Origin of the sequence: Actinomadura sp. GC306, assembly GCF_004348665.1 — a bacterium.
In the GTDB taxonomy this organism is placed as follows: domain Bacteria; phylum Actinomycetota; class Actinomycetes; order Streptosporangiales; family Streptosporangiaceae; genus Spirillospora.
This window is the reverse complement of the sequence record NZ_SMKM01000016.1, coordinates 1-48,536: the sequence shown is the minus strand read 5'-3', so window position 1 is coordinate 48,536 and position 48,536 is coordinate 1. Positions and strand designations below refer to the sequence as shown.

The following is a 48,536-nucleotide window of genomic DNA, read 5'->3' as shown; positions in this document are numbered from 1 at the left end:
GCGGCTGACGGCCGGCCAGCGCGCGGAGTTCGCCAAGGTGGCGTCGCTGTTCCTGCTCAACGCCGCGAACGCCGGAGGTGGCCGCTGATGGCCGACCGGACCTACCGCGGGTACCGCCCCCACCGCGTCGCCCTCATCGGGGTGACGGGCGTCGTCGTCGCGGTCCTGCTCACCTACGCCTACGGCGCGCTCGGGCTCGGCGAGCGCGGCTACACCATGACCGGGGTGTTCACCGGCGCGGGCGGGCTCAAGGCCGGCGACGAGGTGCAGCTCGCCGGGGTCCGCGTCGGACGGGTCGAGAGCGTGCGCCCCGACTACGCCCGCGGGCACGTGATCATCAAGTGGAAGGTGCGGGGCGGGGTCGACCTGGGGCCGCGGACCCGCGCCGACGTGCGCGCCGCGAACCTCCTCGGCGGCCAGTACCTCAAGCTGTCCGGCCCGGTCGTCCGGCCCTACGTGGCGAGCCTGCCGGAGTCGCGGCGCCGCGTCCCGCCGGAGCGGACGAGCATCCCCTACACCCTCGACGAGGCGATCAACTCCTCGACCGGCCTGGTGACCCGGCTCGACACCCGGTCGATCGACAAGATCCTCAAGGAGGCCGCGGGAATCGAGCTGCCCGGCCGGAAGGAACTGGCCGAGATGCTGGCCGACCTGGACACCCTCACCACCACGCTGAACGAGCGCGCACCCGAGGTGCAGGCGGTCATCGCGGGCAGCGAGCGGCTCACGTCCATGCTGGCGAGCAAGGACCGGCAGCTCGGCGCGCTGCTGGAGCAGGCCGAGGAGCTCCTCGACGTGCTGGCGCGCCGCCGCGCCGAGCTGGCCGGCGCGCTCGGCAAGGGCTCCCGGGCCGTCGGCACCCTCGACGAGGTGATCTCCAAGCACCGGGCCGACCTGCGGCGGATGCTCGACGACATGGACCACGTCCTGCGGAACCTCGGTGACGGGAGGACCCTCAAGAACCTGAACATCGCGCTGGCCTGGATCGGCCCGGCGGCCATGCAGCTCAGCCAGACCACCAACTCCAGCGGCCGCTGGCTGGAGGGCTCGATCGCCGGCGTCGGCCCGCTCCAGCCGAGCCTGCTGGGGCCGCAGCCCAGCTACCTGCCGCCGAACTACCCGCACCCGGACGTCTCCCCGCGCCCGCCCGACGTGCCCGGAGGTGGCGACTGATGGGCCGCGTCCTGACGGGCCTTCTCACGGGCCGCCGGCCGCTCGCCGCCGCCCTGGCCGCCTGCACGCTCGCCGCCGGGTGCGCGGCCCTGCCCATCGGCGGGGACGCGGGCACCTACCGGGTGACGGCGTACTTCACCAAGGCCGTGGCGTTCTACCCGGAGTCGAAGGTCCGGGTGATGGGCATGCGGGTCGGCACGGTCGAGTCGGTCACCCCGCAGCAGGACGGCCGGGTCAAGGTGGTCGCGTCCGTCGACGCGGACGTCCCGCTGCCCGCCGACGTCCGCGCCGGCATCGTCCCGCTCAGCCTGATCGGGGAGCGCACCCTCACGTTCGCGCCCGCGTGGCGGCCCGGGAAGCCGAAGCTGGCGGACGGCGCCGTCATCCCCGTCGAGCGCACCGAGGTCCCGGTCGAGGTCGACCAGGCGCTCAAGTCCTTCACGACGCTGCTGAAGTCGTTCAACCTCGCCGACGCCAACGAGCTCCTGCACGACGGGGCGCAGTCGCTGTCCGGCAACGGCACCGCGTTCAACCGGGCCCTCCAGCAGACCGCCGACCTGACCGGCACCATGGCGGGCCAGGACCGGCAGCTCATGAAGGTCGCCGAGAACCTCAGCCGGCTGGCGAAGCAGGTCAACGGGCGGCGCCGCACCGTCACCAGGCTGATCGACGACTTCGCGGCCGTCAGCGGCGCGCTCGTCGCGGAGCGGCGGCAGATCGCCGCGTTCATCGAGTCGCTCGCCGACCTCGTGCGCAACGGCAAGGTGCTCATCACCGGCTACCAGGAGGAACTGGTCGCCGGCCTCGGCACGATCGCGGAGATCTCGCTGGTGGTGAAGGGCAACTCGGCGCAGGCCGCGCAGTTCGTCCGGTCGATCGGCCCGCTGGTCTACGGCACGCAGAACATGACCAACTACGAGAACCGCGCGTTCACCAGCCGGGTCGCCCTCAACAACGTGCTCCGCGGCTACCTGGCCGCCGCGCTGCGCAAGCCGTCGGTCGACGAGAGCGTCCCGTGCCTGCCGCCCCCGTGGTCGAACTGCGAGTGAGGAACCCGCCGTGAAGCGAATGGTCCTGGTCGTCGCCGCCGCGGTGGCCGTGCTCGCCGTCCCGGGCTGCTCCTACCAGACCGCGGGCTCCCCGCAGGGCGGGCTGCGGCTGGCGGCCGACTTCACCGACGTGCAGAACCTCGCGGTCGGGCACAGCGTCCAGATCAACGGCGTGCGGATCGGCACCGTGACCGGCATCGAGCTCATCGGGACCGGGGCCGCTTCCCGGGTCCGGGTGGACATGTCGCTGAAGGAGGGGCTCCGGCTGCCGCGCGGCACCGCGGCGGAGCTGTCGATCACCTCCCTGCTGGGGGAGAACTTCGTCGGCCTCCTCCCGCCCGCGGGCGGCCTGGACGAGGGCCCCTACCTGGCCGACGGCGCGGTGCTGGGGTCCACCCGCGTGGTCCCGGCGTTCGAGCAGGTCGTGGGCAAGGCGGCGCCGCTGCTGGAGGCCGTCGCCGCCGGCGACGTCGCGACGATCGTCGACGCGGGCGCCACCGCGTTCGGCGGCAAGGGCGAGCAGCTCGGGGAGATGACCGGCCAGGTCGACCGGCTGCTCGCCCTGTTCGCCGCCCAGCGCGCCCGGCTGGACTCGGCCGTGACGCACTTCGCGGGCCTCGGGCGGACGCTCGCGGCGAACGAGGGGCGGCTCCGCGAGCTCCCCGGCGGCCTCGCCGAGGCGACCCGCGTGCTGGACGAGAACAAGGACGAGATGATCGACACGCTCGACAAGATCAGCGAGCTCGTCGCCGCGGTGGACGACACCGTCCTGCTCGGGCGGCTCACCGAGATCAGGCAGCTGGTCCGCCAGCTCGGCCCGCTGCTGGAGACCGTGACCGCCGCCGACTCCAACCTCGGCGCCCTGATCACGAAGATGGAGAACTTCGTCGTCAAGCTCCCCAAGGGCGTTTTCAACGGGCAGCTGCTCACCTACCCCGTCCTGAAGCCGGTCCGGACGAGGCGGCCGGGCCGGGCGGCCGGACCCCCGGAGGCGGCCGAGCTGTTCACCGCGATGAACAGGCTGCTGGAGAGGGGCGCCGGATGAGCCGGCGGATCGTCGCCAACCTCGTCGTGTTCGGGCTGGTGGGCCTGCTGCTGACGGGCTGGGCCCTGCGCAACGTGATCGTCCTGAACGTGCCGGAGCGCTACTACGGCCTCCGCGTCGAGTTCGAGTCGTCGCCCGGCCTGCAGCCCGGCTTCGACGTCGCCTACCTCGGCGTGGCCGTCGGCAAGATCCGCTCGGTGCGGCTGGCGGGCCGCAAGGTCGTCGCGGAGCTGGACATCGACCGCGGCCAGCCGATCCCCGGCAACGCCGTCGCGGTCGCGGGCCGCAAGTCCGCGATCGGGGAGCCCTACGTCAGCCTCGAACTGCCCCCCGGCGCGACCGGCGCCGCGCCGCTGCCCCGGGACGCGGTGATCCCGCTGTCGCGCACCAGCGTCGCGGCGTCCTACGACGAGCTGTTCACCGCCGCGAACGAGGCGGTCACCGGCCTGAACGCCGACGACCTGCGGACGTTCAGCCGCGAGCTGGCGGCCGGCTGGGACGGGCGGTCGGACTCGCTGCAGAAGATGCTGGACGGCGCCGGCCAGCTCACCGGCACGTTCGCCGAGAACACCGCGCTGATCGACGGGCTGATCGGCGAGATGACCGCCACCACGGGCCTGCTCACCGCCAAGCGCGGCGAGCTGGCCGGCGGCCTGCACGACTTCTCCCTCGTCATGGCGGCCCTCGCGCGCAACGAGAAGGACCTCAAGCGGCTGACCGAGGAGGCCCCGGGTCTCCTCGACCGGTTCAACGCGATCCTCTCCCAGACCCGGAGGCAGAACGACTGCACGCTGAAGAACCTCGGCACCGTGCTGCCCGTCGTCCTCGACGACCGCTCGATCAGGTCGCTCGAATACGCCGAGGCCCACGCCCCGGAGCTGGTCAAGGTGCTCCGGATGGTCGCCCCGCCGGACGAGGAGCCGGCGAGCCTGCACATCGACTTCGTCATCACCGACGACAAGACCCCGCCCGCGCCCGAGTACAAGAACCTGAAGCCGCTGCCGGACGTCGGCGAGATCCCCGGGTGCGCGGGCGTCCGGGTGCCCGTACCGGGCAGGGCGAAGGCGTCCGGGGACGATAAGGCCCCGGCGGAGAAGCCCGCCGCCGGGGCGGGCGCCGGCGAGGGGGACACCGCCGTGCGCAACACCTCCGACGTCCAGGACCGGCCGGGGCCCAGCCCGTGGCTGGTCTACCTTCCGCCGCTGATCGCGCTGGCGATCCTGATCCTCACCACCCGCCGGGCGCTCGTCGTCGCCTGGCAGAACCTCCGCCGCCGCACCCCCTGGAGCTGACATGACGTCCGAACCGGCGAAGAAGCCCGGAACGCGGGTCGAGCCCAAGTACGAGGAGGACCTGCGGGAGCTGTTCGAACGGCTGCTGCAGGGGGCCCAGGTCGCCGCGAAGCCCGCGGACGCGCCCGCCGAGGCCGAGACGACCGAGGAGGAGGCGGCCGAGGAGAAGGCGAGCGACGAGAAGGCGGCCGACGAGAAGGCGAGCGAGGAGAAGGCGGGCGACGAGAAGGCCACCGACGATGGGTCCGGTGAGCGCGCCGGGAAGAAGACCCGGGTCCTCCGCGCCGGGAGGGTGCGGCCGCGCCGCTGGGCGGTGCCCGCGCTGGCGGTGCTGGCCGCCGCGGCCGTCGGGGCGTCGGCGTTCTTCGCGGGACGCGCGACGAGCGAGGACGAGGACGCGCCGCGGCGGCAGGTGGCCGTCCGCGCCGGCGAGATCGCCAACGCCCTCTACAACTACGACTACCGCCAGGTCGACCGGTACCTGGACCTGCAGGCGTCGGTGATGACGGCGAAGATGACCGAGGAGGTCCGGCAGAGCCGCGACACGATCTCGGCGATCATCACCGGCGGGAAGCTGGTCTGGACGTCGCGGGTCGCCCGCGTCTACGTGGCCGACGTGACCGCCTCGTCCGCGTCGGTGATCGTCGAGCTGAACGGCAAGGTCGTCAACAGCAAGGGGATCTCGAACCTGACCGGCACGGTGATCCGCTTCGAGCTCGCCCGCGAGAGCGGCCGGTGGCTCGTCGCCAAGGCGCCGGCGACCCTGTCGGTGGGCACCGAGACCGCGACCGACCTGGACGGCAAGCCGCTGCCGCCCGCGTCGCCGTCCGCCGCGCCCGAGAAGGAGTGAGCGAAGGTCAGGAGGCCCGCTGCGGCGGGTCCAGGTGGTAGAGCCGGGTCGCGGTGTGCTGGAGGACCTTGCCGGCGATCTCGTCGGGCAGGCCGGCCAGCGACTCCTCGATGACGTCGCGCGGGCTCGGCGACTCCGAGGCCGGGCCGGGGGACAGGCTCGTCGCGTGCGGGAAGTCGGTCTCGAACATGAGGTTGTCGGCGAGCTCGTCGATCACCGCCCGCACCGATCTGCGCTCGAACCAGTACATCCCGAAGATCTGCCGGCGCAGGTACTCGCTGGGGAGCATCCGCTCGGGGTAGTCCTTGTGCGCGCCGACGTTCAGCCATTGCCAGTCCATCGTCTCGCCGAGGAACGGCAGCCACCCCGCGCCGTTCTCCACCGACACGAACTTCAGGTCCGGGTAGCGGTGGCAGACGCCGCTCAGGATGACCTCGGCGATGTTCTGCGCGTTGCCCAGCAGGACCAGCGAGCTCTCGCGGGTGAAGTCGAGCTTCTTGGACTGGTCGACGGCGCCCTTGAGGTGCTCGGGGGCCGCCAGGAAGCCGACGTGGAAGTTCATGGTGAGGCCCATCTCCTGGGCCTGGCCGAGGAGGGGCTCCCAGTGGTCGTCGACCAGCCGGGGGAGGCCCACCTTGTCGTAGCGCGCGGCGAACAGGACGCCCTTGTGGCCCATCTCGCGGGCGCGCTTCATCTCGGCGACGGACGCGGCGACGTCCCAGAACGGGAGCATCATCATCGGGACGAGCCGCCGCGGGTCCGCCGAGCAGAACTCCGCGAGCCAGTCGTTGTAGGCGCGGACGCACTCGGTCGCCAGCTCGTGCGGCATCTGGTTGAGGAACACGTGGCTGTGGAACCCGAGGATGTTCGGATACAGGAGCTGGTAGTAGACGCCCACCTCGTCCAGGTAGGCGAGGCGCTCCTTCGGGTCGAGCGCCGCCGGCAGCGCCTCCGAGAGCCGCTTCGGGTGCGAGGGCGGGAACTCCGGCCAGCCCGCCTGGGCGAAGGCGCCGACGCCGTACAGCTTCCGGTCGCCGATGTACCAGTAGTCCTCCTGGCGGCGCTCGTGGAAGCGGACGTGGGGGACGAGGTCGCCCCACTTGGCCGAGACGCGCGAGGTCCACAGGTCGGCCGGCTCGATGATGTGGGAGTCGGCGTCGGCGACCGCGTACCGCTCGCAGAGGGCGGCTCCCGCCGCGTCCCGATCGGCCATGGCGTGGCTCCTTCCGCCCTGCTGTTAAGGGAGCGTTCACTCACTTACTCTAGGTCGGCGGCCCCCGCGGCGCAACGGCCGGGGCGCGGCGGTCAGGTGCCGGGTTCGGGGACGGCGCGCAGGTGCCCGGCCATCATCAGCGGGGTCACGCTCAGCACGCCGGAGTCCACGGGCAGGACTGCGCCGGTGATCCACCGGGCCTCGTCGCCGGCGAGGAACACCGCCGCCCAGGCGACGTCCCAGCCGTCGCCCGGCGTCCCGAGCAGGCCCGCCTCCGCGCGCATGGCGTTCATGAACTCCGCCCGCGGCCCCGGCGCCGACACCGACAGCACCATCGGCGTGGTGATGTGGCCGGGCGCGATCGCGTTGACCCGGACGCCCTGCCGCCCGTGCGCGTAGGCCATGTCCACCGTCATGGCGATCAGGCCGCCCTTGGCCGCCGAGTACGCGACGGTCCCGTCCCCGCGCAGCGCGGAGATCGAGGCGATGTTGACGACCGACCCCGAGCCCTGCGCCGCCATCACGGGCACCGCGTACTTGGACGCGAGGAAGGCCGAGCGCAGGTTGACGTCGAGCGCCAGGTCCCAGTCCTCCTCGCTGGTGTCGACGACCGTCCCGAGCGCCGCGCGGCCGACGTTGTTGACCAGGACGTCGACCGTGCCGAAGGCGTCGACGGCCGCGCGGACCATCGCCTCGCAGTCCGCCGCCCGGGTCACGTCGGCGGCGAACACCTCGGCCTTGCCGCCCTCCTCCTCGATCAGCCGCCGGGTCTCCTCGGCGCGCTCGGGATGCAGGTCGACGAGCAGGACGCTCGCTCCCTCCCGGGCGAGCGCCACCGCGGTCGCCCGTCCCGTGCCGATCCCCGGGCCGGGCGTCGACCCGGCCCCCGTCACGATCGCCGCCTTGCCCTCGACCCTGCCGGCCCGTTCGGCCATTCCGTGCTCCCTCTCGGTCTCGCCCGCACCTACGCCGCTACCAGGAGGTCAGCAGCGCCGCGCCCGCCTCGATGCCGCCGACGTTCGTCACGGCCGCGACCCGCGCTCCGGCGACCTGCCGCTCGCCGGCCTCGCCGCGCACCTGGCGGACGGCCTCGGCGGTGTGCCCGAACGCCGCGTGCAGCCGCCCGCCCGACAACTGGCCGCCCCACGTGTTGAGGGGCAGCTCGCCGTCGAGGGCGATGCGCTTGCCGCCCTCCACGAACGCGCCCGCCTCGCCCGTGCCGCAGAAGCCCATGGCCTCCAGCCACCACACGGCCTCGATGGTGAAGCCGTCGTAGAGCTGCGCGACGTCCACGTCGCCGGGGCGCAGGTCCGTCCGCGCCCACATGGCGCGGGCGGCGCCGTGCCCGACGCGGCCCATGTCCTCCCACTGGTCCCACGCCGGCCGTCCCTCGACGGCCCCGGCCATCGCCTCGATCCGGACCGGCGCCCGCAGGTCCGGCGCCGTCTCCGCGGCCGAGACGACGACGGCGGTCGCGCCGTCGACCGGGACGTCGCAGTCGTAGAGGCACATCGGCGTCGAGATCATCCGGGCGCCGAGGTAGTCGTCGAGGGTGAGGGGCGTCCGGTACACGGCGTCCGGGTTGAGCGCGGCGTGCGCGCGCTGGGTCAGCGGGATCCAGGCCAGCTGCTCGCGGGTCGCGCCGAACTCGTGCATGTAGCGGGCGGCGAACGGGGCGACCTGGCAGACCGGCGACAGCATCCCGACGGGCAGCAGCCAGGCCAGCGGCCCCTCGGCGGCCGCCTTGGTCGAGCCGTAGGCGGGGCGTCCTCCGGCGTCGCGGGCCGCGCTGCCCTCCTTCACGGTGCGCCAGATGACGGCGTGCCGGGCCTGGCCGGTCGCGACGGCCATGGCCGGGCCGTAGAACGGCAGCGCCATCCCCTCGACCAGGCCCTGCCGCCAGGTCGTCGCGATCCGCAGGGCGTCCTGGACCTCGTAGAGGTTGCCGCCCGCGTAGCCGGGCACGTTCGCCGCGCCGCCGCCGGGGAACATGGCCAGCCCGTCGATGTCGTCCACGGTCAGGCCCGCGTCCTCCACGGCGGCGAGGACGGCGTCGAGAGTGAGCTGGAGTCCCGAGCGGTCGAGCCGGCGGCCGATCGCGGACTGGCCGACCCCCGAGATCACGACTCGCCGCTCGAACACCTCGGTGCCCCTCACGAGCCGTCGCCCTCGGGGACGGCCACGAAGCTGGGGATGGCGAAGCCGCCGGGGCCCGGCTCGAACCCGATGCCGACCGCCATGCCGATCGCCGCCTCCTCCGGTGCGCACCCCCGGAGCCGCCCCGGCACCCGCACGCCGGGATGCCCGGGGAACTCCACCAGGACGACCGCGTACGGCACCTCCAGGTCCGGCAGCCAGCGCTGGTGGTTCACGGTGAGGCTGTAGACGCGGCCTCGGCCGGTGATCTCGGCGGGTTCCGTCGTCCGGGCCCGGCAGGAGCGGCAGATCCCGCGCGGCGGGAACGACTCGGCGCCGCAGGAGGTGCAGTGCTCCACGAGCAGGCGCCCCTCCCCGGCCGCGGTCCAGAAGGGCTCGGTCTCCTCGGTGACGGCGGGCGGGATTCCCGTCGTTGCGTCCATGGCGCCCCTCCGGCGGGCTCCTCGGGCCGGCAAAGGAAGTGTGCGCTCACTATACGTTGCTTCCGTAAGAAAGTGAGCCTTTGCTATCTTCGGGCCGTCGGCGCCGTCCGGCGCCGGCCCGGCCACCGACCGGAGGAGCCCGGGTTGTCGGACGATCCCCTCACCTTCGGACCCCTCACTCCCGGACCCCTCACCCTCGGGGCGGCGGCGATCCCCGAGCCGGACCGGCGCTGGCTGGCCGCGGCCGAGCGCCTCCCCATCTCCTCGGTCTGGCAGGGCGGCCATGTCCTGCCGCCGGGCCCGACCGGCGAGGCGATCACCCGCCTCGCGCTGCTGACCGCGTGGACCGAGCGGGTGCGCGTCGGCGCCGCCGTCCTGGTCCTGCCGCTCTACCACCCGGTGGTCGCGGCCAAGCAGCTCGCCGACCTCGACTCCCGTTCGGGCGGCCGGCTCGCGGTCGGCGTGGGCGTCGGCGGCGAGTTCCGCGCCGAGTTCGAGGCAGCCGGGGTCCCGGTCGCCGAGCGCGGCGCCCGCACCGACGAGTCCATGGAAATCCTGCGGGCGCTGTGGCGGGGCGGACCGGTCACCCACCACGGGAAGTTCTTCGGCTTCGACGACGCGGAGCTGTACCCCGTCCGCCCGCCGGGGGCCGATGCCCCCGCGATGCAGGAGGGCGGGCCGCCGCTGCTGGTGTCCGGGCGGGGGGAGCCCGCGATGCGCCGCGCCGCCCGGTCGGGCGACGGCTGGATGCCCTACCTGGTGTCGCCGGGCGCCTACGGCCGCTCGGTGCGCGCGATCCGGGACGAGGCGCGGGCCATCGGCCGCGACCTGGCCGGCTTCGAATGGGCCGCCTACGTGTACTGCTCCGTCCGCCGCGACGGCGACCGCGCACGCGACGAGGTGGCGGCCTTCCTCGGCGGGGCGTACGGGGACAAGCCGGCCGCCATGCTCGACCGCATCGCCCCCGCCGGAACCCCGGAGCAGGTCGCCGCCCGGCTCCAGGAGTACGTGGACGCCGGGGCCCGGCACATCGTCATCTCCCCGGCCGCGCACGAGGACACCCTCGGCATCGTGGAACTCGCCGCGAACGAAGTGCTGCCGCGGCTCGTCGTCCCGGGCGGGGCCGCGCCGTGAGCGCCCAGTCGGAGAAGCCGTGCGCCGGGCTCGCGGTCGTCGAGCTCGCCGCCGGTGCCGGCGACCTCGGCCTCGGACCGGCGGGCGGCGTCCCGGGCATGCTGCTCGCCGACCTCGGCGCCGCCGTCGTCCGGGTGGTGGGCGCGGAGCCGGTGCCCATCGACCGCGGCCTGACCTGGAGCCGGGCGTGGCACCGCGACAAGAAGACCGTCGCGACCGGCGACCGGGACGAGGTGTTCGCGCTGCTCCGCGACGCGGACGTCGTCCTCGCCTACGGGCCCGAGGCGCTCGTGGAGGGCCGCGGGCTCGGCTACCGCGACCTGCTGCCGGTGAACCCGTCCCTCGTCCACGCCCGGTGCAGGCCGAGCCGCACCGCCAAGGGATCCGTCGCGGACTACGGCCTGCTGGTGGAGGCGAGCGCCGGGTTCTGCACCCAGCTCGCCGGCCACCGGCCCGGACCGATCTTCGTGGACGTCCAGGCGTCCGGCATGGGGACGGCGTCGCTGCTCACCGCCTCGGTGCTCGCCCTGCTGCGGCACCGCGCGCGGACGGGCACCGGCGGCTGGGCCGAGACCTCCCTCTACGACGGGATGCTCGCCACCCTCGGCTGCATGGTCGGCCGGTCGGAGCGCGCCGCCCCCGAGGTCGAGGGCTACTGGGAGAAGGGCTCGACCTACCCGAACTTCCTCTACCGCTGCGCCGACGGCGAGCTGGTCCAGGTGTGGTTCGGCGGCAAGGGCATGTACGCCAGGCTGATCGAGGTCCTCGGCGACGAGCCCTCCGCCGAGGGCTACTACACCGACCAGGTGAACGGGCGGCTCGGCGAGCGGGCCAGGCGCTGGGTGTCGTTCTTCGCCACCCGGCCGCGGGACGAGTGGATCGGGCTCCTGCGCGCGGCCGGAATCGCGTGCGAGCCGGTGCTCGGCCCCGGCGAGGCCCTGTCCGACCCCCATCTCGCGGAGACCGGGCTGGCCGTGCGGCGGCGGGACGGCGCGCACCGGGACGTCCTCGTCGGCTCGCCCATCTCCGTGCGCCCGCTCGGCACCGCTCGCCACGGCACCCCGGCCCCGCCCGAGCCGTCCGGGAGTGCGGCGGCGGACCTGCTCGCCGGCCTGCGGGTCGTGGACTTCTCGGCCTTCGTGGCGGGCCCCCTCGCCGCGCAGATCCTCGCCGACCTCGGCGCGGACGTCGTCAAGGTCGAGCCGCCCGGCGGCGAGGCCATGCGCGCCGCCGCCTACGCCGTCGCGGCGTGCCAGCGGGGCAAGCGCAGCGTGGCGCTGAACATCGCCGCGCCCGAGGCGCGCCCCGCCGTCGAGCGGCTCCTGGAATGGGCCGACGTGGTCGTGCACAACTTCCGCGTCGGGGTCTCCGAGCGGCTCGGCATCGACGAGGAGACCGTCGCCCGCCTGAACCCGGACGCGGTCTACTGCCACGCCAGCGCGTTCGGCACGTCCGGCCCCCGGGCGGCCCTCCCCGGCAACGACGCGCTCATGCAGGCGCTGACCGGCTTCGAGCGGGCCGTGGGCGGCGCCGGCAACGACCCGCTGGCGGCAACGTGGATCCCGATCGACATGTCGGGGGGATGGGTCGCCGCGACCGGCGTGCTGGCCGGCCTGTACGCCCGCGCGGTGGACGGCGGGGGCCGCCGCGTGGCGACCAGCCTGCTCGGCGCCGGGATGCTGCTGCGGTCCGGCGTGTTCCTGCGCGACGGCGAGCCGGTGCGCGGCCCCGAGCTGGACGCCGGGCAGACCGGCTACGGCCCCGGCTACCGCATCTACGAGGGCGGCGACGGCGCCTGGTTCGCGCTGGTCGTCCCCGACGAGGAGGGATGGCGGCGGCTGGCCGCCCTCCCCGAGGCCGCGTCGCTGCCCGCGGCCTACGCGCCGCTGCGCGGCGGCGCGGCCGACGCCGCCGCGCGGGAGGCCGAGCGGGTGCTCGAAGCGGCGTTCGCGACGGCGCCCGCCGCCGCGTGGGCCGGCCGCCTGCGCGCTCTCGGCCTGCCCGCCGAGCCGATCGAGCCCCTGGACCGGGACGGCTTCCGCCGCGCCGTCCTCGACGACCCGGTGAACCGCCGGCTCGGCCGGGCGGTGGCGTACGGGACGCCGGGCTGGGGCCGCTTCGAGCAGATCGGCCCGCTGCTGCGGTGCGGCCCGGCGGCCGGCGGCCCGATGACCGGCACCGGCCCGCGGCTGATGCTCCCCGGCGTCGGCGAGCACACCGTGGAGGTGCTCACCGAGCTGGGCCTGGGCAGGGACGATATCGACGGACTCCTAGCCGCGAAGGTCGCCCGGCAGGCGGAGGGCGAGTGGCTGTGAACGGCGTGGAGCTGGTCGAGGAGATGGCGCGGCGGTTCCGGGCCGGCGACGTCGACGGCGCGTTCGGGCTGCTCCACCCGGAGTTCCGGATCCAGCAGCCGGAGTCGCTGCCGCACGGCGGCCGGCACCGGGGCCGGGCGGGGATGGCGGAGATGGGCGCGGTGTTCGCGCGCCACTGGGACCGGACGATCTCCGCCCCGCGCATCCTCGGGTGCGGCGAGCAGGTCGTCCAGATCACCGCGCAGACGTGGACGGCCAAGGCGACGGGCCGGGCGGCGACCGTGGACGTCGTCGAGCTGTTCTCGTTCGCGGCCGGGCTCGTCGCCGAGATCCGGGTGTTCCAGCAGGACACGCACCTGCTGCTCGCGACCCTGGACGGGCCGTTCCTTGACGCCCCCGAACCGGCGGTGGAACAGTAGTAATTGGGTACTCACTTACTAGCGGCCTTAGTAGTGGCCGCGATGCCCGCCCACGGGCCGTCCGGAGGTGCACCGTGCTGGAGTATCGGCTGATCGACGCGGACGGGCACTACTACGAGCCCGACGACTGCTTCTCCCGGCACATCGAGGCGCGCTTCCGGGACGAGACGGTGCGGGTCCGGCGGGGCGCGGACGGACTCGGCCGGATCTTCCTGCGCGGCCGCCGGACGTTCATGAGCGTGATGCCCGGCGACCACGCCTCGGCGCCCGGCGCCCTCCAGGGGCTGTTCGCCGGCGGCGTCGCCGACGGGTTCACCCACCGCGAGGTCATCAACGCCAAGGACCACCCCGAGTTCACGCGGAAGCCGGACCGCCTGGCCCTGATGGACGACCAGGGCCTCGAAGCCACGATCATGCTGCCCACCCTCGGCGTCGCGGTCGAGTACGAGATGCGGGACGACGTCGAGCTGACCTACGCCAGCCTCCGGGCGTTCAACCGCTGGCTCGAAGAGGACTGGGGGTACGGCGCGGACGGCCGGATCTTCGGCGTGCCGATGCTGTCGCTGCTCGACGTCGACCGTGCGGTGGCCGAGCTGCGCCGGGTCATCGGCGCCGGGGCCCGCCTCGTCCACCTCTGCCCCGGCCCGCAGGGAGGCCGCTCCCCGGCCGACCCGGTCTTCGACCCGTTCTGGGCCACCGCGGCGGAGGCGGGCGTCCCCGTGGTGTTCCACGTGTCCAACAGCGGCTACCAGCACTTCTACGGCACCCACTGGTCGGAGAACCCGGCCAACCCCTCGCACCTGCAGTCGCCGCTCCAGTGGGCGCTCTGCAACACCGAGCGGCCGGTCGTCGACACCCTGATCGCCCTGACGCTGCACAACCTGTTCGGCCGCCATCCCGGGGTGCGGATCGTCTCGATCGAGAACGGTTCGAGCTGGCTCGGGCCGCTGTTCAAGACCGTCGACAAGGCCGCCGCCCTCGGCCGCCGCGGCCCCATGATCGGGGGAGAGCTGCCCCCGCGCCCCAGCCGGGCGCTCGCCGAGCACCTGTGGGTCTGCCCGTTCCCGGAGGACGACGTGGCCGGGCTCATCGACGCCATCGGCGCCGACCACGTCCTGTTCGGCTCGGACTACCCGCACCCGGAGGGGCTGCGCGAGCCCCGCGACTACGTCCCCCGGCTGTCGGCCTGCGACGCCGAGGCCACCCGCAAGGTGCTGCGCGGCAACACCGCCGGCCTGCTCGGCCTGCCCGACCCCGTGGCCGCCCGGTGAGGGCCGCCCGGTGAAGGTCGCCGTCGCGCACGCCGCCGGCCGCCCGCTGGTGATCGAGGACCTGCCCGTCCCGGCGGTGGGGCCGCGGGACGTCCTCGTCCGCGTCACCGCCAGCGGCATCTGCCACACCGACCTCAACGTGATCGAGGGGCGCTCCGCGCTGCCGCTGCCGATCGTCCCCGGCCACGAGGGCTGCGGAATCGTGGCGGAGACCGGGCGGGAGGTGCGCCGGGTGCGCGCCGGGGACCGGGTCCTCGCGTCGGTCTCGCCCGCCTGCGGCCACTGCCCGCGGTGCGTCGGCGGCCTGTCGAACCACTGCGAACTCGGCCCGGTCGTCAAGGCGGCGCCCCGGTTCGACCTCGGCGGCGGCCGGTGGGCGCCCGCGCTGTGCGGGTGCGGGACGTTCGCCGAGGCCATGGTCGTGCACGAGGCTTCCGTGGTGCCGGTGGAGACCGGCCTCCCGGACGAGCAGCTCGCCCTTCTCGGGTGCGGGGTCACGACCGGGGTGGGCGCCGTCCTCAACACCGCCGCCGTCGTCCCCGGCTCCAGCGTCGCGGTCATCGGCTGCGGGGGCGTCGGGCAGTCGGTGGTGCAGGGGGCGCGCATCGCCGGCGCCGCCGTCATCATCGCCGTGGACCCCGTGCCGGGCCGCCGCGAGTCGAGCCTGCGCGCCGGCGCCACGCACGCCGTCGACCCGGCGGCGGCCGACCCGGTCGCGCAGGTCCGGGAGCTGACCGGCGGGCAGGGCGCCGACTACGCCTTCGAGGTCGTCGGGCGGCCCGAGCTGATGGCGCAGGCGTTCGAGATGGCGCGGGTCGAGGGGACGGTGACGCTCGTCGGCATGCCGCCGCCGGGCGCGGCCCTGACGCTGCCGGCCCTCCAGGCGGTCTTCTCCGGCAAGCGCCTCGCGGGTTCCGCCGTCGGCGGAGCCCAGGTCCTCCGCGACGTCCCGCGCTTCGTCCGCCTCGCCGAGGCCGGCCGGCTCGACCTGGGGTCGCTGGTCTCCCGCCGGATCAAGCTCGACGAGGTCAACGACGGCCTCGCCCTGGCATCCCGCGCCGAAGGCGTCCGGACCGTGATCGTCTAGCGCCGGAGGAGCCCATGGATCCCGACCTGCCGGAGGCGCTGCGGCGGTTCGGCCTCACCGGCCGGGTCGCGGTGGTGACGGGGGCGTCGTCCGGGCTCGGCGAGACGCTCGCCCGCACGCTCGCGTCGGCCGGCGCGCGGGTGGCCGTCGTCGCCCGCCGCTACGACCGCCTGGTGAAGCTGGCCGACGAGATCGGCGGCCTCGCGGTCGGCTGCGACCTGCTGGACGGCGACCGGCTCGCGGAGGTCGTCCCGCGCGTCGCCGCCGGCCTCGGCCCGCCCGAGATCCTGGTGAACGCGGCGGGCGACTTCGTCAACCGCGCCCCGGCCGAGCGGGAGGCCGCCGACGGGGTGCGGCGGACGCTGGAGCTCAACCTCGTCGCGCCGTTCCGGCTGTGCCAGAACGTCTTCCCGCACATGGCCGCGGTGGGGCGGGGGTCCATCGTGAACGTGTCGTCGATCAGCGGGCACGTCGGCATCCCCGGCATCCCGCAGGCGTCCTACGCCGCCAGTAAGCACGGGCTGTCCGGGCTGACGGCGGAGCTGGCCGTGCAGTGGGCGCGGCACTCCATCCGGGTGAACACCGTCGCCCCCGGGTTCTTCCGCAGCGAGATCACCGGCGCGATGTACGACGACGAGCGCTCGGGCGCCTGGCTGCGGCGCAACACGCCGCTCCCCGGGGAGGGGAGCGCCGAGGACTTCGCGGGCGCCGTCCTGTGGCTGGCGAGCGACGCCGGGCGGTACGTCACCGGGCAGACGATCGTCATCGACGGCGGCTGGACCGCCCGCTAGCCGTTCCGCTAGAGCCGCAGGTGGCGGCCCGACCGGATCGCCTGGCGGGACGCGGCGGACGACACGTTCACCACCCCGTCGTCGAAGCGGTCGAGCAGCAGCGCCTGCGTGGCGGCCAGGTGGGCGCGGGCGACCCGCTCCGCCTCCCGCGCGCGGCCCGCCGCGATCTCCTCGACGAGCCGCCGGTGGGCGTGGACGGCGCCGTCCGCCTCCTCCTCGGTGGGGTACTCACCGCGCCGGGTGAGCGCCTCCGCCCACGCCTCCTCCTGGACGGACCACAGCGCCACAAGGCCGCTGACCACGTAGCGGACGGTCGCGTTCGAGGCGAACCCGACGACCAGGTCGTGGAACTCGCGGGCGGCCTGCGTGAACGCGACGCCGTCGCCGACCAGGGCCGCCGACGCGTCCACGCTGGCGTTGAGCGCGGGGACGACGGTCTCGTGCCTGTCCTCCCGCTCGGCGCACTGGGCGGCGCACATCGGCTCCAGCTCCCGCAGCCCGGCGGCGAGGTCGCCGAGCGTGACCCGGCCGCCCTGGAGGGCGAGGCCCAGGTGGTAGGCCGCCGAGGAGCCGTCGGGGCGGTGCACCTCGGCGCCGCCGACGCTGCCGCGCCGGACCGTCACCAGGCCCTCGGTCTCCAGGATCCGCAGGGCCTCGCGGACGGACGGGTGGCTGACGCCGAACTCCTTGACGAGCTGGTCTTGGGTGGGCAGGCGGTAGCCGTCCTCGCCCGCCAGGATGCGGGCGCGCAGTTCCGCGGCGACGATCTCGGCGATGCGGTGCTGGGCGACGGGGCTGCGGCGGGCGTCGGTCACGCAGCGGGCCTCCCGCTGAGGGCGCGGAGCATGGCCGGGAGTCTAACCCCGGCCGCGATGGACTACAAGACTTTCAATCCTTATAAGGATTGCTTACCGTCGCGCCATGGACTTCGCCATGGGGAAGGCCGCCGACGGGCTCCGGGAGGAGCTGCGCCGGCTGGTGCGCGAGCACGTCCCCCCGGACTTCCTCGGCGCCTTCACCGGCGACCCGGCCGACCTGGAGACCGCGCAGGCGTTCTGCCGGACGCTCGCCGAGCGCGGCCTGCTGTGCGCCGCGTGGCCGGAGGAGTTCGGGGGCCGCGGCGCCTCGGTGTGGGAGCAGACCGCCGTCCGCGAGGAGATGTGGGCGCACCACGAGCCGCGGGGCGCGCAGTACATGGGCGTCAACTGGGTCGGCCCGACGATCATGCGGCACGGGACGCCGGAGCAGCGGCACCGGCACCTGCCGCCGATGGCGCGCGGCGAGGTGATCTGGTGCCAGGGGTTCAGCGAGCCCGACGCGGGTTCCGACCTGGCGTCGCTGCGCACGGCGGCCCGCCGGGACGGCGACGGCTGGACGGTCTCCGGCCAGAAGATCTGGACGTCCTACGCCACCATGGCGCAGTGGTGCTTCCTGCTCGCCCGGACATCGAAGGGCGAGCGGAGGCAGGACGGCCTGACGATCTTCCTCGTCCCGATGTCCGCGCCCGGCGTGGAGGTGCGGCCCATCGACTGCATGATGGGGCCGCACCATCTCAACGAGGTCTTCCTCGACGACGTCCGGGTGACCGAGGACGACGTCCTCGGCGCCGTGGACCACGGCTGGCGGGTCGTCCAGGAGGTGCTGGCGTTCGAGCGCGTCGGCATCGCCCGCTACGCCCGCTGCGAGCGGCTGCTGCACGCCGCCCCCGCCGTGCTCGGCGCGGAGTGGGAGGAGCTCCCGGCGGAGCTGCGCGGCCGGTGGGCGCGGATGCTCGCGCACTGCCGCCGGGCCCGGCTGCTCGCCTACCGCGTGGTGGCGCTGCAGAGCCGGGGCACGGTGCGGCCGGGCGACGCGGCGGCGTACCGGATCGCCGTGACCCGGCTCGACCAGGACGCCGCCGAGGTGCTCATGGAGATCGCCGCGCACGCGCCGGCGGACGGCGCGCCTGCCCGGCGGTTCCGCCGCGCGGCCGAGGACCACTGGCGCTACTCGCGGGCGTCCACCATCGCCTCGGGCAGCGTCGAGATCCAGCGGGTCCTGCTGGCCCGCGCGCTGCTGTCGCCGGAAGGGGCGGGCACGTGGACATCGAGCTGAGCGCCGAGGCGGCCGAGTACGGGCGGGCGGCGCTGCGCGCGTTCGAGGCGGCCGGGGGAGACGGCCTGGTGCGGCGGGCCGAGCGCGAGCCCGGCCGCCGGGAGGCGATCGCGGGACCCGTCCTCGCCGCGCTGGGCGCGTGGGACCTCGATCCGCGCGGCGACCCCGGCGAGCTTGAGGCCGCCGCCGCGCTGTGCCGCGCCGCCGGCCACTGGGCCGTCCCGTATCCGGTGGCCGAGCGCCTGGCGCGGCCCGGCGGCCCCGACGCGGACGGCCTCGACGTGGACGGACTGGTGGTGGTCGCGGACGCCCGTCCCTCCGGTGCCGTGGACGGCCTCGGCCTGCGCTGGGCGGCGGTCACGCTCGACGGCCGCCGCCACCTCGCCGCCGCACGGCCGCCCGGCGACCCGCCGCGCGCCTCCGCGTTCGTCACCGGGCTCGACCTGCGCCCGATCGACGGGGACGGCTCGGGAGACGTGGCGCTCGGGCTGGTGCTGCCCTGCTGGACGCTGCTCGGGATGCTGGACCGCGCGATCGGCCTCGCCCGCGAGCACGTGCTCGTCCGGGAGCAGTTCGGCCGCCCGCTGGCGAAGCTCCAGGGCGTGCAGTTCCAGCTGACCGACGCCGAGGTCGAGCGCAGCGGCGTCGAGATGCTCGCCAGGTACGCGCTGTGGAGCGTCCAGGACGGCCGGGACGACGCGCTCGACGACGCGCTCGCGCTCCGGCTGGCCGCGATCGAGGCGGCCGAGGCCGTCTTCCGCGTCGCGCACCAGTTGCACGGCGCGCTCGGCTTCTGCGACGAGTCGCCCCTGTCGTGGCTGTCGCGCCACAGCGTCCCGCTGCGGCGCCTGCCCTTCGGCCCGTCGGTGACCCGCGACCGGCTGGCGCACCGGCTCGGCCGCCGCGGCCTCACCGGCCTGTTCTCCGCCCCCGGAGGGGGGACCCCGTGAGATACGACCTCCCCGGTGAGCCGACCGTCGAGGTCGACGCGTTCCGCGCCGAAGTGCGCCGGTGGTGCGAAGAGCACGTGCCGTCCGGCTGGAGGCAGGCGCAGACCGGCGTGACGGACAAGGAGTTCGTCCGCTTCCAGCAGGAGTGGTTCCAGGAGCTGCGCCGCGCCGGGTACGCCGTCCCGCACTGGCCGGGGGAGTGGGGCGGCGAGATGCCGGTCGATCGGCAGATCGTCCTCTACCAGGAACTCGCCGCCCACGACGCGCCTCGCCTCGTGCTGGCGTTCGTCGGCGTCCACCACGCCGCCGCGACGCTGCTGGCCGCAGGCAACGACGAGCAGCGCCGGCGGCACCTTCCCGCGATCCTCGACGGCGAGATCTGGTGCCAGGGCTTCTCCGAGCCGGACGCCGGATCGGACCTGGCGAGCCTGCGGACGTCCGCCCGCAGGGAGCGCGACGGCTACGTCGTGAACGGGCAGAAGGTCTGGGCGAGCGGCGCGATGCACGCCGACCGCTGCCTCCTGCTCGCCCGCACCGACCCCGAGGCCCCCAAGCGGCGCGGGATCTCCTACTTCCTGATGGACATGCGCTCGCCCGGCGTCGAGGTCCGCCCCATCCGGCAGGCCACGGGGGAGTCGCACTTCTGCGAGATCTTCCTCAACGACGTGGCCGTCCCCGCCGCCGATCTCGTCGGGCCGGAGAACGGCGGCTGGCAGGTGGCGCAGCAGACCCTCGGCGCCGAGCGCGGCATGACGATGCTGGAGCTGGCCGAGCGGCTCGGCAACGCCGGATTCGGCCGCCTCCTGGACACCTGCGCCCGGCCGGGCCCCGGCGGGCGGCGCGCGATGGACGACTCCCGGGTACGCGACCGGCTCGCGCTGCTGGAGACCGAGGTCACCGGCCTGCGGGCGCTGTGCCGCGATCTGGTGGAAAGCGCCGGCTCCGGCACCGCCGGCCCGGCCGACGCCTCGATCGTGAAGCTGTACTACAGCGAGCTGCTCCAGCGGATGACCGACTTCGGCGCCGAGGTCGCCGGGCTCGCCGCCCACACCGAGTTGCGCAAGCCGATGTCGAGCGGGTGGGAGTCGGGCGCCTGGGTGCTCGACTTCGTCGGCTCCTGGGAGTGGACGATCCCCGGCGGGTCCAGCGAGATCCAGCGCACCATCATCGGCGAGCGCGGCCTCGGCCTGCCCCGGGAACCGAGGGGGACCTGATGCCCGCCGACCTCACCGACCTCCACGCCGAGCTGCGCGCCGTGGCGCGCGGCCTGCTCGGCAAGGCCGGACCCGGCGCCGCGTTCGACTGGCCGTCGGCGACCGCGTCCGGCTGGCTGGGACTGGAGGTGCCGGAGGCACTCGGCGGTGCGGACGCCACCTTCGCCGAGGTCGCGGTCGTCCTCCAGGAGATGGGACGGGCGGCGGCGCGCGGCCCGTATCTGGGCACGGCCGTCCTCGGGGCCGGGACGCTCTCCCTTCTGGAGGCCGGACCCGGCCGGGACGCCCTGCTGGGCCGGATCGCGGCGGGCGACGCCGTCGTGGCGCTTGCGCTGCCGGGGGAGCAGGAGAGCGCCGATACCGTGCCTTTCCGCATTGAGGCGACACCGGCCGGACGCCGGTTGAGCGGCCGGGCGGAGTTCGTGCCCGACGCGGCCGAGGCCGCCCGGCTCCTGCTCCCGGCGCGCGACCCCGGCGGCGCGCTCGTGATCGTCGACGCCGGGACGCGGACCCCCGGGCTCGGTGTGGACGCGCAGCCGGTCCTCGACGCCACCCGCGGCTTCGGCCACGTCACGGCGGACGGCGCCGAGGTGCCCGGGTCGTCCGTGCGGCGGTTCCGCGGCGATCCGGGCGACGCCGTCCGCAGGCTGGCCGAGCGCGCGGCGGCCGGCGTCGCCTGCGACAGCCTCGGCCTCGCCGAGGCCATGCTGGACGCCACCGTCGCCTACGCGGGCGTCCGGGAGCAGTTCGGACGCCCGATCGGCTCGTTCCAGGCGGTGAAGCACGCCTGCGCCGACATGCTCGTGCGGGTCTCGGTCGCGCGGCGGCTGGTCGCGGCCGCCGTGCGGGGACTCGCCGGAACCGGCCCCGGCGACCCCGGGACCGCCGCCGCGGTGTCGATGGCCAAGGCGTACGCGTGCGACGCGGCCGTCGAGGTCGCGGGCACAGCGATGCAGCTCCACGGCGGCTTCGGCTACACGTGGGAGAGCGGCGTGCACGTGTTCCTCAAGCGCGCCGCGCTCAACCGCTCCCTGTTCGGCTCGCCCGCGGCGCACCGCGCGCTGCTGGCCGGGCGATACCCCCGGACGCGGTAGGGCCCCTGGCGTTCGGACGGCCCGCTGTCTACTATGAGAAGTGAGCGTTCGCTTTCATAGCGGCAGTTGGGAGCCCGCCATGTCGTTCAACTGGTTCATCTCGGTCGACGACCACCTCATCGAGCCGTCCGGGCTGTGGCGGGACCGGCTGCCGCGGCGGTGGCGCGACACCGGGCCCCGCATCGTCCGGGACGGCGACTCGGAGTTCTGGGCCTACGAGGACCGCCAGATCGCGACCATCGGCCTGAACGCCGTCGCGGGCAAGAAGCGCGAGGAGTTCTCGCCGGAGCCGATCACCTACGACGAGATGCGGGCGGGCTGCTACGACCCCGCCGCCCGCGTCGCCGACATGGACCAGGGCTTCGTGCTGGCGTCGATGCTGTTCCCCTCGTTCCCGCGCTACTGCGGCCAGGTGTTCCACGAGGCCGAGGACAAGGAGCTCGCCCTGCTCTGCGTACGGGCGTGGAACGACTTCATCCTGGAGGAGTTCGCCGGCGCCTACCCCGGCCGGTTCATCCCGATGATGATCATCCCGCTGTGGGACCCGCGCGCCGCCGCGGCGGAGATCGAACGGACCGCCGCCCTCGGCGCCAAGTCGATCGCTTTCTCGGAGAACCCGACCAAGCTCGGGCTGCCCTCCATCCACACCGACCACTGGGACCCGGTGTTCCGCGCCTGCGACGAGACCGGCTTCGTCATCTCCATGCACGTCGGATCGTCCTCGAACCTGATCCGCACGTCCGACGACATGCCGACGCTGGCGTTCATGGCCTACTCCGCGGCGGCCAACCAGGCGGGCACCCTGCTGGACTGGCTGTTCAGCGGCAACTTCGCCCGGTACCCCAACCTGAAGATCGCGCTGTCGGAGGGGTCGATCGGCTGGATGCCGTACTTCCTGGAGCGGGCCGAGCAGGTCATCGACAAGCAGCGGTTCTGGGCGTCGCGCTTCGACATCAGCATGAACGCCACCCACGACCGGGGCGAGCAGAAGGGCGAGTCCCGGTTCGACCTGGACACCGACATCCGCCGGCTCTTCAAGGACCACGTCTTCGGGACGTTCATCGAGGACAACGCTGGCCTGCGGCTCCTGGACGTCATCGGCGAGGACAACGTCATGCTCGAATGCGACTACCCGCACTCGGACTCGACCTGGCCCGACACGGTGCAGATGGCCCGCAAGTGGCTCGGCGACCTGCCCGAGGACGTCCAGTACAAGATCACCATGGGCAACGCGATCCGGGTCTACGACTTCACCCCGGCGGACCCCGCCACGATCAGTACACGGTGATGGCGCGCTCGGGGCAGTTGCGCGCGGCGTCGCGCGCCCCGGCCTCCAGTTCCGGGGGCACCTCGGCGACCTGGACCGAGCCGTGCCCCTGCTCGTCCAGGGCGAACACCTCCGGACAGATCTCCCAGCAGCGGGCGTGCCCCTGGCAGCGGTCCGGGTCCACGGTGACCTTCATGGCGTTCTCCTTCTAGAACGTGGCGGGCAGCGCCCACGGGCCCTCGGGGAACGGCCTGCCGAGCAGTTCCATGCTGTAGGCGATGCGGCCGGTGACGGTGCCGGGCGGCGCGGCGCACAGCGCGAGCGCCGCCTCGGGCATCGCGCCGTCGTCCTCGACCGGGACGGTGTCGGGCGTGTGCGGGGAGACCACGGCCACCCCGGGCGTCATGACCAGGCCGGACGTGCCGAGGGAGTTGACGCTCACGCCCGTGCCGTGCACCTCGGCGGCGAGGCCCGTGGTGAGCCGGTCCAGGGCCGCCTTGCACATCCCGTACGGGACGCAGCCGTCGCTCGCCCAGCCGGGGTAGGGCGGCCCGACCGGGTGGCGGCCCTGCTTGGAGGTGATGTTGAGGATCCAGCCCCGGCCGCGCTCGACCATGCCGGGGACGGCGAGCTGGCTCAGCCGGAACGGGGCGTGCACCATCATCTGGAACATCAGCGCGTACCGGCGTGCAGGGATGTCGAGGGCCGGGCCGTAGAAGTTCACGCCCGCGTTGTTGACCAGGGTGTCCACCGGCCCCAGCGCCTCCTCGGCGCGCGCGACGACCGTCTCGACGTCCTCGGGGGCGGTGAGGTCGGCGCGGACGGCCGCCGCCCGGCCGCCGTTCGCCTCGATGCGCTCCGCGACCTCGTCGAGCGACCCCGGCAGCGCCGACGTGCCCGGCGCCGCCGTCCGCGCCACCAGGGCGACGGCGGCGCCCTCGGCGGCGAACCGCTCGGCGATGTGCCGCCCGATGCCGCGGCTCGCGCCGGTGACGATGACCGTGCGGCCGTCCATCGCTCCCACGTCCAGCTCCCGTCCGCGGCGCCGGGCCGCGCGTCGCCCGCTCCCGCCCCGACTTTAGCAAAGTGAACGCCTACTCTCATCGCTTCCGCGGCGCTATTGTGAGTGAGCACCCGCTCTGTATCCGTGGGAGGGACGTGGAGCCATGCACGACATCGTGATCCGCGGCGGCGACGTGGTGGACGGCACGGGCGCCGCGCCCCGGCGGGCCGACGTCGCCGTCGACGGCGACCGCGTCACCGAGGTGGGCGAGGTCGCCGGCCGGGGCAGGCGGGAGATCGACGCCGCGGGCCGCTTCGTGACCCCGGGGTTCATCGACGTCCACACCCACCTCGACGCCCAGCTCTTCTGGGACCCGGCCGCCACCCCGTCCTGCCACCACGGCGTCACCACGGTCGTGATGGGCAACTGCGGCGTCACGTTCGCGCCCGTCCGCCCGGGGCGGGAGGGGTACCTGGCCGCGATGATGGAGTCGGTCGAGGACGTCCCCGCCGACGCGATCATGGCGGGGCTCGACTGGGGCTGGGAGACCTACGGCGACTACCTCAAGGCGCTCGGGCGGCGCGCCCTCGGCGTGAACGCGGGCGGTCTCGTCGGCCACTGCGCCCTGCGCTACTACGTGATGGGCGAGCGCGCCCTCGACGACTCGCCCGCCACGGACGACGACATCGCCGGCATGGCGGCGGCCGTGGCCGAGGCCGTCGACGCCGGCGCGCTCGGCTTCTCGACCTCCCGCACCTACATGCACACCGTTCCGGACGGACGGCCGGTGCCGGGCACCCACGCCTCGCCCGCCGAGCTCGCCGCGATCGCCGGCGCCATGGCCGAGCGGGGCCGCGGCACCTTCCAGGTCGTGCCGCGCATCGGGGAGCGGGACGGGCCCGAACGGCGCAACTCCGTCGCGGAGATGGCGTGGATGGAGGAGGTCAGCCGCGCGTCGGGCCGCCCGCTGGCGTTCTCGATCATGCAGAGCGACCGCCGTCCGGGCCTGTGGTCATGGGTGATGGACCGCGTCGCCGAGGCCCGGGGGCGCGGCGCCGACGTCCGCCCGATGACCTCCGTCCGCGGCACCGCCATCGTCTACTGCCTGGCCGGGCGGACGCCCTACGACGCGCTGCCCGGCTGGGCCGAGGCCATGGCGGGCTCGTTCGGCGAGCGGCTGGCGGCGCTGGAGGACGCGTCGGTGCGGCGCCGCCTCATCGAGGAGGCCGAGCGGCCGGACGACCGGTCGGGTCCCCTCGCCCCGACGGACCCCGCCAAGCTCTACCTCCTGCCACCGGGCCCGGCGGACTACGACGTGAGCCCGGACAACAGCCTGGCCGCCGAGGCCGCCCGGCGCGGCACCGGCCCCGCCGCCGCGTTCCTCGACTACCTGGTCGAGACCCGCGGCCTCGGCCTGCTCTACTACCCGGTCCTCAACCAGGACCTCGACGCGGTCGCGCAAATGATCACCAATCCCGACGTCGTGGTGGGGGTGGCCGACGCGGGCGCCCACGTGGCCCTGACGATGGACGCGGGCAACTCGACGTTCCTGCTGAAGCACTGGGTGCGCGACGAGGGCCTGCTCGACATCGGCACGGCCGTCAGGAAGCTCACCCTGGAAGGCGCCGACCTGTTCGGGATACCCGGCCGCGGCGTCCTGGCGCCGGGCGCCTTCGCCGACGTCAACGTGCTCGACCTCGACGGCCTCTACCTGCACACGCCGGAGATGGCGGCCGACTTCCCGCTCGGCGCCGGCCGGTTCGTGCAGCGCGCCCGCGGCTACGACTGCACGCTCGTCAACGGCCGGGTCCTGGTCGAGCACGACGAGCTGACCGGGGAGCTTCCCGGCCGGGTGGTGTCCTCGGCCTGAGCGGGGCTCCCCGCTCAGCCGCCGCGGGCCGCGACGAGCGCGCCGCGGTTGACCTTCGTGGCGGCGCTGCGGGGGATCGCCGCCACGATCTCGACCGTCTTCGGCACCTTGTAGGGCGCCAGCCGCTCCTTGGCGTAGGCGACGACCTCCCGGTGCGCGGGCGGCGCGGCGGGATCGGCGGGCTCGATCACGGCGTGCACCCGGCGGCCCCACTCCGGGTCGCGCAGCCCGATGACGACGACGTCGGCGATGGCGGGATGGTCGATGAGGGCGGCCTCGACCTCGGCCGGGAAGACGTTCGCGCCGCCCGTCACGATCATGTCGACCCGCCGGTCGACGAGGTGGAGGTAGCCGTCGCCGTCGAGGTACCCCATGTCCCCGGCGGTCTGGAAGCCGTCGTCGGTGCCCTTCAGGCGGGGCGCGTCGCCCACGTACCGGTAGCCGTGGTAGGCCGGGGACCGCAGGTAGATCTCGCCGATCCCGCCGTCCGGGACGGGGGCTCCGGCGGCGTCGAGGATGCGCAGCTCGGTGCCGCGCAGCCCCCGGCCGACGCTGCCCGGGTGCGCCATCCACTCGTCGCCGCGCAGCGCGGTGATGCCCAGGCCCTCGGTCATCCCGTACGCCATCACGAGGCGCTCCGCGCCGATCAGCCCGGCCCACCGGTGGACGAGGGACGGCGGCATCGGCGCCGCGCCCTGCAGGACGAACCGCAGGCTCGAAAGGTCGCGGCCGTCGATGCCGGGCAGGTCGGCGATGCGCTGCAGCATCGTCGGCGTGGCGGTGAACGTCGAGATCCGGTGCCGCTCGACCGCGTCGGCGGCGCGGGCGGCGTCGAACCCGCCGAGGACGACGAGTTCGTCCCCCGCGAGGAGGCTGAACAGCGCCGTGAACCCGTTGGCGTGGTACATCGGTGCCAGGACCAGGATGCGCTGCGGCCGGGGGACCGGGTCCCACATGTCCATGATCGGCGCGCCGTACGCCGGGTCGAACAGGGCGGGCCGCGCGCTGAGGATGACCTTCGGGATGCCGGTCGAGCCGCTGCTGCAGATGCCGTTCAGATAGGGCGCGACCACGTCGGGCAGTTCGTGCAGCCCGGGCGGGGCGAGGTTCGCCGTCGCGCCCATGCACACGGCGTCGATCCAGCCGGCGTCGTCCTCGGCTAGGTGGACCTTCGGGTCGATGACCTCGCGCAGCCGCTCCAGTTCCCAGCCGGGCACGTCCCACCGGACGGGCACCGGCACCGCGCCGAGCCGCCACGCGGCGAGCGCGCTGAGCGTGAACCGCGGCGAGTTGCGCAGCGCGATGCCGAGCCGGTCGCCGTGGCCCAGCCCGCGCGAGGCGAGCTCACCCGCGAGCAGGGCGGAGCGCCGCTCCAGGTCCCGCCAGGTGAACGCGGTCTCGCCGCCGTCCGGCCCCAGGTGGTGGAGCACGACCCGGTCCGGCTGCTCCTCCGCCAGGTCGCGGATCCGTCGCGCGATGCTGATCTCCGCTGCCACGTGCCGTCCTTTCAGGAGGCCGGGAGGACGTCGGCGGCCCACTCGTGCAGCATCGGCGCGAGCAGCGGCCAGCGGACGAACAGGCCGGGAGCCGTGCCCGCCGTGCGCGCCGCCTGCCGCTCGTGCCACTCCGTGTCGCCCCACGGAGGCTCGGCGAGCCGGGCGTTCGGCAGCAGCTTCGCGACGTGCTCGGAGGTCTCGCGCCGATGGTGGATGTCGCTCGCGCCGCTGCGGAGCACCAGCGCGGGAAGAACGAGGGCGGAGGCGTCCGCGTCCGGCAGGCCGGGCACCAGTTCGCCGTCACGGGGGCAGTACGCGGCCATCCACCGTTCTAGCGTCGCGATGAACTCCGCCGGGTCGGTCTCCAGGAAGCGCCGCCGGTTGGCGGGGTTCCGCTCGATGACCCCGGCCCATTCGGGCAGTGCGGCGACGGCCTCCATGCCGCCCTGCCACGCCGCCCGGACCGAGGCGCCGCAGTAGTGGTTCGCGATGCTCAGCAGCCCGAAGACGCCGCCGCTGATCCACCACACGGCGAGCGCCGCGGCGGCCTCCCGGTGCCGCGCCGCCGCCAGCAGCGAGACGCGCGATCCGCCGGACCCGCCGGCGATCACCGCGGGCGCCATGTCCAGGTGCGCGAGCAGTCCCGCCAGGACGTCGGCCTGCATCGCGGACTCGGACGCCCCCGTGAAGCACACGTCGGACTCGCCGGTGTTCGGGCGGTCCCAGATGAGCACCCGGTTCCCGCGCTCCGCCAGCGCGGCGGCCAGTTCGCGCAGGCCGGGGGTGTCCCTGCCGTCCCGGCCGCCGGGGGTCAGCACCCACGGCCGGCCGCGCTCGCCGAGCACCTCGTAGCCGATCGCGAGGCCGTTCACCGTTGCCGACGCCATGGGCCGAAGTTACTATGCGGAACGAGGAAAGAGAATACTCACTCAGTTATGGAATCCGGACGGAACGGAGCCCGCCATGAGCCGTGAGGCCGTGATCGTCGCAGGTGCCCGCACCCCGATCGGGACCGCCTTCAAGGGGTCGCTGGCCGACGTCGACGCGCTGTCGCTCGGGACGGCGGCGGTCGCCGAGGCCGTCCGGCGGTCGGGCATCGAGGCCGAGCTGGTCGACGACGTCGTCCTCGGCGAGTCGCTCTACGGCGGCGGGGCCGTCGGCCGCTACGCCGCGATCGAGGCCGGGCTGGTGAACGCGCCGGGCATCGCCCACAACCGGCACTGCGCGTCCGGGCTCGCCTCGCTTCAGAGCGCCGCCGCGTCGGTCATGGCGGGCATGGACCGCGTCGTCGTGGCGGGCGGGGTGCAGTCCAGCTCGACCTCCCCGAAGGTCCGCCGGCGCGTCCCCGGGACGGACGAGTGGCAGGACGACTGGCTCTCGCCGAGCCACCCGGAGACCCCCGACGCCCCCATCCGGGACATGACGATCACGGTCGGCTGGAACGCCGCGGTCAAGGCGGGCATCGGCCGCGAGGAGATGGACGCCTGGGCCTACCGCTCGCATCAGCGCGCCGTCGCGGGGATCGACGCGGGCGCGTTCGAGGAGGAGATCGTCCCGGTCGAGGTGACCCGGCGCGACGGGACGCGGTTCACGTTCGCGGCCGACGAGCACCCGAGGCGGACGTCCACCCTGGAGAAGCTCGCCTCGCTGAAGCCCATCCACCCGGAGATCGAGGGCTTCAGCATCACCGCCGGGAACTCGGCCGGCGTCAACGACGGCGCGGCGGCGGTGGTCGTGACCGGCGGGGACTTCGCGCGGGAGCGCGGGCTGGAGCCGCTGGCGGTGGTGCGGGCCTGGGCGTCGGCCGGGGTGCCGCCCGCGGAGACCGGCCTGGCGCCGCTCGTCGCCATCCCCAAGGCGCTGGACCGCGCGGGCCTGTCGGCCGGGGACGTGGCGCTCTGGGAGATCAACGAGGCGTTCGCCTCCGTGAGCATCGCCGCGACCCGCGGGCTCAAGCTGGACGAGGAGGCGGTGAACGTCCTCGGCAGCGGCTGCAGCCTGGGGCATCCCATCGCGATGACCGGCACCCGGATGGTGCTGACGCTCGTGCACGAGCTGCGCCGGCGCGGCGGCGGCACGGGCGTGGCCGCCATGTGCGCGGGCGGCGGGATGGCCACGGCGCTCGTCCTCGACGTCCCCGCCCCGGCGTAGCCGGGCGGGCCGGGGTCAGGACCGCCGGCGCTCGGGTTCGAGGGCCGGGAAGAAGCCCTTCACGGTGCCCTCGCTGATCAGGGCGATCGCGCGGTCGCGGTCGAACTTGCCGCGGTGGCGGCTCTCCAGGGCGAGGACGAGCGCGATGCCCATCACCGCGCGGGCGGAGACGTCCGGGGACTCGAACGGGAAGCCGTACCTGTCCTCGACCTCGCGCCACGCCTCGGCGAGCCGGTCCATGGCGACCGCGAAGTTCTCCCGGTAGAACCGGCGGGCCACCTCGGGGTCGCCGAACAGCACGAGGCCGAGCAGCGGCAGGATCTCCACCAGCGTCGAGACGAGCTGCCGGTACAGGCCCTCCATCGTGCTGACCTGGCGCTCGGGCGTCAGCGGCTCGTCCCGGTCGATGTCGGCGGTGGCGGCGACGAGGTCGTCCACGGCCTTCTTGAGCGGCTCGACGACGGCCTCGAAGAAGAGCTGGTCCTTGCTCTCGAAGTGGCGGTAGATCACGCCCTCGCTGATGCCGCTGTGCTCGGCGATCACCTTGATCGTGGTGCCGTTCATGTCGCCGGTCTCGGTGAACGCCCGCCGGGCGGCGGCCAGGATCGAGCTCTTGCGGGCCTGGGCGGTGAGACGCCGGCGCGGGCGCGGCGCTTCACCGGCGGGCGCGGCGGCCGCCGTCGTTGCCGACTCGCTCACGGGATCTATTCTCCTCGTCTTCTCCGACGTCCGGGCGCAGGTGAGTGTGCGCCTACTTTCATAATAGGGCGCCTCCGCGGTGGCCCCGGCGGGTTCGGCGGGCGAGAATGGTACTCTCAAAATTGAGAGGGTGACCATCATGAACCTGGATCCCACCGCCGAGCAGGAGGCGCTGCGCGCCGCCCTGCGCGAGTTCTTCCAGAAGGAGTCGCCCCCCGCGGTCGTGCGGGCGGCCGAGCCCCTCGGCTTCGACGCCGCCCTGTGGCGCAAGGCGGTGGAGACGGGCCTCGGTTCGATGGCCGTCCCCGAGGACCGGGGCGGGGGCGGCGCCGGCCTCGTGGAGCTGGCCATCGCCGCCGAGGCCCTCGGCCGGTCGCTGGCGCCGGTCCCGCTGATCGAGACGGCCGTCGCCACCACCCTCCTCGCCGCGCTCCCGGCGGACGCGGTCCCGGAGCCGCTGGTGGCCGCCGCCGTCGCTGGCGAGCTCCTGGCCACGGTGGCGCTCCGCCCGGCCGAGGCGGACGTCGCCCGGCTCGTACCGGCGGGCGCGGTCGCGGATCTCGTCATCGCACTACGGGACGGGGAACTCGTGGCGGTGCGGACGGCCGGCCCGGTGCCCGCCGTCCCCAATCTCGGTTCCATGCCCGTCGCCGACCGCCGCCTGGAACCGGGGGAGACGACCGTGCTCGCGACCGGGCCGGCGGCCCTCGCCGCGCACCGCCGGGCCGTCCACCACTGGCAGGCGCTCACCGCGGCGGCGCTCGCCGGGCTCGCCGCCGAGGCCCTCGGCCTCGGCCGGGACTACGCCCTCGACCGCCGGGCGTTCGGCGTCCCCGTCGCCGGGTTCCAGACCGTCCAGCACCGGCTGGCCGACAACGCGACCGCCATCGAGGGCGCGCGGCTGCTCGCCTACGAGGCGGCGTGGGCGCACGACGCCGGGCTCGCCAAGGCCGGCGTGCTCGCCACGATGGCGTTCCTGTTCGCGGCGGAGACCGCGTTCAGGACGGCGTCCGACAGCCTGCACTTCCACGGCGGCTACGGCTACACCCTCGAATACGACGTCCAGCTCTACTTCCGGCGCGCGAAGGCGTGGCCGCTGGTGGCCGGAGACCCCAGGGCCGCGTACGCGGAACTGCCGCACCGCCTGCACGACCTCGCAACCGGCGACACGAGAGGGGCATGACCATGGACTTCTGGGAGTCCGACCGGCTCGCCGAGCACCGGGACGCGGCCCGCGCCTGGGCCGACGCCAACGTGCGCCCCGAGTGGGCCGCCGAGCAGCGCGACGGCGGCTGCCACCACACCACGGCGCTGCACGAACGGCTCGCGCGCGACGGGATCCTCGCCGCCGGGTGGCCGGCGGAGTACGGCGGCGGCGACGTCGATCCCGGCTTCGCCCGCGCCGTCTTCGAGGAGATCGTCCGCCGGGACCTGCACGTCGACGGCTGGTCGACGACGTACATGGTGATGCGCACGATCCTGCACGTCGGCACCGAGGCGCAGCGGCGCCGGTACGTGCCCGCCGCCCTGCGCGGCGAGCTGCTCGTCGCGCTCGGGTACAGCGAGCCCGACTCGGGCTCGGACGTGGCCGCGGCCAGGACGACGGCCGTCAGGCACGGCGACGGGTGGGTGATCGACGGCCAGAAGATGTTCACCAGCACGGCGCAGGTGTGCAGCCACGTCTTCGTGCTCGCCCGGACCAACACCGCCGTCCCGAAGCACCGGGGACTGTCGCTGTTCCTCGTCCCGACCGACGCCGCCGGATACGAGCGCCGGCCGATCCGCACGCTCGGCGGCCAGGTCACCAACGCCACCTTCTACACCGGCGTGCGCGTCCCCGGGACGGCGCTCATCGGCGAGGCCGACTCCGGCTGGAGCGTCATGAAGGTGGCGCTCACCTACGAGCGCGGCGTCGGCGGCCCCGGGTCGATCGAGAAGCCCGCGCTGGCCGCGGAGCTCGCCGCGTGGGCGCGCGGGGCCCGCCGCCCCGACGGGACCGCCGTCCTGGACGATCCGCTGGTGGCCGAGCGAATCGGCCGGATCGCCGTGGACAAGGAGGTCACCCGGCTCCTCGGCCACTGGGTGGAGTGGGACGCGGCCAAGGGCGGGGTGCCGGGCATCCAGGGCACGATGCGCAAGCTCTTCTTCACCGAGGCGGCCCAGCGGCACTACAGCGACGCCCTCGACATCCTGGGCGCCGAGGGCGTGCTGGCCCCCGGCGCGCCCGGGGCCCCCGCCGCAGGCCGGTTCGAGCACGACTTCCGGGCCGCCGTGGTCACCACGATCTACGGCGGGGCGAGCGAGATCCTGCGGGACGTCATCGCCGAACGCCACCTCGGCCTGCCCCGCAACCGCCCCGGCCGGGCCACTTGAGCCCGGCTGCTTGAGCCCGGTTACTTCAGCATGGAGCCCGCGTCGACCGGCAGGGGCACGCCGGTGATGTAGCGGGCCTCGTCCGACACCAGGAACAGCACCGCGTTGGCGATGTCCTCCGCCTCCACCCACGGGACGGGCAGCATGTTCATCATCTTGGAGATCGGCGCGATGTCGTCCTGGGTCGGGTTCTCCAGGTCGGGACGGAACATCTTGTAGGTGAGGTCGTTCATCATCATCGGCGTGTTCACCTGGGTGGGGTGGACGGAGTTGACCCTGATGCTGTGCTCCGCCAGCTCCACGGCCAGGGTGCGCATGAGCCCGACCATGCCGTGCTTGCCCGAGACGTAGTTGCCGACGAACGGGTGGGCCTTCAGCCCGCCCACGGAGCTGGTCAGCACGATCGCGCCGCCGCGGCCGCCCTCGATGATGTGCGGGACGGACGCCTTGGCGGTCAGCCACGCCCCGGTGAGGTTGACGTCGATGGAGTCGCGCCACAGCTTCTCGTCCATCTCCTGGATGGGGGCGCCGTCGGCCGCGAGCCCGGCGTTGGCCACGACGATGTCGAGCCGGCCGAACTGGGTCACCCCGTCGTCCACGACGGCCTTCATCGCCTCGTAGTCGCGCACGTCGGCCTGGGCGGCGACGATCCGCCGGCCCAGCGCCTTCACCTGCGCCGCGGTCTCGTCGAGGTCCTCCGGCGTTGACATGGGGATGGGCACGGTGTCGATCTGCTTGCAGACGTCGATCGCGATGATGTCCGCGCCCTCGGCGGCCATGCGGACGCAGTGGGCGCGGCCCTGGCCGCGCGCCGCCCCGGTGATGAAGGCGACCTTGCCTTCGAGCCTTCCAGCCATCGTTACCTCGTTTCGGGTGGGTGAAGCGGGGTGTTCCGAAGCGTCATCCGGTCTCCTCCCGCGCCGCCGCGCGGACGGCGTCGAGGATCCCCTGGTACCCGGTGCAGCGGCACAGGTTCCCGGACAGCCCTTCGCGGATCTGCTCGTCGGTGGGGTCGGGGTTGTCGCGCAGAAAAGCGGTGACCGAGACAACGAATCCGGGGGTGCAGAAGCCGCACTGCAGGCCGTGGTGGTCGCGGAACGCGGACTGCACCGGGGACAGCTCGCCGTCCTCCGCGGCGATCCCCTCGATGGTGGTGATCTCCGCGCCGTCGGCCTGGACGGCGAAGACCAGGCATGCGCGGACGGCCTCGCCGGCTACGAGGACCGTGCACGCCCCGCAGACGCCGTGCTCGCAGCCGAGGTGGGTGCCGGTGAGCCCGCACCGCTCCCGCAGGAAGTCGGCGAGCGTCAGCCGGGGCGGCACGACGGCGCGCCGCGGCGTCCCGTTGACGCGCATCTCGATCTCGATGTCAGGCATCGCCGGCCTCCTGGAGGGCCCGTCGCCAGGCGCGCGCCACGACGACGGCGCCGATACGTCTGCGGTGCTCGGCGGACGCGTGCAGGTCCGCGGGGACGGACTCCAGCGCCGCCAGCACGGTGCGGCCCACCTCGTCGCCGGTGGCGTCGTGCGCGGCGGTGCCGGTGAGCGCGGCCTCCGCCGCCGCCGCGCGCAGCGCCGTCGGGCCGAGTCCGAACAGCCCGATGCCGCAGCGGGCGATCCGCGCGTCGTCGCCGAGTTCCACGGCGACCGCGGCGCCGGCGAGTGCGAAGTCGCCGGCGCGCCGGGCGAACTCCTCGATCGCGAACCCGCACCGGCCGCGCCACACCGGGAAGGAGATCCCGGTCAGCAGTTCGTCCGGCGCCAGGTCGGTGCTCCACAGGTCGGTGAAGAACCGGTCGGCGGGGACGGTCCGGGTTCCGCGCGGCGACCGCGCCTCGAACCGCGCGCCGAGCGCCAGCGCGACCGCCGGGTACTCGGCCGCGGCGTCGGCGTGGGCCATCGACCCGCCGACGGTGCCGCGGTTGCGGATCTGGAAGTGGCCGATCAGCGGGGTGGCGCGGGCCAGCAGCGGCACGTCCCGGGCGACGTCCGCCGAGCGCTCGACCGCGGCCTGGGTGGTGCCCGCGCCGACCCAGAGGTCGTCGCCGCGCCGCTCGATGCCGCGCAGCCCCGCCACGCGGCCGAGGTCGACGAGGTGCTCGAAGGCCGCCAGCCGCAGCGCCAGCATCGGGACGAGGCTCTGCCCGCCGGCGATGGCCTTGGCGTCCTCGCCGAGGTCCGCGAGCAGGGACACGGCCTCGCCGACCCCGGTCGGGGCGTGGTAGGCGAACGGTGCCGGCTTCATCCGGTCCCTCCCCGTGCCAGCGAGGCGATCCGCTCCGGCGTCAGCGGCAGCCGGGTGATCCGCGCGCCGAACGGCGCGAGCGCGTCGGCGACCGCGTTGACCACCGCGGGCGGCGACCCGATCGCGCCGCCCTCGCCGACGCCCTTGTAGCCGCCCGGCCCCGGCGACGGCGTCTCGATGTGGCCGTACTCGATCTCGGGCACCTCGGCGGAGGTGGGGAGCAGGTAGTCCATGAAGGTGGTGGTGACGGGGTTGCCCTCGTCGTCGTGCGCGAGGTGCTCGTAGAGGACGCCGCCGATCCCCTGGACGGTGCCGCCCGCGATCTGCCCCTCCACCACGGCGGGGTTGATCATCGGGCCGCAGTCCTCGCTGACGATGTACCGCAGCAGCGTCACCGCGCCCGTGGCGACGTCGACCTCGCAGGTGCACAGGTGGGTCGCGTTGACCCAGATGATCGGGGTCTCCGGCAGGTAGCGCCCGCTGGCCTCCAGCCCCGCCGGGACCCCGGGCGGCAGTTCGCCCGGCCGGAAGTAGGCGAGGTCGGCGATCTCGGCGAGCGGCAGGCCCGACTCCGGCACGCCCCTGACCGCGGCCCGCCCGCCGGCGAGCTCGATGTCGGCCGCGTCCGCCTCCAGCCGGTGCGCGGCGATCGCGATGATCCGCTCGCGGAGCACCGCCGCGGTCTCGGCGACCGCGCCCGCGATCATCGAGCCGGACCGGCTGCCGCCCGTGCCGCCGCCGAACGGGGTGACCGCCGTGTCGCCCTGGACGGTGCCGACGTCGGCGATGTCCACGCCGAGCGCGTCCGCGGTGAGCTGCACGGCGGCCGTTTCGAGGCTGTTGCCCGCGGACCCGCCCGACACGTACACGTTGACCTTGCCGGACGGCTCGATCCTGATCGTGGCGCCCTCGGTGCTGTGCAGCCCGACCATGGCCGTGGTCGGCTCGACGTAGGTGCACGTGCCCACGCCCAGGTAGCGGCCCTCCGCGCGGGCGCGCTCCTGCTCCTTGCGGAACGCGTCGTAGTCGAGCATGCCGAGCGCCTGCTCGAACGTCTCCAGCGGCGTGATGTCGCTGTAGGGCATGCCGTTGGGGTTGAAGTACGGCATCTCGTCCCGCCGGAGCAGGTTGCGGCGGCGCAGCTCGGCCGGGTCCATGCCGAGGCGGCGGGCCGCGTCGTCCAGCAGCACCTCCCGCGCCAGCGACTCGTACTGCCACGGCCCCCGGTAGGCGCTGCGCCCCGAGGTGTTGGAGAACACGCACGCCGTGGACCACGTCGCCCGCGGCACCCGGTACGGGCCGGGGAAGAACATCCCGACGGCCGCGGCGTTCCCGACCGGCCACGGCACCGGGTAGGCGCCCACGTCCTCGGTGTAGTCGATCGCGGCCGCCAGGATCGTCCCGGCGGAGTCGAGGGCGATCCGCGCGTCGGCGTGCGCGTGCCGCGCCTGCCCCGCCGACATCAGGTTCTCCCGGCGGTCCTCGATCCACTTCAGCGCGCCGGGCACCTTCCGCGCCGCGAGCAGGACGCACATGTCCTCGCGCTGCGGCACGACCTTCTGCCCGAACCCGCCGCCGGTGTCGCGCGCGACGACCCGCACCCGGTGCTCGGGCAGCCCGAGCAGCCGGGAGGCGAACAGCCGGACCTCGTGCGGCGACTGGGTCCCCGTCCAGACCGCCAGCTCGCCGGTGGACGCCGACCACTCCGCCACGATCCCGCGCGTCTCCATGGGCACCGGCACGTACGCCTGCTGGTAGATCGTCTCCCGGACGACCAGCGCCGCCTCGTCGAAGACGGGGGCGAGCTCCGCGAAGGGCGGGCCGGCCAGCTCGCCCGCGAGGTTGCCCGGGTAGGCGGCGTGGACCAGCTCGTCCGAGTCGCGCGCGGTGACGTAGTCCGCGACCGGCGGCAGGGGCTCGTAGTCGACGGCGACGAGCTCGGCCGCGTCCTCGGCGATGTACCGGTCGGCGGCGACGACCAGGGCCACCGGGTCCCCGGCGAACCTGACCTCGTCCTCGGCCAGCGGCGGGCGCGGGGTGTCGGGGATGTCGCGGCCGGTCAGCGTGTACCACTGCTCCCGCACGTCCGGGTTGAGGTCCGCGGCCGTGAACACCGCGTGGACGCCGTCCAGGGCCAGCGCCTCCGAGGCGTCGATGCCCGCGATGCGGGCCCGTGCCATCGGGCTGCGCACGAAGCACGCGTGCAGCATGCCGGGGCGCACCACGTCGTCCACGAAGGTGCCGTGGCCGGTCAGCAGCCGCGCGTCCTCGACCCGGGGCACGCGCGTCCCCGCGTACCGGGCGGCGGCGGGCGCCGCGCTCATCCGCGCCACCCGCCCGGCGGGCCCGCCGGGCCGTGCAGGTCGACCGGGTCGGTGTCGCTCACCAGGGACCTCCCTTGCGGGGCTCGCGGAGGGGCCGGCCGACCGCGCGAGAATGATATTATCGCATTTTAGAACAAGACTCTACAGTGCTTGACGTGGGAGGACTCGCGGCGCCATCAGCCGAGCGTCGCGAGGATGTGGGGGAGGTCGGTGGCCGTCCGGATGCCCGGGGCCGCCGCGCAGACGAACGGCACCGCGTTGACGGCGCGGTTGGCCGTGTAGGCGGGCGACGTGGCCGCCATCCGCTCCAGCGGCACGGGAAAGCGCAGCTCGACGTCGAGCGGCGCGTCGCCGTCGACCGTGACGTGCCAGCCGGTGGGGCGGACGTCCCACGCCGGATCGAGGTCGGCGGTGCAGTACCAGACGGCCCGGAAGCGCAGTACCGGGCGGCCGCCGCGCATCCCCGACACCGTGAGCCGCTGCGCGGCCACCGTGCCGGGTTCCAGCGTCCCGGCGGCGATGGCGGTGCGGCGGGACGCGGTCGCCGCCTCCCCGCCGGCCTCGACCGAGTCGAGCGGCATCCCGAGCGCCTCGGCCACCAGCCGCAGCGACGGCCCGAAGCTCGCGCGCCCGTGCGAGAGCCGCGCCCGGTCGAACTCAGCCGGCGGCTTCCCGAAGCCCATCACGTCGAAGAGCAGGCCGGGGGAGTCGCGCCGGGAGAGGTCCGCGTACTCGTCGATCGTCAGCCCGTCCAGCCGCCGCTGGATCGAGGTCAGCACCAGCGGGAGCGCCTCAGAGACGAAGCCGGGGCTGCTGCCGGTGCTGTGGATCGACGCGCCGCCGCGCTCGCACGCCCGCTCGACGCGCTCGCGCACCGCCGGGTCGAGGCTGCCCGGGTGGTGGAACTCGCCCCTGGTCGTGACGATGTTCGCCCCCGACTCCAGCAGCCGGCAGACCTCGCCGAAGTCGCAGGCGCGCGGCATGTAGAGGACGCAGTCGGCGCCGAGCGCCGTGATCTCGCCGATGTCGCGGGTGGCGGCGACGCCGGCCGGGCCGAGCCCGCACAGCTCGCCGGCGTCCCGCCCGGCCTTGGCGCTGGTGTGGACGTAGACGCCGGCCAGGTCCAGCCGGGGATGCTCGATGACGGCGCGCAGCGCGCGGGTGCCGATGTTCCCGGTCGCCCACTGCACGACCCGGTACCGCGACTGCCGGGCATCGGTCATCGAACCTCGCTCTCTGAATGCGAGAATGCTAATTTCGATTGCGGAGATGGTCAATATCGTGGGAGGTGGGCGATGCGGCTCGGGTTCGTGGGAGCCGGGCGGCTGGGACGTCCGATGGTGCGGCGCCTCGTCGGCGCGGGACACGAGGTCCGCGTGCTCGGCCGGACGCCCGGGGCGCGCGTCGCGCTCGCGGATGAGGGCGCCCGCCCCGTCGACGGCCTGGCGGAGGTCGGCGGCGCGGCCGATGCCGTCCTCGTGTGCGTCTTCACCGACGAGCAGGTCGGGGACGTGTGCGGGGACGCGCTGCTCGCCGGGATGCCGGCCGGCTCGGTGGTCGTCGTCCACACGACCGCGAGCCCACGCACGGTCGAGGCCGTCGCCGCCCGTGCCGCGCGGTACGGCGTCCACGTGGTCGACGCCCCGGTGAGCGGAGGGCCGCACGATGTCGAGGCGGGCCGGATCACCCTCTTCGTGGGCGGCCGGGACGAGGACGTGGCCGCGGTCCGCCCCGCCCTGAGCGCCTACGGCGACCCGGTGCTGCACGCCGGCCCGGCGGGCGCGGGCCTGCGCGTGAAACTCGTCAACAACGCCCTGTTCGCGGCGCAGATCGGGCTGATCTCCGAGGCGGTCCGGCTCGGCGACCGGCTCGGTGTGGCGGAGGCCGCCCTCCTCGGCGCCCTCACCTCGGGCAGCGCCGCGAGCCGCGCCCTGGCCGGGGTGGCGGCGCGCGGCTCGGTCGCGGCGTTCGCACAGGCGGCGGGCGGATTCGTCGGCAAGGACGTGGAGGTCGTCCGCACGGCCGCCGCGGAGGCCGGCTGCGACCTCGGCGCCCTGGAACCGGCCCTCGCCGCGCTGGCGGCGGCGTCCGCGCCGCGGGCCTGACCCGCCCCGGCGGTCAGCGGGCGCGGTGCACGGCCTTCCCGCCGCCCGCCAGTGCGCGTCCGCCACCCACAGGCCGGCGAACGCCAGCGCGGCCTCGGGGCCGCGCTTCTCTCGCCGCCCGTGCCGCATTGCCATAGGCACCATGCGAGAATAAGCTTCTCAGTACCAGCAAGGGAGGATCTCATGCCGTCGCGTGCGCTGCCGTATCCGCTGTTCGACGCGGACAACCACCTGTACGAGACCGAGGACGCGCTGACCAGGCACCTGCCGAAGGAGTACGCGGGCGCGATCCAGTACGTGCAGGTCCGGGGCCGCACGAAGATCGCGATCCGCGGCCAGATCAGCGACTACATCCCGAACCCGACGTTCGAGGTGGTCGCCCGGCCGGGCGCCATGGAGGACTACTTCCGCCACGGCAACCCCGAGGGCAAGAGCCGCCGGGAGATCTTCGGCGAGCCCATGCGCTCCATCCCGGCCTTCCGCGAGCCGGGCCCGCGCCTTGAGTTGATGGACGAGCTCGGCATCCAGCGGACGCTGATGTTCCCGACCCTGGCCAGCCTCATCGAGGAGCGGATGCGCGATGACCCCGACCTGATCCACGTGGTCGTCCACTCCCTCAACCAGTGGCTGCACGAGGAATGGTCGTTCAACTACAAGGACCGCATCTTCACCACACCGGTCATCAGCCTGCCCGTGGTCGAGAAGGCGATCGCCGAGCTCGACTGGTGCCTGGAGCGCGGCGCCAAGTGCGTGCTGCTCCGGCCCGCGCCGGTCCCCGGGTACCGGGGCCCGCGCTCGTTCGCGCTGCCCGAGTTCGACCCGTTCTGGAAACGGGTGGTGGAGGAGGGCGTCGTGATCGGGATGCACTCGTCCGACAGCGGCTACAGCCGGTACAGCAGCGACTGGGAGGGCCGCGGCTCGGAGATGCTGCCGTTCAAGACCAACGCCTTCCGGATGCTGAGCCAGTGGCGCCCGGTCACCGACGCGGTCGGCTCGATGGCCGCGCACGGCCTGCTCTCCCGGTTCCCCGAGCTGAAGATCACCGTCATCGAGAACGGCTCGACCTGGGTGGAGCCGCTGCTGAACGACCTGGCCGACGTCTACAAGAAGGCCCCGGAGGCGTTCGCCGAGGACCCGGTCGAGGCGGTGAGGCGCAACGTCCACGTCAGCCCCTTCTGGGAGGAGGACATGGCCGAGCTCGCGGGCCTCATCGGCGTCGACCGGGTGCTGTTCGGCTCGGACTACCCGCACCCCGAGGGCCTGGCCGACCCGGTCAGCTACGTCGACGCGCTCGGCCGGCTCGGCGAGGCCGACCAGGCGAAGATCATGGGCGGCAACCTCGCCCGGCTGATGTCGGTCTGACCGGGCGCCGGGCCGATGAGCGACGCGGCACGGACCTGCGCACCCTCCCGGAGGCCCTCCACGCCGCCCCGGAGATAATCGTGGAGGCCGGGGGCTTCCGGCTCGTCGGCAGCCCGGTCCGTGCCGCGGGCTGCGAACCCGCCTACGGCCCGCCGCCGGCGCTCGGGGAGCACGACGACGAGGTGACGGAGGCCGTGAAATGAACGACCGGGCGGCTCTCGCGTTCGAGGACCGGGAGTTCACGCTCGCGCAACTGGAGGCCCTCGCCGACGGGCTCGCCGCGACCCTTGCGCGGCGTGGCGTGCGGGCGGGTGAGCGGGTCGCGCTCATGTCGTCCAACCGGCCCGAGTTCGTGGTCGCGGTCCTGGCGATCTGGCGGCTCGGCGCGGCGGTCGTCCTGCTCAGCCCCGCCTGGAAACGCGCCGAGACCGAGCACGCCCTCGCGGTGACCGAGCCCGCCCATGCCGTGGGCGACCACCCGGTGCTGGCCGAGCTGATGCCGATGCTGCACCTGGACGAGCCGGTCGAACCCGGCGGCGGGCCGTTTCCCGCTCTCGGCCCCGGCGCGGACGCGGTCCTGGTCTTCAGCTCCGGGACGACCGGCCTGCCGAAGGCCGTCCGGCACACGCACGCGTCGCTGGGGGCGGCCGTCCGGCACTGGCGGGACGCGCTAGAGCTCACCGCCCGCGACCGGATCCAGATCGCCACACCGCCCTCGCACATCCTCGGGCTGCTCAACATCGTCACCGCGCTGGAGACGGGGGTGTGGATGCGGCTGCACCGCCGCTTCTCCCTCGACGCGGTCCTGCGCCACATCGAGGCCGACCGGATCACGGTGGAGATGGCCGTCGCGCCGATCGCGCTGGCCCTCGCGTCCCACCCGGACCTGGAGTCCCACGACCTGTCGTCGCTGCGCTTCATCATGTGGGGCGCGACCCCGGTGACGCCCAGCGTCGCCGAGACCGTGACCCGCCGGACCGGCGTCGGCTGGGTGCCGGCCTACGGCGCCAGCGAGCTCCCCGTCATCACCTGCAACCCGCTCGGCGACGCGCGGCTCGACAGCGCCGGACGCGCCGTCCCCGGCGTGGAGCTGCGGGTCGTGTCGCTGGAGACGGGAGAACCGGTCGGCACCGGCGAGACCGGCGAGATCCAGGCGCGGTCGGACTCGCTGATGGCCGGCTACCTCCCCGCCGCCGCGACGGCGCAGGTCATGGACGGCGGCTGGTACCGGACGGGCGACGTCGGCCGGCTCGACGCGGACGGCCGGCTGCGGCTCACCGACCGGACCAAGGAGATGATCAAGGTGCGCGGCTTCCAGGTCGCGCCCGCGGAGGTCGAGGCCGTGCTGCACGGCCACCCGGACGTCGCCGACTGCGCGGTCTTCGGGATCCCCGACCCGGCCGACGGGGAGGCCATCGTCGCGGCCGTGGAACCGCGCGGCACGGCCGACCCCGCCGCGCTCGCGGCGCTGGTCGGCGAGCGGCTCGCCTCCTACAAGCGGCCCCGCCGGGTCGTGCTCGTGCCGGAGATCCCCCGCCTGCCGTCCGGCAAGGTGCTCCGGCGGGTCCTCAGGGAGCGGTACGGGGCCGCGCCCCGCCCCTGAACGGACGCGACGCCCGCCCCGCCCCGGCCGCGCGGGGACCGGGGGGCGTCACTTCGGCGGGAACCGGAGGGCGCCGTCGAGGCGGATCACTTCGCCGTTGAGGTAGTCGTTCTCGCAGATGTGCTGGACGAGGGCCGCGTACTCGGGGGAGCGGCCCATGCGCTTGGGGTGCGGCACCTGCGGCCCCCAGTGCGCCTCCAGCCGGTCGCCGGCCTCGCCGTAGGCGGGGGTGAGGAACGTCCCCGGCGCGATGGTGACCACTCGCACGCCGGCCGGTGACAGGTCGCGGGCGGCGACGAGCGTCATGCTCACCACGCCGCCCTTGGCGGCGGCGTAGGGAAGCTGCCCGACCTGGCCCTCGTACGCGGCGATGGACGCGGTGTTGACGATGACGCCCCGGGCGCCGTCGACGGGCTCCTGCCGGGCGATGGCGGCGGCGGCCAGCCGCAGCACGTTGAAGACGGCGGTCAGGTAGTTCTCGATCGTCCGCCGGAATCCGTCGAGGTCGAGGGGCGTGCCGTCCCGGCCGACGAGCCGGCCGCCGCTCGCGGGGCCGCCGTGGGCGTCCACGGAGATCCGCAGCGGCCCGGCGGCCTCCGCCTCGGCGAGCGCCGCGAGGACGTCGCCCTCGGCGGTGGCGTCGGTGCGCACGTAGCGGACGCCCAGCTCGTCCTCCAGGGCCTTGCCCTTCTCGTCGGCGAGGTCGGCGAGGACCACCTTCGCGCCCGCCGCGTGCAGCCGCCGGACGGTGGCCTCCCCGAGACCGCCCGCCCCGCCCACGACGACCGCCGAGCACCCACTGATGCGCATGAACGTCTCCCATCTTGCGAATCATGCTTTCTCGTACGAGAATAGCATTCTCACAAGGTCGACCTGGAGAGCGCCCATGCCCGGATCAGACGGCGCCCCCGTCGGGGAGCTGGTCGCCGCCGCGCGGGCCGGATCGCTCCGGGCGGCGGGGCGGCTGCTCAGCCTGGCCGAGGGCGAGCGGCGCGCCGAGGTCCTGGCGGCGCTGGCCCCGGCCGCCATCCGCGTGGTCGGCGTGACGGGCCCGCCCGGCGCGGGCAAGTCCACGGCCGTCGCCGCGCTCATCGGCGCGTACCTGCGGCGCGGCCTGCGGGTCGCGGTCCTCGCGGTCGACCCCTCCTCGCCGTACAGCGGCGGGGCGCTGCTCGGCGACCGGATCCGGATGGCGGAGTACGCGGCGGACCCGGACGTCCTGATCCGCTCGCTCGCCGCGCGGGGCCACCTGGGCGGGCTCGCGGCGGCCGTCCCGGCGGCCGTCCGGGTGCTCGCCGCCCTCGGCTACGACCTCGTCCTGCTGGAGACGGTCGGGGTGGGCCAGTCCGAGATCGAGGTGGCGGCCGTCGCCGACCCGGCCGTCGCCGTGCTCGCGCCCGGCGCGGGCGACGCCGTGCAGGCGGCGAAGGCGGGGCTGCTGGAGGCCGCGGACCTGCTGGTCGTCAACAAGGCCGACCGGGACGGCGCGGAGCGGACCGCGCGCGAGCTGCGGGCGGAGACCGGCCGCCCGGTCCTCACGCTCGTCGCCACCGACGGCCGCGGCCTGCCCGCGCTGGTGGCGGCCATCGAGGCGCACCGGCGGGCCGACACCCCGCAGCGGCGGACGGCCCGCGCCCGCACGCGCATCCTCGCCATCGCGCAGACCGCGCTGCGCACCCACCCGGACCTCGACCGCCTCGCCGCCGAGGTCGCCGCGGGCCGCGCGGACCCCGCCGCCGCGGCCGGCGCCCTGCTCGGCCGTCAGTCCTGAGCGGCCGTCAGACCTGCTCGGCCGTCAGTCCTGAGCGGCGAACCCCGCGGCGCAGAAGTCCCAGACCTCGTCGGCGGTGATCGGGTGCGCGTTCTCGTCATCGGAGACGCCGCTGGACTGCGCGACGAACATGACGGTCTGCATCGTCAGGGCGGCCGCGCGGCGCGGCGTGGTCGTGGCGCGCAGCCGGCCGGCGTCGGCGGCCTCCGCCATCAGCTCGGTGAGCTGCGCGAGCAGCGGGGCGTGCGCGACCCGCACCTCCGCCGGGTGCGAGATCAGCAGCTGGGGGGCGAACTCGGTGAACAGCGGGCGCTGCGCCGCCGGGTCGGGCCGGCACAGCTCGAACAGCAGCTGCACGGCGACCTTGAGCCGCTCCAGCGGCTCGGACCGGCCGGCGGCGGCGGTGCGGATCTGGTCGGTGGCCCGGCGCAGCGCGTCCTCGAACAGGGCGAGCAGCAGCTCGTGCTTGCCGTCGAAGTGCTGGTAGAAGCTGCGCAGCGACTGCCGGGACCGGTCGACGACCTCCTGCACGGTGAAGTCGGTGGTGCCCTTCTCCGTGATGATCGACTGCGCCGCGTCCAGGAACCGCTCGACCCGCTGCTCGGCGCGGAGCTTGGCGGCCTTCGTGGAACGTTCGACGGCGCGCTGCTTCCAGGCCGGTTCCTCGCTCGTCGAGCTCACGCCCTGTTCCGTCCTGTGCACCATGGGCGGAACTTTACTGCACGGCGCCGGAAAGCCACCTGCCGTGCGCTCATCGCTCACCGATCGAGGACGTCGTTCTCACCCTCCCGGCCCACGGGAACTCCATCGGCGCCTCCGCCCGGGCGTCACCGGACATGGACCTTCCCGCCCTTCATCACGAACCGCACGTCCTGAGTGACCGTGATGTCCCGCAGGGGGTCGCCCAGGACGGTGATGACGTCGGCGAGCCGCCCCCGGTCGGTGCCGCCGAGCAGCTCGGCGAACTCAGCGGGCAGCGCCATCGCGGTACTCCTTCACCCGGTCGCCGACGACCTTGTGCAGGTGGCGCAGCAGGATCTCCTGGTCGTTGAGCGGGAACTCGGTGACGGCCCGGCTCTTCAGCATGGTCTGCGTCGCCTCCAGGGTGTTGGCGTCCTGGAGGGCGTACTCCTTGAACGTCACCGCCGCCAGCTCCTGCGCGAGCCGCTCGCGGGCATTCCTCGGCGGGACGAAGTACAGGCTGGTCTCGAAGACGTGCCGGTCGACCGCGGTCGGCCAGTAGTGGTAGGTCAGGTACCAGCCGGGCGCCCAGAACAGCAGCGTGAAGTTCGGGAAGAACTCGAACGAGTCGGTGCCCCATGCCTTGTGCCGGGCCGGGTTGATCCCCGGGGGAAGCTCGTCCAGCCCGTCGATGTCCGGCCGGTCCCACGGCCCGAACAGGCCGCTGCGCAGCGCGCGCTCGATCGGCTTCACCATGCCCGGGTCCTTCGGCGGCGCCATCCCGCCCCAGGACGAGATCATCGAGTGCGGGCTGAAGATCTGGTAGTGCAGCGCCTCGAACCCGAAGCCGAGCAGCTTGTCGGCCTCGTCCTTCACCGCCTGCTTCTGGTGCAGGACGGGCGCGTGGTAGAACTCGGCGAACGCGTCGATGAACAGCTTCCAGTTGGCGCCGATCTCCGCCTTGTAGGTGTAGACCTCGGTCATCTCGTGGAACGGGTAGCCCTCCAGGCCCTTCGCCATCTCGCCGAGGTACTCCGCCAGGGGCCGGGCGTCCGGGTCCAGGTTGACGAAGATGAACCCCTCCCAGACCTCGCACCGGACCTGCTTCAGGCCGTACTCCGCCTTGTCGAGGCCGAAGAACTCGTCCTCCTGCTGGACGAACGTCAGCTCCCCGTTCAGGTTGTAGCGCCAGCCGTGGTACTTGCAGGTGAACTGCCGGCAGGTCCCCTTGACCTCCTCGGCGGGGTAGTCGTTCCAGGCGAGCTTGTTGCCGCGGTGCCGGCAGAGGTTGTGGAACGCGCGGATCTCCCTGTCCCTGCCCCGGACGATGATCAGCGAGGTGTCGGCGACGGCGAGTTCCTTCGTGAAGTAGCCGCCGACCCGCGGCACCAGCTCGACCCGCCCGACGTTAAGCCAGGTCCGCTTGAAGATCGCCGCGCGCTCGTCCGCGTAGAAGGCCGGGTCGACGGAGTCGGTGTAGTCGACGGGGCCGGTGCCGAGCTCGGGATACTGCTCGGTCCAGCTGCCCGCCGCGGGTTTCGCGAAGTGCGGCACGTCCTACCTCTCGATCTCGGCGGCCGTCAGCCCCGCCTTGGCGTCCCACTCGTCCTCGGGTAGCGGTGGCAGCTGCATCGGACTTCCTTGGAGAATTACATTCTCGGTTTCGGATGCCAGATTTACACGCGTGCGGCCCCGAGTCAAGCACGGTGCCCGCCATGATGTGTCACTTGATTCTCATTTGAGGAGAAGCTAATTTCCACGGGGAATCCCGCTCTGCCGCCCGCCGTGCCGCGGCGGCCTCCGGAAGGACACCGCCATGACCGCTCCCGCCCTGCGTCCCGGCGACCGGCTCGCCAGCACCGCCTGCGCCACCCGCGTGATCGTCGTCCGGGCGCCCGGCGCGGAGCGGCCGGAGATCGCCTGCGGCGGAAGCCCCATGGTCACGCCCTCCGCCGAGACCCCGGCGCCTCCCTCGGAGGGGGACGCCGCGACCGTCATCGGCAAGCGCTACGTGAACGCCGGCGAGACCGTCGAACTCCTCTGCACCTCGTCCGGAGCGGGCGAGCTGACCTGCGACGGCGTCCCCATGGCCCTCAAGGCGGCCAAGCCCCTCCCGGCCTCCGACTGAGCCGCCCCCGGGCGAGCCCCAGCCCGCACGGTGCATCGCCGCGTCCCGAACCCGCCGTGGCCGGGACCTGCGGGAGAGGACAGACTGGACGGGCGGACCGAGTCTGGGAGGCTGTATGGGGTCGACGCGGCGGTTGCCTCGGCGGGTGTACGAGAAGGAGCTGCTCCGGCTGCAGGAGCAGCTGCTGATACTGCAGGAGTGGGTGCGCGATGAGGGCGCGCGCATCGCCGTCGTGTTCGAGGGCCGCGACGCCGCCGGCAAGGGCAGCACGATCAAGCGCGTCACCGAGTACCTCAACCCCCGCGTCGCCCGCATCGCGGCGCTTCCGGTGCCGACCGACCGGGAGCGGACCCAGTGGTACTTCCAGCGGTACATCCAGCACCTGCCCGCCGCCGGGGAGATCGTCCTGTTCGACCGGTCCTGGTACAACCGCGGGGGCGTCGAGCGGGTCATGGGATTCTGCACCGACCAGGAGCACCGGCGCTTCCTGCACCAGTGCCCCATCTTCGAGCGGATGCTCGTCGAAGACGGCATCCTGCTCCGCAAGTACTGGTTCTCCGTCAGCGACGCCGAGCAGGAACGCCGGTTCCGCAAGCGCCTCGACGACCCCATGCGCAGGTGGAAGCTGTCGCCGATGGACATGGAGTCCATCTCGCGCTGGGAGGACTACTCGCGCGCCAAGGACGAGATGTTCGTCCACACCGACATCCCCGAGGCGCCCTGGAACGTCGTCGAGAGCGACGACAAGCGGCGGGCGCGCATCAACATGATCCACCACCTGTTGTCGAGCATCCCGTACCGCGAGGTGGAGCGTCCCGTGCTCCGGCTGCCGGAGCGCCCTCCCTCCCGCGGGTACGTGCGTCCGCCGCACGACGAGCAGAACCACGTCCCCGACCACGCGGCGACCCTCTGAGGCCGCCGCACGGAACCGGCCGAAGGTCCCCCCGATTCCGGACGGACGCCACTCGGCGTAATGAGCCCGTGAGGGGAAGAGTGGTGGTGACGGAACGTGAGACGAGGGAGGAACCGCGTATGAGCGCCGAGCCGGTCACCGGGGTTGTCGTCGGCTACGACGGATCCAGCGAAGCCGTCCGCGCGCTGGACTGGGCCGCCGCCGAGGCCCGGAGCCGGGGCCTGCCGCTGACCGTGATCCACGTGTGGGAGATCTACATCGGCGGGCCGGTGGCCATACCGATGGTGGACCTGGGGGCGGTGGCGCAGCAGACGCTCGACACCGGACTGGAGCACGTCCGCAAGGCCAACCCCGGCCTGGAGGTGCGGGGCCTTCTCGGCCGCGGGCAGGCCGCCGCCACGCTGGTCGAGGCGGGGGAGACCGCCGACCTGATCGTCCTCGGGCCGCGGGGCATCGGGGGATTCGCCGGGCTGGTCCTGGGGTCGGTCAGCACCCAGGTGGTCGCGCACGCGCGGTGCCCGGTCGTGGTCGTCCGCGGCGACGCCGAACCGCTCCCGGCGGACGGGCCGGGCCGCGTCGTGGTCGGCGTGGACGGCTCGGCCGCGTCCCTGGCCGCGCTGGAGACGGCCTTCACCGAGGCCGGGCTGCACGAGCTCGCGGTGCACGCCGTGGTCGCCTGGGAGTCCGTGCCGGACGACCTGCCGCCGCTGGCCGACGAGGCCGGCATGCGGCAGGCGGCCGAGGCGCGGCTGGCGGGCATGACGGAGGCCCTGCGAGCGTCGCACCCGGGGGTGGAGGTGCGGGCGGAGATCATTCCCGGGACGCCGCGGGAGGTGCTGCTGAAGGCCGCGGACGGCGCCCGCCTGCTCGTCGTCGGCTCGCGGGGCCGGGGCGGCTTCCGCGGCCTGATGCTCGGCTCGGTAAGCCAGGCCCTGGTGCAGCACGCCCCCTGCCCCGTGACGGTCGTCCACGCCC

General features: G+C 74.1%; 47 protein-coding genes. 28 read left to right on the top strand and 19 right to left on the bottom strand.

Going from position 1 to position 48,536, the window contains the following annotated elements; translation table 11 throughout:
* Positions 1 to 87: 87 nt before the first annotated feature.
* The 5 genes from E1200_RS04485 to E1200_RS04465 are packed head-to-tail and all read left to right on the top strand — an operon-like array spanning position 88 to position 5,409.
* On the top strand, positions 88 to 1,173 hold the full coding sequence (locus E1200_RS04485) for an MlaD family protein (protein WP_131950495.1): 1,086 nt from the start codon (positions 88 to 90) through the stop codon (positions 1,171 to 1,173).
* Positions 1,173 to 2,222, top strand: coding sequence for an MlaD family protein (locus E1200_RS04480; RefSeq protein WP_131950494.1), 1,050 nt, complete (start codon positions 1,173 to 1,175; stop codon positions 2,220 to 2,222). The genes E1200_RS04485 and E1200_RS04480 overlap by 1 nt, the downstream gene beginning before the upstream one ends.
* A 19-nt stretch (positions 2,223 to 2,241) precedes the next feature.
* Complete coding sequence (locus E1200_RS04475) at positions 2,242 to 3,267, top strand: MCE family protein (RefSeq protein WP_243708337.1); 1,026 nt, start codon at positions 2,242 to 2,244, stop codon at positions 3,265 to 3,267.
* A complete protein-coding gene (locus E1200_RS04470) occupies positions 3,264 to 4,559 on the top strand; it encodes an MCE family protein (protein WP_131950492.1) in 1,296 nt (431 codons plus the stop codon). Before E1200_RS04475 ends, E1200_RS04470 begins: the two co-directional genes overlap by 4 nt.
* A gap of 1 nt (position 4,560) precedes the next feature.
* Complete coding sequence (locus E1200_RS04465; RefSeq protein WP_131950491.1) at positions 4,561 to 5,409, top strand: hypothetical protein; 849 nt, start codon at positions 4,561 to 4,563, stop codon at positions 5,407 to 5,409.
* Positions 5,410 to 5,416: 7 nt separating this feature from the next.
* Here E1200_RS04465 and E1200_RS04460 read toward each other — a convergent pair whose 3' ends face one another.
* The 4 genes from E1200_RS04460 to E1200_RS04445 form a co-directional block, all read right to left on the bottom strand.
* Positions 5,417 to 6,622 carry an amidohydrolase family protein gene (locus E1200_RS04460; RefSeq protein ID WP_131950490.1) on the bottom strand — a complete coding sequence of 402 codons (1,206 nt, stop codon included), beginning with the start codon at positions 6,620 to 6,622 and terminating at the stop codon, positions 5,417 to 5,419.
* 92 nt (positions 6,623 to 6,714) lie between these two features.
* Positions 6,715 to 7,557, bottom strand: a complete 843-nt coding sequence (locus E1200_RS04455; RefSeq protein WP_131950489.1) for an SDR family oxidoreductase — start codon at positions 7,555 to 7,557, stop codon at positions 6,715 to 6,717.
* A gap of 37 nt (positions 7,558 to 7,594) precedes the next feature.
* Positions 7,595 to 8,779 (bottom strand): thiolase family protein, encoded by a 1,185-nt coding sequence (locus E1200_RS04450; protein ID WP_131950488.1) that lies wholly within the window; start codon positions 8,777 to 8,779, stop codon positions 7,595 to 7,597.
* Positions 8,776 to 9,201 (bottom strand): OB-fold domain-containing protein, encoded by a 426-nt coding sequence (locus E1200_RS04445; protein WP_131950487.1) that lies wholly within the window; start codon positions 9,199 to 9,201, stop codon positions 8,776 to 8,778. Before E1200_RS04445 ends, E1200_RS04450 begins: the two co-directional genes overlap by 4 nt.
* A 144-nt stretch (positions 9,202 to 9,345) precedes the next feature.
* Between E1200_RS04445 and E1200_RS04440 the strand changes: the two genes are divergently transcribed.
* From E1200_RS04440 to E1200_RS04415, 6 genes are all read left to right on the top strand, one after another.
* Positions 9,346 to 10,335, top strand: a complete 990-nt coding sequence (locus tag E1200_RS04440) for an LLM class flavin-dependent oxidoreductase (protein ID WP_131950486.1) — start codon at positions 9,346 to 9,348, stop codon at positions 10,333 to 10,335.
* Positions 10,332 to 12,650, top strand: coding sequence for a CoA transferase (locus tag E1200_RS04435; protein ID WP_131950485.1), 2,319 nt, complete (start codon positions 10,332 to 10,334; stop codon positions 12,648 to 12,650). Before E1200_RS04440 ends, E1200_RS04435 begins: the two co-directional genes overlap by 4 nt.
* Positions 12,641 to 13,069 (top strand): nuclear transport factor 2 family protein, encoded by a 429-nt coding sequence (locus E1200_RS04430; protein ID WP_207933177.1) that lies wholly within the window; start codon positions 12,641 to 12,643, stop codon positions 13,067 to 13,069. The genes E1200_RS04435 and E1200_RS04430 overlap by 10 nt, the downstream gene beginning before the upstream one ends.
* A gap of 74 nt (positions 13,070 to 13,143) precedes the next feature.
* Complete coding sequence (locus tag E1200_RS04425; RefSeq protein WP_207933175.1) at positions 13,144 to 14,340, top strand: amidohydrolase family protein; 1,197 nt, start codon at positions 13,144 to 13,146, stop codon at positions 14,338 to 14,340.
* A 10-nt stretch (positions 14,341 to 14,350) separates the two neighbouring features.
* Positions 14,351 to 15,427, top strand: a complete 1,077-nt coding sequence (locus E1200_RS04420; protein WP_131950484.1) for a Zn-dependent alcohol dehydrogenase — start codon at positions 14,351 to 14,353, stop codon at positions 15,425 to 15,427.
* 14 nt (positions 15,428 to 15,441) lie between these two features.
* Positions 15,442 to 16,218 carry an SDR family oxidoreductase gene (locus tag E1200_RS04415; protein WP_131950483.1) on the top strand — a complete coding sequence of 259 codons (777 nt, stop codon included), beginning with the start codon at positions 15,442 to 15,444 and terminating at the stop codon, positions 16,216 to 16,218.
* Positions 16,219 to 16,226: 8 nt separating this feature from the next.
* Here the strand turns inward: E1200_RS04415 and E1200_RS04410 are convergent, their stop codons facing one another.
* Complete coding sequence (locus E1200_RS04410; RefSeq protein ID WP_131950482.1) at positions 16,227 to 17,033, bottom strand: GntR family transcriptional regulator; 807 nt, start codon at positions 17,031 to 17,033, stop codon at positions 16,227 to 16,229.
* A gap of 106 nt (positions 17,034 to 17,139) precedes the next feature.
* Between E1200_RS04410 and E1200_RS04405 the strand changes: the two genes are divergently transcribed.
* From E1200_RS04405 to E1200_RS04385, 5 genes are all read left to right on the top strand, one after another.
* Positions 17,140 to 18,312: an acyl-CoA dehydrogenase family protein gene (locus tag E1200_RS04405; RefSeq protein ID WP_207933173.1), complete on the top strand. Its 1,173-nt coding sequence runs from the start codon at positions 17,140 to 17,142 to the stop codon at positions 18,310 to 18,312.
* A complete protein-coding gene (locus tag E1200_RS04400) occupies positions 18,297 to 19,262 on the top strand; it encodes an acyl-CoA dehydrogenase family protein (RefSeq protein WP_131950481.1) in 966 nt (321 codons plus the stop codon). The genes E1200_RS04405 and E1200_RS04400 overlap by 16 nt, the downstream gene beginning before the upstream one ends.
* The gene (locus E1200_RS04395; RefSeq protein ID WP_131950480.1) at positions 19,259 to 20,476 is read left to right on the top strand and encodes an acyl-CoA dehydrogenase family protein; all 1,218 of its coding nucleotides are present in this window, start codon (positions 19,259 to 19,261) and stop codon (positions 20,474 to 20,476) included. Before E1200_RS04400 ends, E1200_RS04395 begins: the two co-directional genes overlap by 4 nt.
* Entirely contained in the window at positions 20,476 to 21,570 is a 1,095-nt protein-coding gene (locus E1200_RS04390) for an acyl-CoA dehydrogenase family protein (RefSeq protein ID WP_131950479.1), read from the top strand. Before E1200_RS04395 ends, E1200_RS04390 begins: the two co-directional genes overlap by 1 nt.
* Positions 21,571 to 21,649: 79 nt before the next feature.
* Positions 21,650 to 22,858 carry an amidohydrolase family protein gene (locus tag E1200_RS04385; RefSeq protein WP_131950478.1) on the top strand — a complete coding sequence of 403 codons (1,209 nt, stop codon included), beginning with the start codon at positions 21,650 to 21,652 and terminating at the stop codon, positions 22,856 to 22,858.
* Here the strand turns inward: E1200_RS04385 and E1200_RS04380 are convergent.
* Positions 22,845 to 23,033: a ferredoxin gene (locus E1200_RS04380; protein WP_131950477.1), complete on the bottom strand. Its 189-nt coding sequence runs from the start codon at positions 23,031 to 23,033 to the stop codon at positions 22,845 to 22,847. The genes E1200_RS04385 and E1200_RS04380 overlap by 14 nt on opposite strands.
* A gap of 12 nt (positions 23,034 to 23,045) precedes the next feature.
* Positions 23,046 to 23,852 (bottom strand): SDR family NAD(P)-dependent oxidoreductase, encoded by an 807-nt coding sequence (locus tag E1200_RS04375; RefSeq protein ID WP_243708336.1) that lies wholly within the window; start codon positions 23,850 to 23,852, stop codon positions 23,046 to 23,048.
* Between the two features lie 151 nt (positions 23,853 to 24,003).
* Between E1200_RS04375 and E1200_RS04370 the strand changes: the two genes are divergently transcribed.
* On the top strand, positions 24,004 to 25,710 hold the full coding sequence (locus E1200_RS04370; protein ID WP_131950475.1) for an amidohydrolase family protein: 1,707 nt from the start codon (positions 24,004 to 24,006) through the stop codon (positions 25,708 to 25,710).
* A 14-nt stretch (positions 25,711 to 25,724) separates the two neighbouring features.
* Here the strand turns inward: E1200_RS04370 and E1200_RS04365 are convergent, their stop codons facing one another.
* Positions 25,725 to 27,206 (bottom strand): AMP-binding protein, encoded by a 1,482-nt coding sequence (locus tag E1200_RS04365; protein ID WP_131950474.1) that lies wholly within the window; start codon positions 27,204 to 27,206, stop codon positions 25,725 to 25,727.
* Positions 27,207 to 27,217: 11 nt separating this feature from the next.
* Positions 27,218 to 28,093: an alpha/beta hydrolase gene (locus tag E1200_RS04360; protein WP_131950473.1), complete on the bottom strand. Its 876-nt coding sequence runs from the start codon at positions 28,091 to 28,093 to the stop codon at positions 27,218 to 27,220.
* Between the two features lie 76 nt (positions 28,094 to 28,169).
* Here E1200_RS04360 and E1200_RS04355 point away from each other — a divergent pair, with 76 nt between their 5' ends.
* The gene (locus E1200_RS04355) at positions 28,170 to 29,357 is read left to right on the top strand and encodes a thiolase family protein (RefSeq protein ID WP_131950472.1); all 1,188 of its coding nucleotides are present in this window, start codon (positions 28,170 to 28,172) and stop codon (positions 29,355 to 29,357) included.
* A gap of 15 nt (positions 29,358 to 29,372) precedes the next feature.
* On the opposite strand, the gene E1200_RS04350 is transcribed toward E1200_RS04355, so the two are convergent.
* Positions 29,373 to 30,056: a TetR/AcrR family transcriptional regulator gene (locus E1200_RS04350; RefSeq protein ID WP_131950471.1), complete on the bottom strand. Its 684-nt coding sequence runs from the start codon at positions 30,054 to 30,056 to the stop codon at positions 29,373 to 29,375.
* A gap of 139 nt (positions 30,057 to 30,195) precedes the next feature.
* On the opposite strand from E1200_RS04350, the gene E1200_RS04345 reads away from it, so the two are divergent.
* Positions 30,196 to 31,239 (top strand): acyl-CoA dehydrogenase family protein, encoded by a 1,044-nt coding sequence (locus E1200_RS04345; protein WP_131950470.1) that lies wholly within the window; start codon positions 30,196 to 30,198, stop codon positions 31,237 to 31,239.
* Complete coding sequence (locus E1200_RS04340; protein WP_207933171.1) at positions 31,236 to 32,429, top strand: acyl-CoA dehydrogenase family protein; 1,194 nt, start codon at positions 31,236 to 31,238, stop codon at positions 32,427 to 32,429. The genes E1200_RS04345 and E1200_RS04340 overlap by 4 nt, the downstream gene beginning before the upstream one ends.
* Before the next feature lie 20 nt (positions 32,430 to 32,449).
* Here the strand turns inward: E1200_RS04340 and E1200_RS04335 are convergent, their stop codons facing one another.
* The 5 genes from E1200_RS04335 to E1200_RS04315 form a co-directional block, all read right to left on the bottom strand.
* On the bottom strand, positions 32,450 to 33,286 hold the full coding sequence (locus E1200_RS04335) for a mycofactocin-coupled SDR family oxidoreductase (protein ID WP_131950469.1): 837 nt from the start codon (positions 33,284 to 33,286) through the stop codon (positions 32,450 to 32,452).
* Positions 33,287 to 33,329: 43 nt separating this feature from the next.
* Positions 33,330 to 33,806, bottom strand: a complete 477-nt coding sequence (locus E1200_RS04330) for a (2Fe-2S)-binding protein (RefSeq protein WP_131950468.1) — start codon at positions 33,804 to 33,806, stop codon at positions 33,330 to 33,332.
* The gene (locus E1200_RS04325) at positions 33,799 to 34,674 is read right to left on the bottom strand and encodes an FAD binding domain-containing protein (RefSeq protein ID WP_131950467.1); all 876 of its coding nucleotides are present in this window, start codon (positions 34,672 to 34,674) and stop codon (positions 33,799 to 33,801) included. The genes E1200_RS04330 and E1200_RS04325 overlap by 8 nt, the downstream gene beginning before the upstream one ends.
* Positions 34,671 to 36,998: a xanthine dehydrogenase family protein molybdopterin-binding subunit gene (locus tag E1200_RS04320; RefSeq protein WP_131950466.1), complete on the bottom strand. Its 2,328-nt coding sequence runs from the start codon at positions 36,996 to 36,998 to the stop codon at positions 34,671 to 34,673. Before E1200_RS04320 ends, E1200_RS04325 begins: the two co-directional genes overlap by 4 nt.
* Before the next feature lie 176 nt (positions 36,999 to 37,174).
* Complete coding sequence (locus E1200_RS04315; RefSeq protein WP_131950465.1) at positions 37,175 to 38,221, bottom strand: dihydrodipicolinate reductase; 1,047 nt, start codon at positions 38,219 to 38,221, stop codon at positions 37,175 to 37,177.
* Positions 38,222 to 38,293: 72 nt separating this feature from the next.
* On the opposite strand from E1200_RS04315, the gene E1200_RS04310 reads away from it, so the two are divergent.
* From E1200_RS04310 to E1200_RS04295, 4 genes are all read left to right on the top strand, one after another.
* Complete coding sequence (locus E1200_RS04310; RefSeq protein ID WP_131950464.1) at positions 38,294 to 39,103, top strand: NAD(P)-dependent oxidoreductase; 810 nt, start codon at positions 38,294 to 38,296, stop codon at positions 39,101 to 39,103.
* A 183-nt stretch (positions 39,104 to 39,286) separates the two neighbouring features.
* On the top strand, positions 39,287 to 40,465 hold the full coding sequence (locus E1200_RS04305) for an amidohydrolase family protein (RefSeq protein WP_131950463.1): 1,179 nt from the start codon (positions 39,287 to 39,289) through the stop codon (positions 40,463 to 40,465).
* Between the two features lie 80 nt (positions 40,466 to 40,545).
* Complete coding sequence (locus E1200_RS35140; protein WP_279483831.1) at positions 40,546 to 40,668, top strand: hypothetical protein; 123 nt, start codon at positions 40,546 to 40,548, stop codon at positions 40,666 to 40,668.
* Positions 40,665 to 42,068 carry an AMP-binding protein gene (locus E1200_RS04295; protein ID WP_131950462.1) on the top strand — a complete coding sequence of 468 codons (1,404 nt, stop codon included), beginning with the start codon at positions 40,665 to 40,667 and terminating at the stop codon, positions 42,066 to 42,068. Before E1200_RS35140 ends, E1200_RS04295 begins: the two co-directional genes overlap by 4 nt.
* Positions 42,069 to 42,116: 48 nt before the next feature.
* Here E1200_RS04295 and E1200_RS04290 read toward each other — a convergent pair whose 3' ends face one another.
* On the bottom strand, positions 42,117 to 42,878 hold the full coding sequence (locus tag E1200_RS04290) for an SDR family NAD(P)-dependent oxidoreductase (protein ID WP_131950461.1): 762 nt from the start codon (positions 42,876 to 42,878) through the stop codon (positions 42,117 to 42,119).
* A 76-nt stretch (positions 42,879 to 42,954) separates the two neighbouring features.
* On the opposite strand from E1200_RS04290, the gene meaB reads away from it, so the two are divergent.
* Entirely contained in the window at positions 42,955 to 43,839 is an 885-nt protein-coding gene (gene meaB / locus E1200_RS04285; RefSeq protein WP_131950460.1) for a methylmalonyl Co-A mutase-associated GTPase MeaB, read from the top strand.
* A gap of 24 nt (positions 43,840 to 43,863) precedes the next feature.
* On the opposite strand, the gene E1200_RS04280 is transcribed toward meaB, so the two are convergent.
* From E1200_RS04280 to E1200_RS04270, 3 genes are all read right to left on the bottom strand, one after another.
* Positions 43,864 to 44,544, bottom strand: a complete 681-nt coding sequence (locus E1200_RS04280) for a TetR/AcrR family transcriptional regulator (protein WP_207933169.1) — start codon at positions 44,542 to 44,544, stop codon at positions 43,864 to 43,866.
* 122 nt (positions 44,545 to 44,666) lie between these two features.
* On the bottom strand, positions 44,667 to 44,822 hold the full coding sequence (locus E1200_RS04275; RefSeq protein WP_207933167.1) for a hypothetical protein: 156 nt from the start codon (positions 44,820 to 44,822) through the stop codon (positions 44,667 to 44,669).
* A complete protein-coding gene (locus tag E1200_RS04270) occupies positions 44,806 to 46,074 on the bottom strand; it encodes an aromatic ring-hydroxylating dioxygenase subunit alpha (RefSeq protein ID WP_131950459.1) in 1,269 nt (422 codons plus the stop codon). The genes E1200_RS04275 and E1200_RS04270 overlap by 17 nt, the downstream gene beginning before the upstream one ends.
* A 262-nt stretch (positions 46,075 to 46,336) precedes the next feature.
* On the opposite strand from E1200_RS04270, the gene E1200_RS04265 reads away from it, so the two are divergent.
* From E1200_RS04265 to E1200_RS04255, 3 genes are all read left to right on the top strand, one after another.
* Positions 46,337 to 46,648 (top strand): hypothetical protein, encoded by a 312-nt coding sequence (locus E1200_RS04265; RefSeq protein WP_131950458.1) that lies wholly within the window; start codon positions 46,337 to 46,339, stop codon positions 46,646 to 46,648.
* A gap of 145 nt (positions 46,649 to 46,793) precedes the next feature.
* Positions 46,794 to 47,561, top strand: a complete 768-nt coding sequence (gene ppk2, locus E1200_RS04260; RefSeq protein WP_243708335.1) for a polyphosphate kinase 2 — start codon at positions 46,794 to 46,796, stop codon at positions 47,559 to 47,561.
* 119 nt (positions 47,562 to 47,680) lie between these two features.
* Positions 47,681 to 48,536, top strand: an 856-nt coding sequence (locus tag E1200_RS04255; RefSeq protein ID WP_131950456.1) for a universal stress protein, incomplete at its 3' end; no start/stop codon positions are given.

Bases quoted from the DNA above. Each gene is read 5' to 3' on its own strand.
- E1200_RS04485 (WP_131950495.1), top strand. From the start codon at position 88: ATGGCCGACCGGACCTACCGCGGGTACCGCCCCCACCGCGTCGCCCTC.
- E1200_RS04480 (WP_131950494.1), top strand. From the start codon at position 1,173: ATGGGCCGCGTCCTGACGGGCCTTCTCACGGGCCGCCGGCCGCTCGCC.
- E1200_RS04475 (WP_243708337.1), top strand. From the start codon at position 2,242: ATGGTCCTGGTCGTCGCCGCCGCGGTGGCCGTGCTCGCCGTCCCGGGC.
- E1200_RS04470 (WP_131950492.1), top strand. From the start codon at position 3,264: ATGAGCCGGCGGATCGTCGCCAACCTCGTCGTGTTCGGGCTGGTGGGC.
- E1200_RS04465 (WP_131950491.1), top strand. From the start codon at position 4,561: ATGACGTCCGAACCGGCGAAGAAGCCCGGAACGCGGGTCGAGCCCAAG.
- E1200_RS04460 (WP_131950490.1), bottom strand. From the start codon at position 6,622: ATGGCCGATCGGGACGCGGCGGGAGCCGCCCTCTGCGAGCGGTACGCG.
- E1200_RS04455 (WP_131950489.1), bottom strand. From the start codon at position 7,557: ATGGCCGAACGGGCCGGCAGGGTCGAGGGCAAGGCGGCGATCGTGACG.
- E1200_RS04445 (WP_131950487.1), bottom strand. From the start codon at position 9,201: ATGGACGCAACGACGGGAATCCCGCCCGCCGTCACCGAGGAGACCGAG.
- E1200_RS04415 (WP_131950483.1), top strand. From the start codon at position 15,442: ATGGATCCCGACCTGCCGGAGGCGCTGCGGCGGTTCGGCCTCACCGGC.
- E1200_RS04405 (WP_207933173.1), top strand. From the start codon at position 17,140: ATGGACTTCGCCATGGGGAAGGCCGCCGACGGGCTCCGGGAGGAGCTG.
- E1200_RS04390 (WP_131950479.1), top strand. From the start codon at position 20,476: ATGCCCGCCGACCTCACCGACCTCCACGCCGAGCTGCGCGCCGTGGCG.
- E1200_RS04385 (WP_131950478.1), top strand. From the start codon at position 21,650: ATGTCGTTCAACTGGTTCATCTCGGTCGACGACCACCTCATCGAGCCG.
- E1200_RS04380 (WP_131950477.1), bottom strand. From the start codon at position 23,033: ATGAAGGTCACCGTGGACCCGGACCGCTGCCAGGGGCACGCCCGCTGC.
- E1200_RS04375 (WP_243708336.1), bottom strand. From the start codon at position 23,852: ATGGACGGCCGCACGGTCATCGTCACCGGCGCGAGCCGCGGCATCGGG.
- E1200_RS04370 (WP_131950475.1), top strand. From the start codon at position 24,004: ATGCACGACATCGTGATCCGCGGCGGCGACGTGGTGGACGGCACGGGC.
- E1200_RS04360 (WP_131950473.1), bottom strand. From the start codon at position 28,093: ATGGCGTCGGCAACGGTGAACGGCCTCGCGATCGGCTACGAGGTGCTC.
- E1200_RS04355 (WP_131950472.1), top strand. From the start codon at position 28,170: ATGAGCCGTGAGGCCGTGATCGTCGCAGGTGCCCGCACCCCGATCGGG.
- E1200_RS04345 (WP_131950470.1), top strand. From the start codon at position 30,196: ATGAACCTGGATCCCACCGCCGAGCAGGAGGCGCTGCGCGCCGCCCTG.
- E1200_RS04340 (WP_207933171.1), top strand. From the start codon at position 31,236: ATGACCATGGACTTCTGGGAGTCCGACCGGCTCGCCGAGCACCGGGAC.
- E1200_RS04335 (WP_131950469.1), bottom strand. From the start codon at position 33,286: ATGGCTGGAAGGCTCGAAGGCAAGGTCGCCTTCATCACCGGGGCGGCG.
- E1200_RS04330 (WP_131950468.1), bottom strand. From the start codon at position 33,806: ATGCCTGACATCGAGATCGAGATGCGCGTCAACGGGACGCCGCGGCGC.
- E1200_RS04325 (WP_131950467.1), bottom strand. From the start codon at position 34,674: ATGAAGCCGGCACCGTTCGCCTACCACGCCCCGACCGGGGTCGGCGAG.
- E1200_RS04320 (WP_131950466.1), bottom strand. From the start codon at position 36,998: ATGAGCGCGGCGCCCGCCGCCGCCCGGTACGCGGGGACGCGCGTGCCC.
- E1200_RS04315 (WP_131950465.1), bottom strand. From the start codon at position 38,221: ATGACCGATGCCCGGCAGTCGCGGTACCGGGTCGTGCAGTGGGCGACC.
- E1200_RS04310 (WP_131950464.1), top strand. From the start codon at position 38,294: ATGCGGCTCGGGTTCGTGGGAGCCGGGCGGCTGGGACGTCCGATGGTG.
- E1200_RS04305 (WP_131950463.1), top strand. From the start codon at position 39,287: ATGCCGTCGCGTGCGCTGCCGTATCCGCTGTTCGACGCGGACAACCAC.
- E1200_RS04295 (WP_131950462.1), top strand. From the start codon at position 40,665: ATGAACGACCGGGCGGCTCTCGCGTTCGAGGACCGGGAGTTCACGCTC.
- E1200_RS04290 (WP_131950461.1), bottom strand. From the start codon at position 42,878: ATGCGCATCAGTGGGTGCTCGGCGGTCGTCGTGGGCGGGGCGGGCGGT.
- meaB (WP_131950460.1), top strand. From the start codon at position 42,955: ATGCCCGGATCAGACGGCGCCCCCGTCGGGGAGCTGGTCGCCGCCGCG.
- E1200_RS04280 (WP_207933169.1), bottom strand. From the start codon at position 44,544: ATGGTGCACAGGACGGAACAGGGCGTGAGCTCGACGAGCGAGGAACCG.
- E1200_RS04275 (WP_207933167.1), bottom strand. From the start codon at position 44,822: ATGGCGCTGCCCGCTGAGTTCGCCGAGCTGCTCGGCGGCACCGACCGG.
- E1200_RS04265 (WP_131950458.1), top strand. From the start codon at position 46,337: ATGACCGCTCCCGCCCTGCGTCCCGGCGACCGGCTCGCCAGCACCGCC.